This is a genomic window from Frondihabitans sp. PhB188, from assembly GCF_003752365.1.
GTDB lineage: Bacteria > Actinomycetota > Actinomycetes > Actinomycetales > Microbacteriaceae > Frondihabitans.
Genome location: NZ_RJUO01000005.1, coordinates 55,787 through 110,758 on the forward strand (window position 1 = coordinate 55,787; position 54,972 = coordinate 110,758).

Genomic DNA, 54,972 nt, shown 5'->3' on the forward strand with positions numbered 1-54,972 from the left:
CAGGCGCCCTGGGCATCGGCGTCGCCACCGGGCACTTCACGGCGCAGGAACTCGCAGCCGCCGGCGCGGACGCCGTTCTCGGCGACCTCACCGAGGCGTTCCCCGGCCTCTGACGCCGTCGCGACCGCGGCTTCGAGACAGCTCGGCCTCGAGACAGCGCGGCTTCGAGACAGCGCGGCTCCGAGACGGCGCGGCGTCCAGACTGCGCGGCGTACTGTCGCGCGGGTGACGATCAACTGTCACCACGGACCTGGCGAAGCAGCGGCTTTCCCCCGGATCCGAAGCCCCAAGGCCGACCCGTATCGACAAGGACTCACGACATGAGCGACTCAGCAGCAACCGATTCCGACCTCCCGACCGACGCGACCGATCCGAAGCCAGGAATCGAGACCGCGCCCGATCGCCGCGACAGCGACGACCCCACCGTCGACAGCCCGCGGTCCGAGGCGGTCACGCGCGACCTGCAGGACAGCGACGTCGAGGAGTCCGCAGCCGTCGACGACGACATCGACACGGACGACATCGTAGCTCTGCCTGGAACCGGCGGACCAGACGACGGCGGCGACATCGAGGTCGACGAATCGGAGCTGAACCTCTCGGGCGACTCGATCCCCGGCCACCCCAAGCCGTCGGCCGGCCGCTGACGACGACTCCCTGTACCCCGACTGATCGACGCCGGAGACCGATCGGGGTACGAGGGAGGTATGAAGGCACTCACCTACCAGTCGATCACGAACGTCAGCGTCGAAGACGTCCCCAACCCCGAGATCCGCGAGCCCGGTGATGCGATCATCAAGGTCACCTCAGCGGCGATCTGCGGCAGCGACCTCCACCTCTACGACGTCTTCGACCCTTACCTCGACAAGGGCGACGTGCTCGGTCACGAGACCATGGGCGTCGTCACCGAGGTCGGACCCGGCGTCGAGCGCATCAAGGTCGGCGACCGCGTCGTCGTGCCGTTCGTCATCGCGTGCGGAGACTGCTTCATGTGCGACCGCGGCCTGTTCTCGCAGTGCGAGACCACGCAGGTCACCGAGTACGACTCCGGTGCGACGCTCTACGGCTACACGAAGCTCTACGGCCAGGTGCCCGGCGGCCAGGCCGAGTACCTGGGCATCAAGCGCGCCGACGCGAACCTGATCGTCGTCGGCGACGAGCTTCCCGACGAGCGCTACCTCTTCCTCAGCGACATCCTGCCTACCGCGTGGCAGGGCGTCGAGTACGCGAACGTGCCCGATGGCGGCACCCTCGTCGTGCTCGGCCTCGGCCCGGTCGGCCAGTTCGCCTCGCGCATCGGCGTGCACAAGGGCTTCCGCGTCATCGCGGTCGACCCGGTGCCCGAGCGACGCGACATGGCGAAGCGGCACGGGGTCGAGACCCTCGACCTCACGAAGGGCGTCGCCGACGAGATCAAGCGGATGACGGACGGCCGTGGGCCGGACTCCGTCGTGGACGCCGTCGGCATGGAGGCGCACGACCACGGCGGAGTCAGCCTCGTTCAGAAGTTCGCAGCCGCCCTGCCGGACGCCATCTCTCAGCCGCTCATCCAGAAGGCCGGCATCGACTCGCTGTCGGCGATGCACCTGGCCTTCGAGATCGTGCGCCGCGGCGGCACGGTGTCTCTGAGCGGCGTCTACGGGGGCACCGCCGACCCCACGCCGTTCCTGTCGCTCTTCGACAAGCAGATCGCGATCCGCATGGGCCAGTGCAACGTCCACCACTGGATCGACACGCTGATGCCTCTCGTCGAAGACGCATCCGACCCGCTCGGCACCGAGGACCTCGTGACCCACCCGGTGCCGCTCGACCGCGCCGCCGAGATGTACGAGGTGTTCAAGAAGAAGGAGGACGGCTGCATCAAGGTCGTCCTCAAGCCCTAGGGCGCAGCGCCTCAGCGCACAGCGCACGCCGAAAGCCCCCGGTCGTCTGACCGGGGGCCTTCGCACAAGGGTCGCAGGAACTACGGAGTCACCATCCCGCCGTTCACGTTCAGGGTCTCTCCCGCGACGAAGCTCGACTCGCCCGAAGTCAGGAAGACGTACGCGGGTGCGATCTCGGCGGGCTGTCCGGCCCGCCCCATCGGCGACTCGCTCGAGCCGAACTCGGGCAGCGTCTCGGGGTCGACTCCCCCGGTCACCTGCAGCACGCTCCAGGTCGGGCCGGGGGCCACGACGTTGACGCGGATGCCGCGCTTCACGAGCTGCTGCGCCAGCCCCTTCGAGAAGTTGTTGATCGCCCCCTTGGTGGTGGCGTAGTCGAGGCGGTCGGGCGCGGGCACGTAGGCCTCGAGCGAAGCCGTGTTCACGATCGTCGACCCGGGCTGGAGGTGCGGGAGCGCCGCCTTGACGATGCGGAACGGCGCGTACACGTTCGTCTTGAACGTCGTGTCGAACTGCTCGTCGGAGATCTCCTCGATCGTCTCCTTCCACACCTGCTTGCCCGCCACGTTCACGACGGCGTCGAGGCCGCCGAGGCCGTCGACCGCGCGCTGCACGAGCTCGCTGCAGAACGCGGCGTCGGTGATATCGCCCGGAATCGGCACGGCCACGCGGCCTGCCGCCTCGATCAGGTCGATGACGTGCTGGGCGTCCTCCTGCTCCTCCGGCAGGTACGAGAGGGCGACGTCGGCGCCTTCGCGCGCGAACGCGATGGCGACCGCGGCGCCGATGCCGGAGTCGGCTCCGGTGATGAGCGCGCGGCGTCCCGTCAGTCGGCCAGTGCCGCGATAGGACTCCTCGCCGAGGTCGGGAACGGGCGTCATCTGCGACTGGAGGCCCGGCTCCGGCTGCTGCTGCACCTCGGGCGAGATGTTCGGGTAGCGGGTGCGGGGGTCTTCGAAGCTGTACTGGTCGTTGCTCATCGCAGGTGTCTCCTCTGCTCGGGTCACGGCGCCCGGGCTCAGAGGACGCCTCGGTCGCGACGGTATGCGCCGGGGCCTGCGTGGCCGCAGAGGTTGCACGGCACGGGGTACAGGGCGGGCGCCGCTGCACCCGCCCACCCGCCCGCTACTTGTTGCGCACCAGCGGCTTGATGTAGATCGCGCCGGTGGAGACGTCCTCTTCGAGCTTCTCGAGGGTGCGGCCGCGCGTCTCGGGGACGGCCCGCCACACGAAGAGCAGCGCGAGGGCGTTGACCACCGCGAACCCGAAGAACGTGCCGGTGATGCCGAACGCCGCGATGATCGTCGGGAAGTACAGGCCCAGGAACGCGTTGGCGATCCAGAGGCAGAACACCGAGACGCCGATTCCGAAGCCGCGCATCTTGAGCGGGAAGATCTCGGACAGGGTGACCCAGACGGCGACGTTCAGGAAGGTCTGCATCGATCCGACGAACAGGATGATCAGCACGAGCAGCACCCACGGGCGAGCAGCGTTGCCGACGGGCAGGGCGACCGAGCCGATGCCGATGAGCAGGTGGCAGATCGTGGTCAGGGTGAAGCCGATGATGAACGTGAGGCGACGCGGGAAGTGGTCCATCATGCGCAGGGCGATGACGGCGCCGATGACCGCGACGATGCCGGGGCCGATGTTCACGATCAGCGCCGTCTGAGCGCCGAAGCCGGCCTCGCGGAGCACGCTCTGGCCGTAGTACATGACCGCGTTGATGCCGGTGAGCTGCTGGGCGACACCCAGGCCGATGCCGACCAGGATGATGCGGACGAACCACTTGTTGCGCAGGATCTCGCCGATCGACAGGGTCTGGCGCTTCGACTCCTCGGAGGTGACCTCGTCGATCTCCTTCAGCTCGGCGACGGCGCGCTCCTTGGTGCGAAGCGTCGACAGGACCGTGAGAGCCTCTTCGTCGCGGCCCTTGCTGACGAGCCAGCGCGGCGACTCGGGCATGCGCAGCATTCCGATGAACAGCGCGATGGCGGGCAGCGCCTCGATCGACAGCATGATGCGCCAGACGCCGTTGCCCTCGCCCCAGATGTTGCCGATGATCGCGTTGATGATGAAGGCGGCGAGCTGGCCCGAGACGATCATGAGCTCGTTGCGGCCGGCGAGCGAGCCGCGGATCTCGAACGGCGCGAGCTCGGCGAGGAAGACGGGGACGACCGTCGAGGCCGCACCGACGGCGAGGCCGAGGATCACACGGCCGACGAGCATCACTCCGAACGTCGGTGCGACCACGCAGACCATGGCGCCGATGAAGAACAGCACGCTCATGAGGATGATCGACTTGCGACGGCCCCAGGCGTCCGAGAGACGGCCACCCGTGATGGCGCCGATCGCGGCGCCGAAGAGGAGGCCCGACGTCACAGCGCCCTCGGTGAGGTTGGTGAGGCCGAGCTCCTTGACCATCGGGCTGAGTGCGCCGTTGATGACCGAGGTGTCGTAACCGAAGAGGAGGCCGCCGAAGGTGGCAATCAGGGCGACCTGGCCGAGGCGCCTCGAGTGCGGTCCGGTCGTGAGCGGGGGCAGAGCCGAGGCGGCGCTGCCCGTCGCTGAGTCGGTGGGGCGGGTGGTCGAGGTCATGGGAACTCCTTTGTTCTGGTGAAAGGCGGTTCTGTGAAGGGCGGTTCTGTGAAGGTCGGTTCTGTGAGCGGAGACGGAGCAGAGGGTCAGTACGAGACGGTCTCGGTCCTTCCACTCATGAGGGCCGCCGTCGCGGCCTCGGCGATCGCCTGGGCCTTGAGCCCGTCGCGGAGCGGTGCCGGAGCCGGCAGCCCTGCTTCTAGGGCGCCGACGAATGCGCCGAGCGCGGCTGAATAGGTCGGCTCGACTCGCGCGAACCAACCGTCGTGGAGTGCGTCGAGCACGATACCCGAGCCACCGTAGACCGCGACATTGCCGCTCGACTGGCGCCTCGACTCGACGAGCCCCGTCGAGCCCATCACCTCGATGCGCTCGTCGTAGCCGTAGCCGGTGCGCCGGACGCTGTCGATCTGCACGAGTGCGCCCGACGGGAGTGTCAGGGTCGCGACTGAGGTGTCGACGTCGCCGAACTCGGCTATCGCCGGATCGACGAGCGCAGATCCGGCCACGGAGACCGAGACGGGGTCTTCTCCGGTAATCCATCGGCAGAGGTCGAAGAAGTGCACGGTCTGGTCGCGCATCTGCCCTCCCGAGCTACGCAGGTACTCGATCGGCGGCAGTGAGGGTCCGCGGGAGCTCATCTGGACGAGTTCGACCGAGCCGACGCCGCCCTCGTCGACCACGCGCCTCAGAGCCGCGTGGTCACGGTCGTATCGGCGGTTGAAATCGACCATCGCAGGAACTCCGGATGCCTCCACGTGCTCCACCACCGCGACCGCCTCGGCCAGGGTCGACCCGACCGGCTTCTCGCACATCACGGCGAGTCCGGCGTCGGCCGCACTCCGCAGGTGCTGCGCGTGGGTGTCGGTCGATGAGGCGATGAACACGGCGTCGACGAGGGACGGGTCGAAGACCTCGGCGAGGTCGTCGGTGGCGCGGGCGCCGTGCTTGCCGGCGAGGGCCGCCGAGCGCTCGCCGTCGATGTCGTACACGAGCACGAAGTCGACGTCGGGATTTGCCGTGAGGCTGCGAGCGTGGACCGCGCCGATGAAGCCTGCCCCGACCAGGGCGAAGCGTTGCATCAGCCGACCATCGTCGCGATGAGGGTGCGCATCGCCGATGCGATGGCCTGGGGATCCTGCTCGTCGGCGCGCGTCGAGAACATCTCCGACACCCACCAGCCGTCGTAGCCGGTCGACTTGACCGCATCGACCCACTGCTGCAGCGGGATCGCGCCGCCGCCGATGACGACGTCGCGGTGGTGGCTCTGGTCGGGGACGTCGTTCTCGCGATCGAGGTCGAGGCCGTCTGACAGGTGGACCGCCTTGATGAGCTCTTTCGGCAGCGCGCGCACCTCGTCGAGGGTGTCGCCGGTGGTCCAGAAGTGCCAGGTGTCCAGGGCGATGCCGACGTTGTCGCGGCCGGCCTCGTCGATGAGCTGCAGAGCGTGTCGGCACCGGTTGAGGTGCGCCCAGGCGAGCGGCTCGAGGTAGAGCTCGAGGCCGAGGCCCGCGGCGATATCGGCGGCGTCACGGACGTTGGAGCCCGCCAGGCGGATGGCGTCGACCTCGCCGAGACCGAGAGTGGCCCGGTAGCGGCCGTCTTCGGCAGCGAGATGCCCCGCCCGGAAGTCCTTCACGACGTTCCAGTCGACGGGCCCCGTGCACAGCTGGACGATGGGGGCACCCACGACGACGGCGATCTCGCACATGCGACGGACCTCGGCGAGGTACTCGTCGCGGGCGGAGCCCTGGCGCTCGATGTCGAGCACAGCGCCGAGGCCGGTCACCTCGATGCCCTCCAGCATCTCCGGCAGGGTCTCGACCGCGTAGCCGGCATCGAGATACCGGTAGAGCTTCGGACTCTGCAGCTCGATCCCCGCGTACCCGGCGGCCTTCGCGTGCTGGATGTCGGTCGCGACGTTTCCGTGGAAGGTCGTCGTCACGTTCATCGAGATCTTGGGGGGCATGCTGTCCACTTCGTCGTGAGGCTCAGTCCGATTATGCCAGGCTGTTGTCATTTTGTCCTGACATGTCTGGACCGGTCCAGAATACAGCCCGGTCGACAGATCGCAACCCCTACGCTGGACGAATGACCGTCGACAGATCCTCACCGGGGTCTCGGCGAGCGCCGACGATCCGCGATGTGGCCCAGCGGGCGGGCGTCTCGAAGTCGCTCGTCTCGATGGTCCTCCGTTCCGAACCGGGTGTCAGCCCCGAGCGCAGGACGGCTGTCCTGCAGGCCGTTTCACAGCTCGGCTACGAGCCGAACCGCCTCGCTCGCGCGCTGGCAGGAAACGGCACAGGGGCGGTCGGGATCCTGATCAACGACCTGCGCAACCCCTGGTACGTCGAGCTCCTCGACGGAATCAGCACAGCCTTCGAGCCTGCCGGTGTCGCACCCCTCATCGTCGACTCGGCGACCAACCAGCGGGTCGGTCGCTCGTCGATCCAGATTCTCATGCGACAGCGCGTCGACGCGATCATCGCCCTCGGTACCTCGGGCGAGGAGGCCGGCCTGACGACGCTCTCTGCGCGCACTCCGGTCGTCCTCGCGGGCACGTACGACCCTGCGAGCATCGACGCGGATGTCGTCGTGGGCGACGATGTCGCAGGGGCCCGGCTCGCGACGGAGCATCTGATCGCTCTCGGCCACCGCCGCATCGCCTACCTGCGCGGCCCGGAGCTGGTCGGCGAACTGCGCGAGCAGGGGTACCGCGAGGCGATCACGGACGCCGGTCTCGTCGACATGATCGTCGCCGACGAGGCAGGCGCGATGGAGGAGTCCGGCTATGCGAGCGCCAGACGAGTGCTCGAGGCCATCGTCCGGCCGACCGGTATCGTCGCGTACAACGACCTCACGGCGATCGGCGCTCTCTCGGCCGCGCAGGACCTCGGACTCTCATGCCCGGATGACGTGTCGGTGGTGGGCTATGACGACACGTACATCGCCGGCATCGGGCGGCTGTCTCTGTCGTCGGTCCGGAACGGCACATTCGACATCGGCGCCATGGCGGCGACATTCGCTCTGGAGCGGATCGGCGGGTTCGACGGAACAGGGCGGCTGCACCGGGTCCCGTCGTCAGTGGTTGCGAGGCGGACGAGCGGCCCAGCTCCTCTCTAGCCGCGGGGCGTCAGCTGGCGCGCGCAGCGGCCTCCTCGCGGGCCTTCGCCTCCGAGTCGTAGCGCTCCCAGGCCTCGACGGCGAAGGGGTCGGGACGCATCCCCGCGTGGACCGCCCGGGCGATCTCGTTCGCGTAGGAATCCCTCATGGCCTCGGCTGCTTTCAACGGCACGACTACCCCCGGTGTTCGGTGTTCTCGACTCGGAGCCGGTCCCGCACGGCCCGCAACGTGTCTCTCAGGATCGTCCTCCACCACGCCTGGCCGCGACCCCCAAGCCGGGTCGCACCCGCGGGTGAGCGCGCCCCCACCCGTCGTACCCGCGAGGGGTGGGTGTCGAACCCGCCGGATCGGCGCCAACGCGCCGCACCTTCGGAGGGGCTGAGCCGATCCGGCGGGGGCCCAGACCACAACGGAGGGGCTGAACCGATCCGGCGGGGGCCCTCAGCACGAGACCCCCGACGGAGGCGGATCCCCCGCCCGGGCGACTCCAGCCCCGACCCGGCCCGGCAGGCTGGAGGCATGACGTCGCGCCGCCGCTCCCGCCCCCTGCTCGTCGCTGCCGGCGTGGGGGTCGTCGCGCTGGGCGTCGCCGCCAAGCTGGCGGTGCCGGGCCTCGCCGGCGACCTGCTGGGGTCGGCCTGCTACACGGGCCTGCTCGTCGTCGTGCTCGCCGTCGCCCGGCCGAGGTGGCCCGGGCCCGCGCTCGCCGCGGCGGCGCTCGGGGTGTCGGCGGGAGTCGAGTTCCTGCAGCTCACCGGGGTTCCCGACGCCGTCGCGAACGCGGTGCCGCTGTCGCGGTGGGTGCTCGGGAGCACGTTCGAGCCGTCGGACTTTGCGGGGTACGCCGCCGGAGCAGCCCTCGCCTTAGTGCTCGATGCCGTGGTTCACGCGGCCAGCCGCAACCGCACCAGCCGGTCGTCGTCGTCTCGCGGCGAGCCCCGGCCGTCGGTGTTGTTCGTCAGCACCCAGAGGTCGCCGTCGGGCGACTCCAGCACCGTGCGCAGCCGGCCGAGCTCCCCCGACAGGTAGTCGTGCGAGGTCGCCGGGTCGGAGACCGGGATGCCCCGCAGCACCTCGCCGCGCAGGTTGGCGACGAAGACGGTCTCGCCGACGACCGCCAGGCCGCTCGGGCTCGCGTCGTCGGTCGCCCACTGCTGCACGGGGTCGACGAAGCCCTGCGCCTCGCCGCCGGCGCCCTCCACCTCGGGCCAGCCGTAGTTCGATCCCGCTTCGATGACGTTCAGCTCGTCCCAGGTGTCCTCGCCGAACTCCGCCGCGAACATCGTGCCGTCGGCCGCCCAGCCGAGGCCCTGCACGTTGCGGTGTCCGAGGCTGTACACGAGCGACCCCGCGAACGGGTTGTCGCCCGGAACCTCGCCCTCGCCGGTCATGCGCAGGATCTTGCCGGCGAGCTTCGACCTGTCCTGCGCATCGGCGCTGGCGCCCGCGTCTCCGACACTCGCGTAGAGCATCCCGTCGGGCCCGAACGCGATGCGGCCGCCGTCGTGGAACGAGTTCGACGGCAGCCCGTCGAGGATCGTGGTCGCGGAGCCCAGCGCGTAGCTGCCGGCCGACCCGCTCACGGCGAAGCGCTGGATCCGGTTGCCGTCGTCGGCGGTCGAGTAGACGTACAGGCGCTCGCCGTCGTCGACGGCCAGGCCCAGCAGGCCGGCCTCGCCGCCCGAGGCCACGCCCGGCACGGTGCCGATCGAGCGGGTGGTCCCGTCGTCGGCGAGCTCGAGGATCCGCCCGGAGTCGCGCTCGCTGATGAGCGGCGTGTCGCCGAGCAGGACGACCGACCACGGCGCGTCGAGGCCGGTCGCGACATCGGCGGGCGCGCCGACCGGGGCGACCTCGCCCGTGGCCAGGTCGGTCGGGGCGGTGGACGCCGTGCGCTCGGACGTCGTGTCGTCGGACGTCGTGTCGTCAGCCGCGCAGCCGGCGACGGCGACGACTCCTGCGACGAGGGCGGCGGACAGAGCGGCTCGGGCTCGGGTTCTCATGCGGCCATTCCACCGTGCCGGGCCGAGTGCAGGCCGAGAGCCGGGTGCTGGACGTTCGGCACGGTCTTGTGGCTCACGGGGCGGGCATAGGATCGTTGCATGACGCGCACCCTTTTCTCGATGACCCCGACTCGAGCAGGGTCGGAGTCGATGGGCGCCACGTCGACCAGCAGCGCGCCCACCACGAGGGCCGCCGCGATGCGCAGCGCCTGCCCCCTCGCGTCGAGCTGCTCGTGCGTGTTCACCAAGGTCCAGGGCCAGACGGTGATGCTCAGCCCGTCGACCAGCAGCTCGCTCCACGCCGAGGTCACCCATTGGACCGACCTCGGGTACGCGGTCGTCCGCTCCGATGCCGGCGAGGTCGTGCTCGAGCGCCGCCGTCTGCTGGGATTCTGCGTCAACGCCGCCCTCACGGCCGTGACCGGGCTGCTCTGGCTCGCCTACTGGATCCCCCGCACCCGCCACCCGCGCGTCGACGTCGTGACCCTGACGGTCACGCCCGGCGGCGACGTCGCCACCTCCGCGGTCCTCGACCGGCGCTGAGCGTCCCCGCGGCGCCGACTCCGGCGCCGCACGGCGCCCGGCCCGCTCCGGTGCATCCGGCGGGAGCCCCTGGCCACCCGCGACGGCAGTGGCTGCCCTAAGTGCTTTAGGTTCGAACCTAACGGTGTTAGGGTGACGGCATGCCCCGCACCCCGCTCACCCCGCAGACGATCGTCGCCGCGGCCGCCGACCTGGCCGACCGCGACGGATTCGACGCCATCGTCGTCTCGGCCGTCGCCCGTCAGCTCGGCGTGCAGACGGCCAGCCTCTACGGGCACGTGCGCGACCGCGAGGCGATCCTGTCGGGGGTGCAGGAACTCGCCCTCGCCGAACTGGCCGACGCCGTCGGCGCCGCGATCGCCGGCCGCAGCCGCCGTGACGCCCTCGTCGCGATGGGCGACGCGCAGCGCGACTTCGCCCGCGGCCACCCCGGCCGGTGGGAGTCGCTGCAGCGGCGCGCCGACACGGGGGTCGTGCGATCCGAGGCCGCAGCCCGCGTGTCAGGGCAGACCGTCGCCGTGCTGCGCGGCTACCGCCTCGCCGACGACGACATCGTGCACGCCGCCCGCATGTCGGGCGCGACCGTCGCCGGGTTCGTCGCACTCGAGCGCACCGGCGCCTTCGATCACCGCGACCAGAGCGTCGACGAGTCGTGGCGCCGCTCCATCGACGCCCTCGACGTCGTCTTCACCAGCTGGACCCCGAGCGTCGAGGAGGGCGCCTCATGATCCCCGTCGACATCACCCCCGCTCTTCTCCGCGGCAGCGCCACCCTCGAGCCGAGCGACCGCGGGTTCCGCCTGCACCGCCTGCCCGAATGGGTGCGCACCCGCCACGCCGACGGCCAGCTCACCATGGTCGAGTCGCAGCCGTCGGGCGTCCGCGTGGCCTTCCGGACCACCGCCACCGCCGTGGAGCTCACCCTCCACCCGACCCGCGTCGCCTACCGGGGCGCCAACCGCCCGCGCGGGGTCGTCGACCTCCTCGTCGACGGCGCGCTCGTCGCTCGCGACACGATCGCCGGCGGAGACGCCGTCGAGGTCGATCTGACGACCAGCCAGAGCGGGTTCCGCCAAGGCGAGCCGCACGTCGCGCGCTTCGAAGGACTGCCCGCCGACGACAAGCTCGTCGAGCTCTGGCTGCCGCACAACGAGACCGTCGAGCTCGTGACCGTGGCCGCCGATGCGCCCGTGCGGCCCGACGAGACGCGCTCGCCCGTCTGGCTCCACCACGGCAGCTCGATCAGCCACGGCTCGAACGCCGCCTTCCCCAGCGAGATCTGGCCCGCGATCGCCGCCCGGCGCGCCGGCGTCGATCTGCAGAGCCTCGGCTTCGGCGGCAGCGCCCTCGTCGACCCGTTCATGGCCCGGGTCATGCGCGACACCCCGGCCGACGTGATCAGCGTGAAGCTCGGCATCAACGTCGTGAACGCCGATGCGATGCGCCTGCGGGCGTTCACCCCGGCGGTGCACGGGTCCCTGGACACGATCCGCGACGGCCACCCCGACACGCCCCTGCTGCTCGTGTCGCCCCTCTTCTGCGGCATCCACGAGTCGACGCCCGGGCCCGGAGCCTTCGACCCGGCATCGATCGGAACAGACCAGATCCGCTTCATCGCCACCGGCGACCCGGCCGAGGCCGCCGCCGGGCGCCTGACGCTCGAGGTGATCCGGCGCGAGCTCGAGGCCGTCGCCGCGAGTCGCTCCGACGACCCGGACCTCCACTTCCTCGACGGGCTCGACCTGTTCGCAGCCGCCGACGCAGCAGAGCTCCCTCTGCCCGACGGCCTCCACCCCGGCCCCGAGGCCCACCGCCGCATCGGCGAGCGGTTCGCCGACCGGGCATTCGGCACCGAAGGCCCCTTCGAGAGAGTGGCACGTGCACTCTCCGCGAAATAGTGCAATCATTCATCGGTGACCTCCGACCCCGACGCGCGCCAGCTCCGCGTCCGCTCCGCTCTGGTCTCGCAGGCGCGCCGCCGCACCGCCGAGTCGGGCCTGAGCGGCTTCACCGTCCAGGAGCTCTGCGACGGCGTCGGCATCTCGCGCCGCACCTTCTTCAACTACTTCCCGACGAAGGAGTCCGCGGTGCTCGGCGTCGAGAACAGCTTCGACGACGACCTGCTCGGCGCCTTCCTCGAGGCCCGCGACCGTGATGCGAGCTCACGGCGACCGCTAGTCGACGACCTGACCGACCTGGCCGTCGAGCACTTCGCCGCGATGGGTCCGACGGCGTCCGACCTCGACGACCTCGTCGGCGCCCTGCAGCGCGAGCCGAAGCTGATCACGGCGATGATCCAGTCGGGTCGAGCCGAGCAGGAACTGCTGATCGACCGCATCACCGCCCGCCGGGGCCACCCCGACCGCGTCGAGGTCGAGGTCGCGCTGGTCGCCTTCCAGGCTCTCGTGCGCCTCGCCTTCGAGGCCGTCCTCCGAGGGGACGACGATGTCGCCTTCGCCGACCTCCTGCACGCGCGGGTCGAGTCGGCCCGGGCCCTGTTCGCTCCCCCTCCCCCGACCTCTGCCACAGCCGCAGCGACGAGAAGCCTGGTGCACACGACATGACGACCGAGAAGACCGCCACCCCCACGACCGGCGACGGCCCGCTGCTGCTCACGCAGCGCCGCATCTGGATCATCTTCGCCGCGCTCATCGCGGGCATGCTCCTGTCGAGCCTCGACCAGACGATCGTGTCGACGGCCATGCCGACGATCGTCGGCCAGCTCGGCGGCGTCGAGAACCAGGCCTGGATCACCACGGCCTACCTGCTCGCGACGACCATCGTCATGCCGATCTACGGCAAGTTCGGCGACGTGCTCGGGCGGCGCAACCTCTTCCTGATCGCCATCGCCATCTTCACGATCGCATCGGCAGCCTGCGCCTTCTCGACCGACTTCTGGATGTTCGTCGTCTTCCGCGCCATCCAGGGCCTGGGAGGCGGCGGCCTGATGATCCTGTCGCAGGCGATCATCGCCGACATCGTGCCGGCGTCCGAGCGCGGCAAGTACCTCGGTCCGCTCGGCGGCATCTTCGGCCTCGCCGCGGTCGGCGGACCCCTGCTCGGCGGCTTCTTCGTCGACCACCTCACCTGGAACTGGGCGTTCTACATCAACATCCCCGTCGGCATCGCGGCGTTCGCGATCGCCTGGTTCACCCTGACGCTGCCGAACAAGAAGGCGACCCGCAGGATCGACGTCGGCGGGGTCGCGCTGCTCTCGATCACGACCGCCTGCCTCATCTTCTTCACCGAGTTCGGCGGCAACGCCAAGCACGGCTGGGATGCTCCCGAGACCTGGCTCTTCGGCGCGGGCCTGCTCGTCGCCGGCACCCTGTTCGTGCTCGTCGAGAACCGAGCCGACGACCCGATCATCCCGCTGTCGTTCTTCACGAACCGCGTCTTCGTCATCGCGACGGCCATCGGCTTCGTGCTCGGAATCGCCATGTTCGCAGCGCTCGCCTTCGTTCCGACCTTCCTGCAGATGGCGTCCGGCGCCTCGGCGGCGGCGTCCGGCCTCCTGCTGCTGCCCATGATGGTCGGCCTCATCGGCATGTCGATCCTGTCGGGCCAGGTCATCGCCAAGACCAACCGCTACAAGGCGTTCCCGATCATCGGCACCGTGCTCGTCGGCGTCACCATGTTCCTGATGACTACCCTGACCGCCGACACCCCGATCTGGCTGATCTGCGTGTTCCTGTTCATCTTCGGTGCCGGCCTCGGCTCGATCATGCAGGTGGTCGTGCTCGTGGTGCAGAACTCGGTCCCCGCGAAAGACGTCGGCACCGCGACCAGCACGAACAACTACTTCCGGGAGGTCGGCTCGGCCCTGGGCGTCGCCGTCTTCGGCGCGATCTTCACGAGCCGACTGACCGAGAAGCTCACCGACGTGTTCACGAGCGCCGGCGCCTCGGCGTCCGACGCGGCGTCGTCGACCTCGACGCTCGACCCCGCCGCCCTGAACAAGCTGCCGACCGCGATCCACGACCTCATCGTGGCCGCGTACGCCGACTCGCTGGCCCCGGTGTTCTGGTACCTGATCCCCCTCGTCGCTATCGCGTTCGTGCTGTCGCTGTTCCTGAAGGAGATCCCGCTGTCAGACGTCTCGGGCATGGTCGCGCGCGGGGAGGCCATCTCGGGCGAGGAGGCCGAGCGCCTCGAGGCGGAGCGCCGCGCCGGGTCGAAGTCGGCGGCGCCGGGCGCTTAGATGGTGCCCTCGGGCGTGAGCGCCTCCGTCGAGCACGACCTCGTCGGCCAGGTGCTCGACGAGCATCGCGCCCGCCGCCTGTAGCCTGCGTCCATGAAGCTCGCGATCCTCGGCGGCGGCGGGTTCCGCGTGCCGCTCGTCTTCTCGGCCCTCGTCGGCGACGACGCGACCATCGACAGCGTCTCGCTGTACGACACCTCGGCCGAGCGCCTGGCGGTCATCGTCCACGTGCTCGAGCAGATCCGCCCGTCCGGTCACCCGATCCGGATCGAGCCGACGACCGTGCTCGACGAGGCGCTCGCGGGGGCCTCCTTCGTGTTCTCGGCCGTCCGGGTCGGCGGCACGGCGGGGCGCGCGGCCGACGAGCACGCGGCACTCGACCTCGGCGTGCTCGGCCAGGAGACCACCGGCCCCGGCGGAATCGCCTACGCGCTCCGCACCATCCCCGTCGCCATGCACGTCGCCGAGCGGGTGGCGGCGGTGTGCCCGACGGCGTACGTCATCAACTTCACGAACCCGGCGGGCATGATCACCGAGGCGATGCAGACCGTTCTCGGCGACCGCGTCATCGGCATCTGCGACACCCCGAGCGGCCTGGGCCGTCGCCTCGCGGAGCTCCACGGCGTCGAGCCCGCCCGCGTCCACCTCGACTACGTGGGCCTCAACCACCTGGGCTGGCTGCGCCACGCGACGGTCGACGGCCGCGACCTCGTCGCCGAGACCCTCGCCGACGAGGCGCTCCTGGGCGGCCTCGAGGAGGCAGGCGTCTTCGGCGTCGACTGGCTGCGCACCCTCGGCTCGCTGCCGAACGAGTACCTGCACTACTACTACGACGATCGCGACGCTGTGGCGGCGATCACCGCGCAGCCCGCCACCCGCGGCGACTACCTGCACGAGCAGCAGCACCGGTTCTACGAGACCGTCGCCGCCGACCCCCTCGTCGCGTTGGACGCCTGGCACCGCACCCGGCTCGACCGCGAGGCGACCTACATGCAGGAGGCGCGCGCCGACGACGAGCAGCGCCCGAGCCTCGACGGAGGCGGCTACGAGCGGGTCGCGCTCGACGTCATGCGGGCCATCGCCTTCGACGAGCGGGCGACGATGATCGTGAACGTGCGCAACGACACCGTCCTGCCGACCCTGCCACCCGACGCGGTGATCGAGGTGCCGTGCCTGGTCGACGCGGCCGGAGCGCACCCGCTCGCCACGACGGCGCCCGGCCCCACCGAGGCCGGCCTGATGCTCCAGATGAAGGGCGTCGAGCAGCTGACGATCCGCGCCGCCCTGGAGCGCGACCGCCGCCTGGCCTTCACGGCGCTGGCGCTGCACCCGCTCGTCCCGTCGACCCGCCTCGCCGGCTCGCTCCTCGAGGCGTACGAGCGCAACACCCCCGGCCTGTTCAGCTAGCCGGCGGCGGGCGGCCAGTTCCTGCGCCCCAGCACGGATGTTTCGCGCAGGTTACGCCCGGTTGCAGCCCGATTGGCCAGGCCGTGTCGAACCCGGGCACCCTGAGACGTCGCCGAGTCACCACGAGACGCTCGGCGAATTCTCACCGCACCGGAAAGAGGCCCGCCATGTCCGTCCCCACCACCCCGAACGGCTCGCCCCCGCAGCTCCCGGCCCGCGAGCGCAACCGCCGCCCGCTGATCATCGGCATCATCGCCGCGATCGTCGTCATCGCGATCGTCGTCGTCATCATCGTCGTCAACCGCCCGTCGTCGTCGACGGCCGGCGAGGCGAAGACCGTGTCGATCGGCGTCGCCGACGGGTCCGAGCCGTACTGGAAGACCTACTCGAAGCTCGCGAAAGAGAAGTACAACGTCACGATCAAGCTCGTGAACTTCTCGAACTACACGCAGCCGAATCCCGCGCTCTCGCAGGGGCAGCTCGACCTCAACGAGTTCCAGCACATCCAGTACCTGGCCAACTACAACGTGACGACCGGCGACGACCTCCAGCCGATCGGCGCCACCGCCGTCTACCCGCTGCCGCTCTACTCGACCGAGTACACCGACGCGTCCGACCTTCCCGCCGACGCCAAGGTCGCCGTTCCGAACGACGCCGTCAACGAGGCGCGCGGCCTGCTCGTGCTCCAGGCTGCCGGCGTCCTCACCCTGAAAGACGGCGGCACCGCCTTCTCGACTGTCACCGACATCGAGACTCACAAGGTCGACGTCACCGCCCTCTCGGCCGACCAGACGGCGGGCGCCCTCAAGAGCGGCTCGGTCGCCGCGGCGATCGTCAACCAGAACTTCGCCACCCAGGCCGGCCTCACCGCGAAGCAGGCGATCTTCAAGGACGACCCCTCGTCGTCGAGTGCCGCGCCCTACGTCAACGTGTTCGTCGCCGCCAAGAAGGATTCCGACAACGAGCTCTACCTGAACCTGGCGAAGCTCTACCACACGGCCAGCGTCGAGAAGGGCGTGCAGGAAGCCAACAACGACACGGCCGTGTTCCGCCAGACGAGCGCCGCCGACCTGCAGAAGGAGCTCGCCACCGTCGAGTCCGACGCCAAGGCTGCGTCGAAGTAGTGACTGGCGAAGCGCTCGTCCGGCTCGAGGGCGTCAGCAAGGTCTACGACACCCCCGCCGGGCGGCGCACCGCGGTCGACGACGTCTCGCTCGAAGTCCAAGCCGGCGAGATCCTCGGCGTCATCGGCTACTCCGGAGCCGGCAAGTCGACGCTGGTCCGCCTCGTGAACGCGCTCGAGCTCCCGACCTCCGGCCGGGTGTTCATCGGGGCGCAGGAACTCACCGCCCTCTCCGAGCGCGACCGCCGCGGGGTCCGCCAGGGCATCGGCATGATCTTCCAGCAGTTCAACCTGTTCCGCTCGCGCACCGTCGCCGGAAACGTCGCCTACCCGCTGCGCGTCGCCGGCCTCGGCAAGGCGGAGCGCGACGCCCGCACCGCCGAGCTTCTCGACTTCGTCGGGCTGCTCGACCGCGCGCACAGCTACCCGGAGCAGCTCTCGGGCGGCCAGAAGCAGCGTGTCGGCATCGCCCGGGCGCTCGCGACGAACCCGCGGCTGCTCCTGGCCGACGAGGCGACGAGCGCGCTCGACCCCGAGACCACCGCCGACGTCCTGGCGCTCCTCAAGCGGGTCAACCGCGACCTCGGCGTCACGATCATCGTCATCACGCACGAGATGGACGCCATCCGCGCCATCGCCGACCGCGTGGCGGTCATGGACGGCGGCCGCATCGTCGAGAGCGGCCCGGTCTACGACGTCTTCGCGAAGCCGACCACGCCGGCCGCGGCGCGCTTCGTCCGGTCGGTCCTGCAGGATCGCCCCTCTCCCGAGACGCTCGAGCGCCTGCGGCAGAGCCACCCCGGGCGGATCGCCACCGTGCAGGTCGCCGAGATCCCCGGCTTCATCGGGGTGGTGACCTCCGCGTTCGCGGAGCACGGCGTTACGGCCGACCTCATCTTCGGCGGCATCAGCGAGCTGCAGCAGCGGCCCGTCGGCGCCCTGACGTACGAGCTTGCCGGCGACGACGCGGCGATCGACGCCGCCCTCGACGGGCTTTCCGCCCGCGGTATCGACTGGAACGAGGAGCGCTGATGGACTTCTTCCTCAGCAACATCGACGTGTTCGTGACGGCCATCGGGCAGACGCTCTACATGGTGGTCATCTCGATCCTGATCGCCGGGATCCTGGGCCTTGCGCTCGGGATCGGCCTCTACGTGACGCGGCCGGGCAACCTGCTCGGCAACCGGGTCACCTTCACGGTGCTCAACGTCGTCGTCAACATCGTGCGCCCGATCCCGTTCGTCATCTTCATCGCCGCCGTATCGCCCCTCACGTCGGCGGTCGTCGGCACGACGATCGGCCCGAACGCGGCCACCTTCGCGCTGTCGCTCGCGGCCGCCTTCGCGGTGTCGCGCATCGTCGAGCAGAGCCTCGTCGGCATCGAGCCCGGCGTGATCGAGGCGGCCCGGGCCGTGGGCGCCGGCCCGATCCGCATCATCTTCACCGTGCTGATCCCCGAGGGGCTCGGCCCGCTCATCCTCGGCTACACCTTCATCTTCGTCGGCATCGTCGACATGTCGGCCCAGGCCGGACTGATCGGCGGCGGCGGCCTCGGCGACTTCGCGGTCACCTACGGCAGTCAGCGCTACAACTGGCCGGTCGTCTACATCACCGTCGCGACGATCATCGTGCTGGTGCAGCTCGGCCAGTTCGGGGGCAACGCGTTGGCGCGTCGGGCGCTGAGGCGTTAGAAGCGGCCGCAGGCGCCAGTCGTTAGAACCGGCCGCAGGCGCCAGACGTGAGAAGCGGCCGCAGGCGTGGGTCAAGGCGGCGGTGTGGGCGGGTCCGGGTCGGATCGGGCGGGTCTCCGGAGACACGCCGAATCCGACCAGCCCCCGCCGAAGCAGCGCGTGCCGACAGCGGGGCAGGCGGCAGCAACCGCCCGATCAGGCGACGTGCCAGACCGGCTCCGACTGCGTGCTCGACGGGTAGGCCGACGCGATGCGCGCCACGGCCTCGCGCAGGGTGTCGGGCGAGCAGGCCAGGTTGAGGCGGGCGAAGCCCCGGCCCTCGGCGCCGAATCCGAGGCCGGAGTTGAGCGCGACGTAGGCGTTCTCGCGGAGGGGCACGGCCGGGTCGTCGCCCAGGCCGAGGCCGCGGAAGTCGAGCCACGCCAGGTACCCGGCCCGCGGGCGGTGGTAGACGACGCCCGGCAGCTGCTCGGCGAGCAGGGCGTTCAGGAGCCGGTCGTTGGCCACGACGCGGGCGATCGCCTCGTCGAGCCAGTCGACCGCCGTCGAGAAGGCGGCGATGTTGGCGTGCAGCCCGAGGATGCTCGTGCGGCAGGCCACCTCGTCGTTGAACGTGTCGAGCAGGGCGGCCGAGCGGCCGTCACCGGCGACGACGACGGAGCACTTCACGCCGGCGAGGTTCCAGCCCTTGCTGGCCGACGTCACGACGACCGAGCGGGCGCCGGCCGAGGCCGCGATCGGCGCGAACGGCGAGAAGACGACGCCGGGGTGGGTCAGGGGGCCGTGGATCTCGTCGCTGATCACGAGCACGTCGTACTTCGCAGCGAGGCCGGCGAGCGCCCTCAGGGTCGCGGGCTCGTGCACGAGGCCGACCGGGTTGTGCGGGTTGCAGAGCAGGAAGACGCGCACTCCCTGCGCGAAAGCCTGCTCGAGCCCGGCGAGGTCGAGGCTCCACACGCCCCACTTCTCGAGCAGCGGGATGGTCTCGACCTGACATCGGGCCTCCTCGACGAGCTCGAAGAAGGGCGGGTAGACGGGAGGCGCGATCGCGACGCGGCCGCCGTCCGGGAGCGCGACACGGAGGGTCTCGACGATGCCGACGCTGACGTCGGTGGCGATGTGGACGCGCTCGGGGGCGACGTCCCAGCCCCAGCGGTCGACGGCGAAGCGGGCGAAGGCGGGCGCGAGCGGGCCGGGGCCGTCGAGGTAGCCGAGGTCGGACGACCGGACGCGCGCGATCAGCGCCTCCTCGATGGCGGGGGCGATCCCGTAGTCCATCTCGGCGACGAACAGCGGGAGCACGTCGGGGGCGAAGCGCGTCCACTTGATGCTGGTGCGGGCGGCACGGATGTCCTGCGTCGGGTCCAGCTCGTCGATGCGGTCGGCCATGAAACAATCGTCCTCCCTCACCGCCGCAATAGCGACCCGCGCGTCACGCGGCGTCGCACGCGCGCGCCCCCTCCCTCCCCCGCCCCTCCTCCCTCGCCCCTCCTCCCCCCCCCTTCCCGGCCGGTGAGGGGTCGCTGGTTGCTGGCGGCGAGGCTCGCGCCGAGCAACCAGCGACTCCTCACCGGCCGGGGGGGTGCGCAGGCGCAGGCGCGCAGGCGCGCAGGCGCGCGCCTGCGCGCAGGTAGGCTCGGCGGATGGTCACCGTCGTGCTCCCCTGGCGCCCTCAGCCCTCCCGTCTCCCCGCGTTCGACGATGTCCGCGCCTGGTACGCGGCGAACCTGCCCGACGCCGAGGTCGTCACGGTCGACAGCGACGACGACGTCTTCGTGCTCGCCCGCTGCCGCAACCTGGGCGTCGCGGGCGTTGCAGACGGCGACGTGGTCGTGATCGGCGACGCCGACACGATCCCGGAGCTCGCACCTCTGCACGAGGCGATCGCGGCCGCCCCGACCTCGGGTGTGGTCCACCTCCCCTACGACGAGTACCGCTGGCTGGGGCGCGAGGGCACCGCCGCGTTCCGAGATGGCACGCCTCTCGCCGACTGCGACTTCGAGCTCGTCCGCGGGGCCTGCTCGGGCGTCTACGTGACGACCCCGGAGACGTGGCGGAGCCACGGCGGCCAGGACGAGCGATTCCGCGGCTGGGGCTTCGAGGACGCCGCCTGGTACATCGCGCACGAGACGCTCCTCGGCGAGCCCCCGCGGCGCCATGTCGGCCGCGTCTTCGCCCTGCACCACACCGCCGAGGTCCGCGAGGGTCCCGACTACGACGCGAACGCGGCCCGCATGCAGCGCTACCGCGACGTGTCGGGCGACCCCGAGGCCATGGCCCGCTTCATGTTCGACGTGACCGCGTCGAACGCGCGGGTCCGCCCCGGGCTCTGACGCAGATCCTGCGCCAGCCGCACCAGCCCGTCCGCGGGCAGTGCGAGCACTGTGCGCAGCGCGTCTTCCAGCTCGCCCGCCGTCGCCGTGTTGGGAGCGAGCGCGACCCCGAACCCAGCCCGCTCGATGGCCTCTGCACCGGCGAACTGGTCGGTCGAGAACGGCAGCACGAGCAGCGGCACGCCCGCCGTCATCGCTTCGGTCACGCTGTTGTTGCCGCCGTGGGTAACGGCCGCGGCCGCCTTTCCGAGCAGGGTCACCTGAGGTAAGAACTCCCTCACGAGCCAGGTCGCAGGAACTGCCCCGAGCTCGCCCCGGTCAGCCGATCCGAGCGCCACGGCCGCCCGCAGCCCCAGCGAGTTCAACGCCGTGACGACGCGCGCGACCACGTCGGCCCGCACCGACAGGAACGATCCGAAGCTCACGTAGACGAACGGCTCGTCTGACAACGCCAGCCACTCCTCGACCTCGGCGTCGGGCGGCTCGACGCGCACGGACGACCCGAGGAACGCGTGGGGCGGAAGCGGGCGCGCCGGGTCGTGCAGCTCAGCGGGGTAGTTGAGCAGGAGCAGCTCCCCGTGCTCGGAGAACGCCGACTCGCTGGGCGGGGCCTGCGGGTCGAGCTCGGCGAGCGCCGTGTTCCACTCGGCCGTGAACGACTCGCTGACCCGCTCGCACAGGTCGCGCAGGTCGCGGAGGGCGTCGGCGTCCGGGCTGAAAGCCCGCGGCCACGACGGCGGGTAGCCGTAGACCTCGCCGGCGACGGGCAGCGCGCTCGGATGGCCGAGAACGACGTCGGCGTACGGGATCCTGCCCGCGGTCAGTGCCAGTCGGGCGCTGTAGGCGAGGTGATCGACGACGATGTGGTCGGGCTGCACCTCGTCGACGACGCGCAGCACCGCGCGCGCGGTCGCGACGGGCTGCCACATGAGGTCGGTCAGCCGCTCCGCCGCCTGGTAGGCGAGCGTCTCGACCATCCCCTCGCGGGTGGCGTCGAAGAAGCCGCGGAGCGAGTCGTCCTCGCCCTCGGGCTGGTCCTCGGCGCGGATGATCCCGGGGTTCGACCCGCGCGCCAGGGCGAGGTCGACCCGCTCGAACCCGAACGACTCGACGATCGACGCGGTGGCGCTGCCGGTGGCGACGACGACGCGCTCGCCCCGCTCGAGCCAGGCCGTGCCGAGGGTGGCCAGCGGGAGCAGGTGCGACGCGTAGTCGGGACTGATGATCAGCAGTGTCATCGTGCCGCGAAGCTCCAGTCGCGCAGGGCGGCCTCGTCGTCGTGGACGCCCCCGTAGACCGAGCCGAGTGCCGCCGCCATCGCCTGGATGGTGAAGTCCTTCTCGACGGTGCGGCGCGACCGGGCGGCACGATCCTCCGAGGGCTCGGAGCCGCTGGCGCGCAGTGCGCCGTCGACGGCCGCGCCGAGCTGCGCCCCGTCCCACGTCTGGGTGAGGAAGCCGGTGACGCCGCGCTCGACGTAGGTCGCCGGGCCGCCGCCGTCGGGAGCCACGACGAGCAGGCCCGACCCCATCGCCTCGAGCAGCGCGATGCCGAACTCCTCCTTCAGGCTTCCGCACACGTAGACGCCGCGGCCGGAGCTGAGACCGGGCAGGCCGAAGCGCGCGGCGGCCACCCAGCGGGCGACGGTGTCGTTGGGGCGGTGCCCGGGCAGGATCAGGCCGGCGTCACGGCGTCGGTCGGCGGGCACGACGGCGTCCATCAGGGCGAGCTGCTCGCGCTCGTCGCCGCTCGGCGCCTCGAGGTTGCCGCCGATCACGAGGAGGTTGGCGCGGTCACGCAAGTCGCTCTCGGCCCAGGCCGACACGATGGTGGCCATCCCCTTGACCCGGTGCAGACGTCCGACGCTCACGATCAGCGGCAGCGAGCGGCGCGCCTCGGGGAGCTCCCCGACGAGCTCGCGGAGCTCGGCCAGGGGCATGCTGGCCTCGGCGCCGTCGGCGTGAGCCCGGGCCTCGGCCACGGCCCGGTCGACGACGACGAGGTCGATGCCCTCGGGCACGACGGTGTGGCGCTCGGGGTGCGCCGTGATGTCGATGCCGACGAGCTCCCGCATGTCGCGCTCGAGCGAGGGGCGGGGAAAGAGCACGGTGTGGGCGGCGTCAGCCGCGAGTTCCTGCACCAGCCGGCTTCGGAACCAGTAGTGCTCGCGCTCGTCGACCTCGCCGAAGTTCTCTCTCGTCACCGAGCCCGACAGGTCGAGCGACTGGATGACCGCGTGCGGATCGGGCGCGACCGTGAAGACGACGGGCACGTCGAGCTCGCGGGCCACGTCGGCCGCCGCCAGGCTGCCCACGTCGGCCATCCGAAGGTGCAGCACGTCGACCCCGCCGCTGGCGCGCAGGATCCGGCGGATCCCCCGTCGAGCCGCGACGCGCAGGGGCCACGCGTCGGCCGACGCCACGGGCTCGCTGAGGAGCGGGATCCGGCCGTAGTGGTGGCCCGACTCGGAGGCCGCGATCTCGGAGACGCTCTCGATCGCTCCCGCCACCGATCCGCGGGAGAGGGTGAGCACGCGGTCGACCGACTCGGTCCGCGCCAGCTCGTCGCCCAGGCGGACGAGCAGGGTCGCGATGCCGCCGTTGTCGCCGCTGCCCGCCTGGGTGAGGTCGGCGTCGATGTCGGCGTGCAGGAAGAGCTGGGCCACGGTGAGGCCCGATGCCGGAGAACCCGTGCCGTCGGCGCTCCGCTCGGTGTCGTCTCCGCCGGCGGCGAGGTCGACCAGCGCCATGCGAGCGACCTGGGCCAGGAACCCGTCGCCGGCGCAGAGTCCCTCGACGGCCCTCGCCGCGCGACGGTCGCCGCGCCGCTGCCCGAGGGCGGCGACGGCGGCGACGCGGACCCGCTCGTCCTCGCGGGCGTCTTCGGCAAGGGAGAGGAGAGGCCGGGTGGCGACCGCCCCGCGGACGAGTCCGAGCGTCTCGACCACCCGGTAGCGGGCTGCGACGTCGCGGACGCCCAGGAGCGCCCCTTCGAGGCCGACGGCCACGAGGTCGGGCACCTGCGGCGACCACTGCTCGAGGGTGCGCTGCGCGACCATGCCGCCGAATCCGCCGCCGACCACGAGCCCGACGAGGCGCCCGATGGTGTCCGCCCGCGGGAGACGCGAGCCCAGGGCACCCGCGGCGTGCTCGCGCAGGAATCCCCGCTCGCTCGACAGGAGGGCGGACAGGAGGGCGTCGGCCTGCTCGTCGACGACCTCGGCCAGAGCATGGGTCGCGGCGATCGCGGTGAGCTGGTCGTCGCTCCCGATCGCGTCGGCCAGGAGGCGGATCGTGCGGACGCCGCCGGTGCGTCCGGCCTCGAAGGCGAGGTCGTCGGCGAGCCGCATCGCATCGATCAGGCGGTCGGCTTCTCGGACGGCGTCGAGCGAGGTCTGGATTCCCATGGTGCGTCGGCTTTCGAAGGGATCGGGGTACAGGGGTACACGCCTCATGACGAAGCCTGCGACGGAACTCTAGGCCGTCGAGATGCATTCCGCCTCTCGTCGAGTCAGTAGCATCGGACGGCCCCCTTCGCTCAACCCTTCCGGAGACGCTCGTGCACATTGTCCTTCTCGGCGACGTCGGAATCCTCGACGACATGATCCACATCGGCGACGAGGCCATGTTCGAGGAGTTCGCGAGCCAGCTCCGGCGCCGCGACGCGACCGACATCCTCTCCCTCTCGTCGAACCCCGCTGAGACCGCGAGCCGCTACGGCGTCTCGGCGGTGCCGTCGATCGGCTTCCACCCGGCGTCGTTCGCGGCGAGCGGCGCGGACGTCCGCCCCCTGCAGGAGGAGCGGATGCGGCGCGTGATCGAGGCGGCCTCCGGCGACGCCGCGGCGCTCTCGGACGGCGACCCGGCGTGGGAGGTCATCGACGCCGTGCGCTCCGCCGATGCCGTCGCCGTCTCGGGTGGCGGCAACATGGCGTCGATCTGGCCGATGCACATCTTCGAGCGGGCCACGCTGGCCGCTCTGGCCCGCGTCTTCGCCAAGCCCTTCGTCGTCAGCGGGCAGACGATCGGCCCGGAGCTGGTCGGAGACGACCGGCGGCTCGTCGCCGAGCTGCTCGGCTCTGCGCGACTCGTCGGGCTGCGCGAGCGGGCCTCCCTCGCGCTCGTCCACGACCTGGGCGTGAGCGGCCCGGGCGTCGTGGCGACCATCGACGACGCCAGCTTCCTCGCCGACGGCGACGGCGACGACGGCGACGACGATGCCGTCGCGGCACCTCCGTACTGCTCGGTCACCCTCGCAGCGCACGTCGGCGACTCCGACCGGGACGCCTTCGCCGCCGGGATGGCCCGCCTGCTCGACCGCATCGCCGACGAGACCGGGCTCGAGATCGTGTTCTTCGCGCACTTCAGCGCCCTCGGCGGCGGCGACGAGCGGGGAGACTCGCTCGCGCACCGGCGGGTCATCGACCGGATGACCCGCCCCAGCAGGATCGAGCGGACCACCGACAGCGCAGCCGCCGCCCGCTTCGCCCGCGGAGCCTCCCTCAGCGTCTCCAGCCGGTACCACCCGGCCGTCTTCGCGGTCGCCGCCGGCGTCCCCACGATCGGCATCGCCGTCGACGACTACACGACCGTCAAGCTCACCGGGGCCCTCGGCAACTTCGGCCAGACCGGCGTCGTCCGGGCGTCCGATGTCATCGACGGCAGCGCCGCCGATCGGGCCGTCGAGGTCTGGCAGACCCGCGACTCCATCCGCGCCGCCTGGGCCGCGCGGATCGAGTCCGTCCGCGCCGCCTCCGTCGCGTGGTGGGACTCGGTGGCACGCGCCCTCGCCGGCCGCTGACTCTTACGCCGCAATCAGCCGCTGAGGGGTCGCTCGTTGCTGGCGCTGACGCCCGTGCCGAGCAACCAGCGACTCCTCACCGGCCTGAAGGGGGGCGGGGGGCGGGGGCGGGACGCGGGGAGGGGGGCGGGGGCAGGGGCGGGAGGAGGGGGACGCGCGTCAGGTGGGGAGGACGGGGCGCTGGCGCTGACGCGCCGCATAGACGGCGGCCACGACGGCGCCGACGACGAGGATGCCGGCGAGGATCCCGATCGCGGGCACGACCCCGACGGTGGCTCCGGCCACGCCGAGTGTGACCCCGCCGCCGGTGCGGAGGCCCGACGCGAACATCCCGTAAACGCCGAGGGTGCGCCCGCGCTCGGCGGACGGGGCCTCCAGCTGCACGACGCTCTGCGCCGTCGACATCGACGCGATCTCGCCGACGCCGGCCACGACGAGGGCGATCAGAGCCAGCACGAAGCTGCCGGTGAGCGCGAACGCCGCGATGGCCCCGCCGAAGACGATCGTCGCCACGACGGCGGTGCGGAGGTTCGGCTTGGCGACGCCGGTGGCCTCGAGCAGGAACCCGCCCACCACGCCGCCGATGCCCATCGCGAACAGCAGCGAGCCGTAGGTGAGGTCGCCCGACGATCCGGCGCCGAGCCGCTCGGCGAAGACCGGCATCGACGAGGGCAGCGCGTTGCCGATGGTGATGGCCATCAGCCCGGAGATGACGATCATCGCGATGATCAGGTGGTTCGAGCGGATCCGCCCCAGCACGAGCAGGGTGTCGCGCAGCGTGACCCGCGGGGCCTTCTCGAGGTCGGCCGCGTCGCGGATATGCCCGGTGAACTTCGTCCGGATCATCAGGATCGTCATCGGCAGGTAGATCAGGACGTTGGCGTAGATGCCGCCGATCGGCCCCAGCCAGAGCAGGAGCGCCGAGCCGACCACCGGGCCGAGCAGGAGCCCGACGCTCTGGAAGGTCGCGTTCATGCGGACGGCGCTCGGGAGGTCACGCCGCTCGACGAAGTCGTGCAGCAGGAGCTGCTCGGCGGGGGCCCAGAGGGTTCCGGCGACGCCGTGCAGCACGAGCAGGATGCAGGCGGCCCACACCGTCAGGCTGTGCGTCACGAAGAGCGTGCCCCAGCCGATCGACACCAGCATGAACAGCACCTGCCCGGCCTGGATGATCTTGCGGCAGTCGTACTTCTCGGCGAGCGAGCCCGACCACACCGACAGCAGCAGGAACGGCAGCCAGTGGCTGATGATCTGGAACCCCACCAGCGCCGGCGAGTGGAACGTCTGCCACAGCACCCAGTACGTGATGACGTGCTCGGTGTTGTCGGCCATCATCGACAGGCCCGACGTGAAGAGGTACGGGCGCGAGTCGCGGTTGCGGAGCGCGGCGAAGCGACGCGGGCCGCCTTCGCGGAGGTCGGGGAGCGTGGGCTCGAGTTCGTGCATGGGGTCCTGCGTCAGTCGGCATCGGTCGGCGGGGTATGTTGCCGTCGCCAACATACTGCCCCGGCGAGGCGCTGTCGACGGGGGTGGGGCAGTTCCTGCGCCCGGTTTGCCCTAGGCCGTGGCGGTCGCCGCCGAGGCGCGCCTGTGGAGGGCATTGCCGATCGCCCGCACCACGAGGGCGAGCGCGACGAACGCGATCAGCAGCACGACGCAGTAGAGGGCGACGCCGCCGTAGCCGCCGACCGCGCCCGGGTTGAAGAACGGGTAGCAGTAGAAGCCGACGATGGCGCCGCGCACGACCGAATAGGCCGTGTAGACGACCGGCACGGCGACCCACGACAGGGCCGTGCGGAGCGCGACGCGGTGCCGCGGCGGCAGCAGCAGCCAGTCGAGCACGACGACCAGCGGCATGAGCATGTGGTGCACCACGTTGACCCACGGCGTCAGGTCGCCGAGGTCGGCGTCGCGGAGCAGCGTGTTGAAGACGATTCCGACGAAGGCCATGTAGACGACCGAGGCTCCGCGCACGGTCTCCCACGTCGGGGTGCTCGGAATCCCGCGCAGGATCCGCACGGCCCCGACGACGAAGACGACGCTCGCGAAGATATTGCCGAGCGTGGTGAAGTAGCTGAAGAAGTTGACGAGGCCAAAGTCGCTCCTCACCGCGATCACCAGCTGCGTGATGACGCCGGCGACCGACGCGGCCGCGAGAAGAAGGCGGACCGCGACGGCGGCGGTGTTCACGGGGCTGGGCGCGCCGGAGTTCGTCATGCGCCCACAGTAGCCGCGCCTCGCCAGGGGATGGCCGCGCTCTTCGGGCCGAGGAAGCGGAGCCCGGGCATGCCCGACGCCGGCGACGAGCGGAGCTCGTGGCACCGTGGTTCGGCGCCCTGGTCCGGGGGCGCGGCCTACGGCTGGAGCGACCGCGCCAGGAGCTCGACGCGCTCCGCCTCGCGCCCGGCGCGGAGGCGTCCGGCCCGGCTCAGAGCGACGAGGCCGTGCAGCGCCGACCAGAGCACCTCGGTGAGCGTCTCGGGGTCGCGCGGGTCGGAGACCGAGTCGATGGCAGCCCGCAGCTGCGCATAGGCCGCCGCGAGCGGCGGGGGCGTCTCGTCGGTGCCGAACCGCAGACTCGTCGACCGCGTGAACATGGCGTCGTAGAGGGCTGGATGCTCCGCCGCGTAGTCGAGGTAGGCGAGGGCTACGGCGGCGAGCTGGACGTCGGCCGCAGAGTCGCTGCGCGCTGACTCGAGGGCGGCCGCGAGCTCGTCGAACCCGTCGAGGGCCACGGCCTCGACCAGGTCGTCGAGCGAGGAGAAGTGCTTGTAGATGACCGGCTGGCTGTATTCGATCTCGGTCGACAGGCGACGCGTGGTGACAGCCGCCCAGCCTTCGCGCTCGGCGATGGTGCGAGCTGTCAAGGTGATCAGGAGGCGCTGTGCGGTGCGGTCCCGCTGGCGGCGGTCGTCGATGGTCACACCCGACATTAGCACCGCTAGATATTCGAGCGCCGAGTTGTGGCTGCGGCTGCTCGGGGTTAGCATTGCTACGGTTAGCGTCGCTAATCCCAAACCTCTTACCTCTGGAGACCCCCCAATGCTCACCACCGTCGCCTTCGGCATCGCCATCGTCATCAGCCTTGCGATCGGCGCCATCGGCGTCCGTTTCCTCGTGGCTCCACGCGTCGCCGCCGCGGGCTACGGCGTGGCCGCGCGCCAGGCGGGCGATCCCGCGTACTTCAGCGTCAAGGGCGTTCGCGACACGTGCATCGGGATCCTCGGCCTCGTGCTCGTGCTCACCGGCCAGACGCACGCTCTCGGCCTCTTCATGCTCGTCTTCACGCTGATCCCCGTCGCCGACGCCGTGATCGTCCTGCGGAACGGCGGCACGCGAGCCACCGCCTTCGGCATCCACGTGTCGACGGCCGTTCTCGTTCTCGCCGACGCCGTGCTGCTGCTGATCGCCGCATGACCGATCCTGCTGAGCCCGTCACCCGGCTCGGCGTCCGAGCCGGCCAGCTCGGGCACTGAGGGTACTTCTGCCCTACTTTGATCCCTCCCCAGGAAGGCGGCGTATCCTCCAGGTATTCGGCCCTGACCTTGCCGAGTCAGCCTCGTTCTCTGACGAACGATCGCCCCGACTGCACCGTTGCAGGCGGCCCGGCAGCCTCGCAAGCGTCCTGACGTTCAAGGAGGCTACCCCGTGCAGACCACGCTCAAGGCGGATGTCATCTCGGCGCGACTCGACATCCTCGCGAAGCTCGACTCCTCCCCCGAGGTCTCGTTCATGGAGCGCGCGCGGTTCCGACTCCGCGTCTTCGGGATCGTCGAGGCTCTCGACCGAGGCGACATCACGTCGTCGACGGCGGCCGACCGCCTGACGGAGCTGCGCCGGGAGATCGGCTCGTAGCACGCCCGCCGGACGCCAGCGTCGCTCCCGACTCGTCTTCGAGGAGTCGGGCGGCGGCCAGCTCGCCGAACCCCGCGCCGAGCCGCCGGCGTGCCTCTTGGTGGATCGCGAGCACGAGCGCGGACAACTCGAACGGCGTGGCGGCCGCCGACGCACTGTCGCGGAGGATCTCGAGCTCCTCGACGACCCGGTCGACACGGAACGAGTCGAGGTAGTCGCCTTCGAGGAGCGCGTCGACGTGCTCCGCCAGATACGCACTCGCCCCGGGCCGTCGCGGAGGATAGGGACGAGACGCTGCGGCTCCAGCCCGAGCGACCTGCCCAGCAGCAGCACTTCGGTGGTGGCCACGACCTGCCCGAACCACAGCAGGTTGCCGAGCAGCTTCACGACGAGCGCATGCGCGGGGTCGTGACCCACGACGGTCACGGCGCAGGATCCGCCGAGCGCCGTGAGAACCGGCGTGGCGAGGGCCATGGCGGTTGCGGATCCTGCCGCCCAGAAAGCGATACGACCCGAGCGCGCGTCGGCGGGCGATCCGCGCAGGGCTGCCGCCGCGAACTCCACGCCCCGCCTGCGGGATGTCTCGGCCTCGCGGCTCACGACATCCGGCGCAGCCGTCGTGAGCTCGATCCAGAGCATGCCGGGACGGAGGAGCGCTGCGAACGCGCCCTCGTCGATCAGAGAGGCTGCCTCCGCTGATCCGGGCAGGACGGTCAGGAGCGTGTCGCTGTGATGGACGAGGTCCTCGAGCGAGATCGCGACTGCCAGTCCCTGCTCCCTGGCCGCGTGGCGTCGAGCTACGTCGATGTCGAGCACACGCACGTCGGCACCGCCGGCCGCCAGGGATCGGGCGAGGGGAAGCCCCATCGCTCCGACCCCGAGCACGCCGATCCTCCCGAGAGGACGCGCGATTACTTCACCGGACCGTAGAACGCCTCGACCTCGGCGAGCTCGCGCTCGGCGGTCTCCTGAATGAGCGCGAGGAGGTCCTTGTCGAGGCCCGGCGAGAACTCCTCGAGGCGCTCCGGCGAGATGACGGACGGCACGCCGGTCGGGGCCTGCTCCGTGGCCGTCAGGTCCGTGCCGTCCTTCGACGGCGAGGTGCCCTGGAAGATGCGTCCGGCCTCCGACTTCCCATCGAGATCGAAGCTGTACTGCTTGCTCTGAAGACCTAGATCGACGAGCTTCTTGACCTCCGGGAACCGCTCCGCGTTCGTCTTCGGAATCGGCAGCAGGGTCTTCCAGTCGACCCCGAGAGTCTCGAGGGCCTTGGCGTAGGCGTTCTCGTGCGCCTGGTCGCGGACGATCAGGTAGGCGAGCGTCCCTCTGGCCGTCGGGTTGTCGGTCATCTCGTAGATGCGGCACTTCTGCAGACGGCCGGTCGACTCGAGCATCACGTTGTAGAGGAGGTCGAGGGGGAGGTTGCCGGAGTTGTAGACGTAGCTGCCCGACCAGGGGTTGCCCGCCGAGTCCACCGGCAGGGCGCCCTGCGCGCCGACGAGGTAGTGGTGGATGTTGCCGGTGTCGAGAGCCATGCTCAGCGGCGTCGCGCCGCCGGCACCCGGCTTGTCGAGCGGGTCGGTGATCTTGCCCGTGTACTCGGGCGATCCGTCGAGCAGGTGAGAGATCGTGGTGCCGATCAGCTCGACGTGGCTGATCTCCTCCGTGCCGACACCCTGGATCAGGTCGCGATACGGCTTGGCCGCCGCGCCCCGGAAGTTCATGGCCTGGAAGAGGTACTGCATCATCGTGCGCATCTCGCCGAACTGACCGCCGAGCCCCTCTTGAAGTGCATTGGCGGCGGCAGGATCCGGCTCGCCGTCGGCGATCTCGTTGATCCAGGTCTGGGCGTGGAAGTACATGGTCGACCCCTTCTCGACCGGAGGCGAGGTGCCGCCGCTCTCTGCCCTGCCTACACGGCCGGGGCGACTGAGGGCGGGGGCTTGCCACGGGTGCCTGCCCTGCGTAGAACCTCCGCGGCGGGAGCCGATCGACGGGCCGAAGTCACCGGGCCGGCGAGAGGGACCGCAGGTGGTCGATGGCAGCATCCAGAGCCGCCTCGAGGGCTATGGTGTCGCGGCGCGTCTGACTCAGGAGGAGTCCGCCCTGGACCGCGGCCAGCAGAGCGAGCGCTGCTCGGTCGAGATCGAGGTCGGCCGGGAGGAGGCCCCGGACGCGCATGGTCGCCAGCCCCGAGTGGAGCAGCTCCTCCCAGGCGGCGAACGACGCCTGGAGGGCGGTCCGCGCGTCGAGGTTCGTCTCGACGAGGTCGCTTGCCAGGCTGCCGATGGGGCAGCCGCCGACGCACTGCTGCGCCTGGAGCACGTCGATGATCATGTCGCGCCAGGCGACGAGACCGTCGAAGCTCTCGACCCGGGTCAAGCGAGAGCGGTGGATGTCGAGCACCGTCTCGGTCTGGTGATCGATGACCGCCAGGATCAGCGCGTTCTTGTCGACGAAGTAGTGGTAGAGCTGGGACGCGTTGACGCCCGCCACCCGCTGGATGTCGTCGATCGTCGCGCGCTCGACGCCGACCTCGAGCATCAGCCGCGACGCGGTCTCGACGATGCGCTGCCGAGTGGCTCGCCCTTTCGCCGTGAGTGGGCGGCCGCCGACGGAGGCGAGCGGAGCATCGGTAGTGAGGGACATGGTCGGAGACTACCGCTTTTAGAGTTGACATTCCATTTTTTGGCGCCAATTTTTGGAGCAATCACTCCAATCGAAAGGCTCCTCATGACGAACATCGACTTCTCCGGGCTCACTGCCCTCGTGACCGGCGGCACCAGCGGGATCGGCCGCGAGGTCGCGCTCCAGCTCGGCGCAGGCGGGGCCCACGTCGTCGTGACCGGCCGCAGCGCCGAGCGAGGCGCCGCGACCGTCGATGCGATCGTCGCAGCCGGTGGCGCTGCCGACTTCGTGGCGGTCGATCTCGCCGACGCCGCCGCGGTGACGCACCTCGCCGCGGAGGCGCTCCGCATCGGGGGCGGACGCGTCGACGTCCTCGTCAACAACGCCGGCCTCTTTCCCTTCGGCGCCACGGCCGACGCCGACACCGAGATGTTCGACTCCGTCATGGCGGTCAACGTCCGAGCGCCCTTCACGCTGGTCGGGGCGCTCGCCCCCGGGATGGCCGAGCGAGGTCACGGCGCGATCGTCAACGTGACGACGATGGTGGCCGCGTTCGGCATGAGCGGCATGTCTCTCTACGGCTCGTCGAAGGCGGCGCTCCAGCTGCTGACGAAGGCGTGGGCGGCCGAGTTCGGGGCCTCGGGCGTCCGCGTCAACGCCGTCAGCCCCGGCCCGACGCGCACCGAGGGGACCGAGGTCATGGGTGAGAGCCTCGACGCGCTCGCCGCGACCACGCCCGCCGGCCGGCCGAGCACGCCCGCCGAGGTGGCCGCGGGCATCGTCTTCCTCGCCTCGGCGGCGGCATCGAACATCCACGGCGTGATCCTGCCCGTCGACGGCGGGCGTCTCGCCGTCTGAGACTCGGGGCGCCGGAGCTCGCGGCCGAGCGGCTGGGAGTTCCGGCGCGACGGCCGGGCGGCGCGTAGCGTCCCGTCTATGAGCACCGACGACCAGACCACGCCCCTCATGGACGGCAGCGACGACGCGACGAACGACGAGAAGCTCGCCGGGCTGATCGAGCAGGTCGACAACGACCACGGCGACGAGGGCGCCGGGGCGATGGCCGACCACCTGCGCGACCGGATGGAAGAGACGAAGGTCGACCCGGAGAGCACCGACGATCCGGCGCTCGGGGCGGAGTAGGCGATGGCCGACCTGGACTCGGTCCGCTGGAACGACGAAGCTCGCGGCAAGATCCTCTCGGATGCCGATGGCGTTCTTCGCGATGCCGTAGCCGACGTCGCGCGCGACTATGCCGGAGACGGCTGGGAGGCCGCATTCCAGTCGCTCAACGAGCGTCTCAAGACACGCTTCATCGACTACGAGCCGGGCCCCGACGTGCGCAAGTTCGCCGAGATGATCGCGGCGGGCGACTTCGCCTGAGCTGCCAGCCGGCCAGGCGAGCGTCGATGGCGGCCCACCACTTGTGAGCCCCCATCGACGTCCACGCTCAGACGAGCGGGCCGTCGTCTTCCGTGCTGCGCCGCGTGACCCGCTCGCCCGAGACGGAGTCGACGCCCGTTCGCGAGGTCGACACGACGCGACGGCGGCGGGTCGCCAACACGATGCCGAGGATCACGCCGAACGCACCGGCGGCCATGAGGATGTAGCCGATCAGGTGAATGTCGACGCCCGCGACCTGGAAGTTGAGGGCAAACGCCAGGATGGCGCCGATGACGAGCAGGAAGATGCCTCCGCCGATACTCATGGTCAGTCCTTTCGTCGTCCGTGTGTGTGGCTTGTGAAGCGTAGCGGCAGAGCACCGCGGGCGCCGGGTGCGAGGCCGCTTTCAGTCGCGCGGCACGCGCACCGTCAGGCCGCCCGGCTTGACCGTCGTCCGGAAGCCGACCGCCTTGCCGAACTCGTCGCCGTCGATCTCGATGTCTTCGGGCCCGCGGAGCTTCACCGTGACCGACTTGGCCTTGACGTAGCGGAGCGCCTCGTCTTCCCGGCCCTTGAGCTTGTCGGCGAACGGCAGTCGCCGGACCACGCCGTTCTCCCAGAACACCTTGTACAGGATCTGCAGCCACCCGAGGAAGCTCTCCGGTCGCAGGAGCAGGATGTCGAACACCCCGTCGTCGATGGCGGCGTCCGGCAGCAGGAGGATGTTCGCGGGGAGGGCTCCGCAGTTGCCGATGATGATCGTGTTCGCGCGCATGGTGCGGGCGGGCTTGCCGTCGAAGCTGTAGCGGAACTCGAGGTGGTTCTTCTCCCGCAGAGTGGTGACGAGGGCTTTGGCGTACGCGAGCCACCCCACCCTCTTCTTGAGGTCGGCGTCGGTGTTGGCGAGCATCCGCGCGTCGACGCCGAGACCTGCCATCACCACGTAGACGTGCTTGGTGACGCTGTCGTCGTCGCGCCGGATGTCGATCAGGCCCAGGTCGATGGCGCGGTCGTCGCCGGCGAATGCAGTGTGGAGAGCGTTGTCGAGATCTTCGAGGGTCAGCTTGAGGTTGCGGGCCAGGAGGTTGCCGGTGCCGGACGGCAGAAGCGCCAGCGAGGCCGACGAGTCGTGCATGCCCTCGGCCACGGCGCGCACCGTCCCGTCTCCCCCGGCCGCGATGATCATCGTGGCTCCTGCGGCGAGCGCCTCGGCTGCAGGGCCCTGGCCGGCGTCCTCCTCGGAGGTCTCGAACCAGAGCGTGCTCGGCCAGCCGGCTTCCTTCTCGGCGACGGCGACGGCCTGCCGAACGGCCTCGACGTCGATCTTGATCGGGTTGTACACGACCGCGGCCTGACGGGCAGGGGCGGAGGGAGGGGTCGTCATGCGCTCACCGTACCGGGTGGCTCCTCAGTGCTGTGCCCCACCGTCACCCGCAGTACTCGGACGGCGGGATGCCGCTGTCGGCGAGGATGATCCCGACCACCTCGTCGTGCTCGCCGACGCTGAAGTCGATCCAGCGGCCGTTCTCTCCGCTGAGCCCGTAGTACGTGGTGATGTCGCCGTAGGCGCCCGTCTTCGGGATGCCCGGATAGGCGGACTTCAGTGCCGCGGCGGTCGACCCGATGCCGATGCCGGCCTCCGTCTTCGGCGATGCGGCGATGACCGTCGAGCTGACCGGCTGCGAGTTGTCGCCCGAGACCGCCACCAGGGTCGTGACGTCGGGATTCGCCCGCAGGAACGTGGTGGCGAACTGGGGGGTGCCCTTGCCGTAGAAGAAGTCGGCGGGACACGTGCCGCCCTGCCCGAGCTCCTGATTCTCCGACCCGGTGTACCCGAGGCCCGTCATGACCTTCGCCTCGGCCTTCTGGTCGCCGCCGATCGTGAGTGGTCCGACGCGGGTGAACGTGATGGGCCACGTCGACGTGTCGTCGGCGGTGAACGAGCCCGTCGGCGTCGGGGTGCTCGCCTCGGTCGGGGCGGCTGTCGGGGCCGGAGCCTCGGTGGCGGTGGCGCTCGGCGACTCGATGGTCGGCGCCTCGGTGCTCGGCCCGGCGGCGGTGGGGCCGGTGGAGCAGGCGGTGAGGAGCGCGGCCGCGACGGCTGCCGCGACCATGGCGGCCGCGATCCTGCGCCCGCTGTGATGAGTGGTGTCGTTCACGGAATCTCCCTGCGTCGAGTGTGGTCCTAGTCAGTGATGTCCGCAGCGGGCAAAAGGTTTCACCCGGTTCAGCGTCGACTGCGGAGCGATCCCGCGGCGGCGAAGGCCACAGCCAGCAGCACGGCGACGAGCCAGAACGAGTCGAGCAGGCCGATGGCCTCGGACAGCCCGCCGATGACGGGCGGCCCCGCGAGGTTGGCGAGGTAGCCGACCGAGGCGACGGCGCTGACCCGCGCGGCGGCGTTGGGCCCGCTCTCGGCCGCGGCCGACATGCCGAGCGGGAAGCCCATCGACACGCCGAATCCCCAGAGCACGACCCCGACGAGCACGACCCAGACCGGCCCGCCGAGGATGAACACCGCCAGCCCGACGACGCCGATCGCCGTCGTCAGGCGGATCGTGCGGACGCGGCCGATCCGATCCACGACGGGCCCTCCCGCCACGCGCGCCGCCGTCTCGGAGATCGCGAACACGGTGAAGAACAGTGCGGCGACGGTCTCGGTCTGCCCGTGTCCGTCGCGGGCGGAGAGCGACAGCCAGCTGTTCGCCGTGCCCTCTCCGAGCTCCGCACCGAGCATGACGACACCGATCAGCAGGAGTCGCGGGTCGAGCAGCCGACGGGCGGACTGCCCCAGACGCACCCGCCACGGCACGCCGTCCGCTCCCCCGACCTCGGCTGCCTCGCCCTCCTCGGCGGGCGGCAGCCGCAGGTACGCCGTCGCCCCGAGGCCGACGACGGCGATCAGGGCGGCTTCGGCCAGGAACTGCCACGCGAACCCGACGCCGAGCGCGGCTGCCCCGGCGCCGATCCCGGACCCGATCACGGCCCCCGCCGACCAGGCGGCGTGGAGCAGGGGCATCAGCGTCCGGCCGGCGGCCGTCTCGACGGCGGCACCCTGAACGTTGATCAGCACGTCGAAGGAGCCGACCGCCAGCCCGACGACCACGAAGCCGACCACCGTGGCCGGCACGGACGCGGCGACCCCTGCGCCCAGCCCCACGAGGGCGATGCCGACGCCGATGAGCACCGCGGCCCCGCCGATGGCGCGGCGCGGACCGAAGCGGGCGAGTGCGTGCGCCGCGAGCGACAGCCCCGTGACGGAGCCGACGGTGACGCCGGCCAGGGCGATCCCGATGAGGCCGTCGCCGATGCCGAGGGAGTCGCGGATGCTCGGCAGCCGGGGGCCCCAGGTCGACAGCGCGATCCCGCCCAGCGCGAAGAGCACCATGACGGCGTTGCGCCACGACGTCGTGGTCGACGCCGGGGCGAGACGGGCTGAGCGGTTCGTCATGCGGACTCCCGGAGCGTGAGCGTCAGCGGCACGCTGATGTCGTGCGACGGGTCGTCGCGATGGGTGTGGTCGCCGAGCGCGTCGTGCAGGAGGCCCAGAGCCTCGCGCGCCAGGCGGGTCGTGTCGATCGCCAGCGTCGTGAGCTCGGGCGTGACCGCTCGGCCCACGGCGAGGCCGTCGATGCCGATGACGGCGACGTCGCCGGGAACGGCACACCCGGCTTCGGCGAGCGCCTTCAACGCGCCGATCGCCATGATGTCGTTGTACGCCACTAGCGCGTCGACGTCGGGCCAGGCGGCCAGGATCTCGCGCGCCGCCCGCAGCCCGCCGTCCATCGACTCGTCGCCGGCGTAGGAGGGCCGGCTCTCCCCCTCGAGTCCCCTCGACGCGACGTGCCGACGGTACAGCTCGAGTCGGTCGCCGGAGCCCTCGGTCGAATCGACGAACGCGATGCGCGTGCGCCCCGACACCGCCAGGTGGTCGATACCCTGGCCGATGGCCGTCGCGAGGTCGAGCACGACCCGCGCGTCCAGGCGCGGGTGCGCCGGCCCGTCGAGCATGACCAGCGGCATCCGGAGCCCGGTGCCGCTGAGGACGTCGTCGGGCAGCAGCGACATCGTGTCGTTCCGGCATCCGGTCAGGACGACCGCGTCGACGCCCTGGGTCATCGACGCCAGCTGCGCGCGTCCCTTGACCGGGTCGCTCCCCACGTCGCACAGGAGCAGGCTCCAGTCGCGCTCGGCAGCCTGCCTCGACAGGGCCGAGGCCAGCTCGGCGAAGTACGGGTTGCTGAGGTCGTCGACCACGAAGCCGACCGTCGTCAGGCGCCCCTGGACCAGCCCCTGGGCCGCCCGATTGGGACGGTAGTTGAGGCTGCGCGCCGCCGCGACGACGCGCTCGCGGGTCGCCGGCGAGATGTCGGCGAGACCGTTCAGGGCGCGGGTGACCGTCTGCCGGGACACCCCGGCGAGCTCGGCCACGTCGATGATCGTGGCGCGTGGGGGCACGGAGCTCATACGCGGGCCGCTACTTTTCCGTCACCGGAGGTCCAGCCAGGCGACCTGCTCCGGGGTCAGCTCGACGCCGAGACCGCGCATCGACGAGCGCGCTTCGGCGATGGTGCGCGGCCCGAAGAGCGGGAACGTCGGGAACGGCTGGTGCAGCACGAAGGCGAGGGCGATCGCGGTCGCCGCCACGCCGTGCTCGGCGCCGAGCTGCTCGGCCCGGCGCAGGCGCTCGAAGTTGTCGTCGCTGTAGTAGCAGCGGACGAGCTCGGCGTCGGTGAGGTCGTCGGGGCGCGCGCGGCCGGTGAAGAAGCCGCGGGCCTGCGACGACCAGGGCAGCAGCGGGATCTGGCGCTCTTCGAGCCACCGCTTCGACTCCGGATCGGTGACGTGCTTGCACCCGGCCCACGGGACGTCGTATGCCTCGGCGAGTCCGAAGTGGTTCGAGAGCACCGAGAACTCGGCGCGGCCGTTGGCCCGGGCGTAGGCGTTGGCCTCGTCCACGCGAGCCGGCGTCCAGTTCGAGCCGCCGTACACGTGGATCCGCCCGGCCGCGCGGTGCTCGTCGAGCACGTCGACGAACTCACCCACGGGCACCTCGGTGTTGTCCCTGTGCATCATGTAGATGTCGGCGTACCCGGTGCCCTGACGCTCGAGGCTCTCGAGCAGCTGCCGGCTCAGCGACTCCGGATCGCAGTAGGGCGTGTGGGCGCCCTTGGTGATGACCACGAGGTCCTCGCGGATACCGCGGTTCGCGATCCACCGCCCGAGCCGCTCCTCCATCTCGCCGTGGCCGTAGAGCCAGCCGGTGTCGAAGGTGTTGCCGCCCTGGCTGACGAAGTGGTCGAAGATCGCCGACGCGTGCGCCAGGTTCTCCTGGTTGTCGACGCCCATGATCAGCCGCGACACCCTCTTGCCGACGCCGTCGATCTCGCCGTAGACCATCGGCGCGTCGGGCGACACCGCGAGCGGCGCCCCGGTGACGGGAGGGATGGACACGTCTTCCCGTTCGAACGGGTAGCGGAGCGAGATCGCCTCCCGCCACTGGTCGAGGACGCGGGCCGTGCCGACGCTGTCGTCGAGGCCGCTCTCGAGGGTCTCGCCGCTGCCGTCCCGCAGCGCGGCGATGGTGGCGGCGGCCTCCAGCCCGTACGGCTGCGCGCCGGAGAACGAGAGCGAGCGGGTCTCGCCGTCGACCGTGCGCACGGTCATCTCGGGCTGCTCGCCGAGCGTCCACGGGTCGGTGAGCACGATGCTTCCGAGCGACCCGGTGATCGTGACCGCGTTGGCGTCGTCGACGCGGACGCCGCAGCGCACCGTCGCCGTGACGCCGTCGCCGAACTCGAGCTGAGCGACCGTCCACTCGTCGACGCCGGTCGGCCCGAGCGCGCCCTTGGCTGTGACGGCGAGCGGCTCGGCGAACGCACGGCCCCGCGCGGCGCCCACGACCGCGCGGGCCATGGAGACGGGATAGCCGCCCACGTCGAGGATCCCGCCGCCGGCGGTCTCGACGTCGAACAGGCGGCCCTCGCGCACGGCCACCGCGAACGAGAACGCGGCGTCGATGTGCACGAGCTCGCCGATCGCCCCCTCGCGCACGAGGTCGAGGAGGGCGCGGGTCTGCGGGTGGAAGCGGTACATGTACGCCTCGACGAGGGTCGCCCCCGCCTGCCTGGCCTCGTCGGCGACGACCATCGTCGTTCCCGCGTTGGGCGTGAGGGGCTTCTCGCAGAGCACCGCCTTGCCGGCCGCGATCGCGTCGAGCACCAGGCGCGCGTGACCGGTGTGGACCGTGGCCACGTAGACGGCGTCGATGCTCGGGTCGGCGAGGATCTCGGCGTAGGTCCCTGTCCGCACGGCGTCGCCGCCGGAGCCGTCAGGGCCATCGGAGCCGCCGGGCCCGGCTCCGTGCTCGACGGCGAACGCCGCGAGGCCGGCCGCGCGCCCCTCGTCCGTGCTGCCGACCGCCGCGAGCACACCGCCCGACGAGGGAAGCTGCGAGACGAAGCGGCGCGCGATCGATCCGGCGCCGAGCACTGCCCAGCGGGCCGTCGTAGGAGAGGTCATCGGTCTTCTTCCTCGGTGAAGTGAGCGACCGTGAACGTTCACGGCCACGCACACGCTATCAAGATCCGGTGCGTCACGCACCTGCTCGAGAGAGCGTCAGAGTAGCCCGAGCTCCATCGCCAGCGTCACAGCACGGGTCCGGTCGCTCACCCCGAGCTTCTCGAAGACGTGGATCAGGTGCGTCTTCACGGTGGCCTCGCTGACGAACAGCTCGCCGGCGACGGACCGGTTGCTGTGGCCCGAGGCGACCAGCGCGAGCACCTGCCGCTCGCGCGCGGTGAGCGCCGGCGTCGCGGCCTGCGCTCCGGCCGGCGCGGCGACGCGACGCACGAGCATGGCAGCGATCGAGGGCGCCAGCGCGACCTCTCCCCGCGCGGCCGAGCGGACGCCGGCCAGCAGCTCGTCTTCCGGAGACGCCTTGAGCAGGTAGCCGACGGCGCCTGCCTCGATAGCGGTCAGGATCTGCTCGTCGGTCTCGTAGGTCGTGAGCACGACGACGCGCACGGCGGGGTCGCGGGCGATGATCTCCGCCGTCGCCCGGTCGCCCGAGAGCACCGGCATGCGGAGGTCCATCAGCACCAGGTCCGGCTGGAGCGCGGCTGCGAGGTCCACCGCCTCCCGCCCGTCGCCCGCCACTCCGACGACATCCACGTCGTCGGTCGCGGCGAGCAGCGCGACGATGCCGCTTCGCACGATCGGATGGTCGTCCGCGACGATGACACGGATCACGAGGCGCTCCCGAGCGGCAGCGAGGCCACGAGAGTCGATCCGCTCCCCGGCGCGCTCCGTACCTCGAGCCGGCCGTCGGCGAGGCCGAGGCGCGCGCGCATCCCGGCCAGGCCGTAGCCGTCGGAGGAGCGCGCAGGATCGAACCCCGCCCCGTCGTCCCCGACCGTCAGGCGCACTTCGGCGCCCGCCCGGATCAGCCCGAGACGGGCCGACGCCGCCCCCGAGTGCTTCCTGACGTTGGCGAGCCCCTCCTGAGCACAGCGGAGTAGCACCACCTCGACGTCGCGGTCAAGACCCTCGACCCGATCGACGTCGAGGTCGACGTGGATCCCGGTCTCCCGCTCGAAGCGGCCGGCCAGACGCCGCAGCGCCGGCTCGACGCCTCCCCCGAGGTCGACCGCCGAGGTCGAGGCGACGAGCGACCGGGCCTCCGTGAGGGCCTCCCGCGCGCTCTCCTCGAGGAGGGCCGCGGTGTCGCCGGCCACGTCGAGCGTGTCGGCGGCCAGCTCCCGCTTGAGCCGCTGCGTCAGGAGCACGACGCCCGTCAGGCTCTGCGCGATCGTGTCGTGGATCTCCCGGGCGAGGCGCTCCCGCTCGCCGGAGGCACCCGACTCGCGGCTGAGCGTGGCCAGCCGCACCTGCGCGAGCGTCAGCTCGTCGAGCAGCTTCTGGCGCTCCTCGCTGAGCTCGGCGAGCCGGGTGATCCAGACCCCGAGCGCGATGCTGCCGACGAGGCTGATGCCCTCGATGAGCACGGCCTGGGTCCAGTCGTCGGGCGCGGACCCGAGGCCCGTCGCCATGGCCACCGCGATGACGACGGTCAGCAGCGCGTTCACCGCGACAGCGACGCGGACCCGATCGACCATCACCCAGATCAGAGGGCAGGCGATGGCCTGGACGAAGGCCGTGCTCGGGTCGACGAACACCATGACGCCGGATGCCACGACGAGGATCGCCAGGAAGGCCGCCGCCGCTGTCGGCCGGGTGAAGCCGCGGCGTCCGAACGTGCACCAGGCGAGCGACAGCAGCGCGATGACGATCACGGCGACGATCCGGTCGGCGTCCCCCGCGACGAGGTTGATGACGCAGATGGAGGCGATCAGGGCCATCGTCGCCCCGAAGAAGAGGTCCCACCACCGTGCTCAGCCTCTCACGCGACGCGGTCACGAGTCCTTGCGGATCCACCGGAACGTGAGGCGGGCGGCCACGACGCCGACCACGAGCCAGACGCCGAGCACGGCGGCAGTTCCTGCGGCATCCCAGGATCCCCCGGGCTCGAGCGTCTCGAACGTGGAGGGGAGGAACACGCTGCGCATCCCCTGCGCCAGCCACTTGAGCGGGAACACCGATGCGAAGCTCTGGAGCCACGAGGGCAGCTGGCTGAACGAGAGGTAGACGCCGCTGATGAACTGCAGCACGAGCACCATGGGCACGATCACCGCGGTGGCGCTCTTGCCGGTCCGCGGCACCCGCGAGAGCGCGATGCCGAGAACCGCCGACGTGGTGATGCCGAGCAGGTAGACCCAGACGAACGTGAGCCACTTCGAGGCGTCCGCAGGCAGAGCCACCTGGAAGGCGATCCGCGCGACCAGGAGCAGCAGCACGATCTGCAGGGCCGAGGTCGCAAGCACCTGCAGGAACTTCCCCACGAAGTACGACAGCACCGGGAGCGGGGTCCCGGCCAGGCGCTTGAGCGTCCCGTCGCCGCGCTCGACCGCGATGTCGACTGCGAGGTTCTGAACCCCCGACAGCAGGATCCCCGCGGCGATCATCCCCGGCAGGTAGAACGCCGCCGCGGTGATCCCGCCGGAGCCGTCCGGCTTCGTGCCGAAGTTGCCGGCCGAGCTGAACGCGACCGAGAAGATCGTGAGCATGACGACCGGGAAGAGGAAGGTGAAGAAGACGGTGTCGCCCTGTCGGAAGTAGACGGCCGTCTCGAAGCGGGCGCGGCGGAGGCCGAGAGCGAGGGCGTTCACGCGAGCACTCCCGTCGGCGTCGCGGTGCTGTCGTGCTTCGCGACGAGGTCGAGGTAGACGTCTTCGAGGCTCGGGCGGATGACCTCGAGCGACCGGACCTCGCCGCCCGTCGACCGGTGCAGCTCGGCGACCAGGGCCGTCGGCTCGGTCGTGCGCTGCTCACGCTGGCCCGCGGCGTCGACCCATCGGACGACGGGGATCCGCGAATCCTGCCCCCCGATCTCGTCGACGGGCCCGAGGGCCACCAGCCTGCCGCCGACGACCACCCCGGCCCGGTCGCCGAGCTGCGCCGCCTCGTCGAGGTAGTGCGTCGTGAGCAGGATGGTCGTGCCCTCGCGCTTGAGGAGGCGGATGAGGCTCCAGAACTCGTGCCGCGCCTCGGGGTCGAACCCCGTCGTCGGCTCGTCGAGGAAGAGCAGCTCGGGCCGGCCGATCACGCCGAGGGCCACGTCGACCCGGCGGCGCTGGCCGCCCGAGAGGGCCCTGATCCGCGTCCCCGCCTTCTCGGTGAGGCCGACCGCGGCGATCGTCTCGTCGACGTCGCGCGGGTTCGGGTAGAAGGTGGCGAAGTGCGCGATCAGCTCGCGCACGCCGACGTTGCCGCTCTCGCCGCTCGACTGCAGCACCATGCCGATGCGCCCCCGCCAGTCGCGGCCCGCCCGGCCCGGGTCCTGTCCGAGCACGGTCACGTCGCCGGAGGTGCGGTCGCGATACCCCTCGAGGATCTCGATGGTGGTGCTCTTGCCGGCGCCGTTGGGTCCGAGTAGGGCGAACGTCTCGCCCCGTCCGATGTCGAAGGAGATGCCGTCGACGGCGTCGAAGGCGCCGTAGGTCTTGCGCAGGTCTCGCACGCTGACGTGCTCGGTTTCGCTCATGAGACCACACTGGCCGACCCCGTCGCCTGCCGGACCAGCCGATCGGCCAGACCCGGCGTCAACCGATCGGTGGATGCGGGTCAGGGTCGTGCGGCCCGCCCTCAGCGGGCGATCTTGCCGGTCTGCTCTCGGATGAGGTCGCGCATCCGAGCCGGCTGATCGTCGGGCAGGTCTGCCCACGCGGTGTCGGCCCGGTCGGCGACCGCCTGGTAGATGACCCGTACCTCTTCGACGACGCGATCCTGATCGAGGCCGCTCGTGCGGGCGAGTTTCGCCCAGTGGTCGATGCTGACCTCCTGCGAGAAGTCGGCGCCGCTGACCCTCATGGCGAGGGTCTGGTCGTAGGAGGGCCACAACCGTGTCGGCAGGGAGTCGTAGATCGGGGCGAGGCTGATGCTCCCGGGGCGCAGCAGCACCGAGTAGTTCTTGGCGTGCGCGTCGGCATTGCCGATGGCGGAGTTGAACGCCATCTGGCGGACGAAGTCGTACCCGGAGCGCAGGTCGGCGTCATGGGCGGCGAGCAGTTCGATGACCTGTCTCGCCGTCACGTCGTACTTTTCGGAGGTGTCCTTGCCGAGGGCCTGTGCCATGTCTTCGACGTGGACGCGACGCGCGATGGAGTCAGCGCCGGTCACCCGATCGAAGCGCTCGACGATGTACGCCTGCTCCCCCGCGATGGTGAGGATGGACGCCCTCGGGGCGGCGATGCCGACAAGGCCTGCGAGAGCGATCGCTGCGACTTCGGCCTCTTCCGCACCGACGTTGACGTTCGCAGCGGGCTTGACGATGTGCGTTGACGGGATCGCGGCGTTCGACCAATACCAGTCGCCGTCGATGTCGGCGAGGGCGAACTTCGGCTGCGAGCCGGCGAGGGAGAACCGGGCCGGCTCTGCGCTGTCGTACCAGCGGTCGGTATCGAGGTGGAGGGTACGGATGCGGAAGGCGATCGCATCGTCTTCGGCCGGGTCGAGGTCGCCGATCGCGGCCTCCGGCGTCTCGTCGCCCGGCGGAAGCACGAGGCCGCCGGCGAGGTCGCCTCCGACTGCGGCGAGCAGATCGAACGTGCCGGTGGACGCGGCGTGGGTGACGCTCTTCATCCATTCGCGGGCGGCTTGGCGGTCCGGGAGAAGGTTGCCGAGGAACCTTCCTGCCGCCTTCCTGGTCGCGGCCCCGTCACGAGGCAGCGACAGCGATATGGGAGTCTGCGGTGCATTGTCGTCGTAGAGGAACGTGATGCTCCCGGCCCGCTCGTCCTCGATGAACTCTCCGGCGTAGACGCCCTCCAGCCACGCAGACAGGCGGCGGGTCACGGTGTCGGCCGAACGGTCACCGGCGGCAGCGCGAGCGGCTGCACGCCGAGGGCGCGGAGGGCGGCACGGGTCGAGCCGATGCGGACGCCGGGCTTTCCCTTCTCCAAATCGATGATGTCGCGGGCTTCCACATCGGCGAGCGCGGCGAGGTCTCCGACGGTCCACTGGTGGATCGCTCGTTCGTCAGCGATAACGCGCGCGAGCCGGTCGCCGGTGTTGGCGAACTTCCGGCGGGGTTTGCGGACGAGGGCGACCACCCGGTCATCTCGCCGTTCGTGAGCCTGGCGGACGATGACTTCTCCGGGGGTGAACCCGGCGGGCACCTGGTCGCGAAACCAGGAGCGGAGCAGATCGGCGGGGTTGTCCGCCCGGCGCAGCTGGCCGAGGTGCTTCGCCACGCGAACGCGATCGGGTCCGGTGAGTCCGTCGAGGCTCTGCGCTCTGAGCGCGCGGATCATATGAGCACGCATCGCCGTTCCCATCGACCGCGGGGCGGCTGGGCGGGCGGGCCGGTCTTCTGAGTCGATGACCCAGGTCTTGCCGCGCCGGTGGGCTGGGATCACACCCTGGCTGGCGAGCGTTCGCACGCGTCGGGCACTGATGCCATGCGCAGCAGCGTACTGCTCCGTCGTCGTCATGCCCCGACTCTACGCCTGCGGAACAAGAAGTGCACTCACGTATCAGGGGGTCAGACCCGCCCCGCAGCGGTAGAGGGCGGTCGCGAGGCCGTCGACGGCCTGGCGCGCGGTCGCGGGGTCGGTTCCCGCGGGCACGCGTTCGGCCCAGATGGTGAAGGCGACGCGGTGGCCGGCGCGGGGGTCGGCGATCGCGGTCAGGCCGTACATGTCATCGAGCGTGCCGGTCTTGCCTCGGATCCTGCCCGCCGCTTCCCGGTTCGACGTCTGGAAGCGGCCGTTCTCGGCGAGGGTTCCCGTTCGACCGGCGACCGACAGCCCGTCGTCAACGGGTCCGAGCCCGTGGTCGCGCCGGGCGACCTGCACCATCAGGCGCGTCATGGCCGTCGCGGTCACGGCGTCGTCCGAGCTCAGCCCGGACGCGTCTGCCAGCCGGAGCCCGTCGGCCGAGACGCCCAGCCGGTCGAGCGAGCCTCCGGTGCCGCCCTGGATGCCGTCGAACGTCGACCCCGTCCCCGCGTTCACGGCCACAAGGCGCCCCAGAGTCTCGGCCAGAGTGTCGTCGGAGTGCGTCAGCGTGTAGCGCGCGAGCTCCGCCACCGGAGCCGACTCGACGGACGCCAGCTTCGTCGCACCGGCCGGGGCCGTGACCAGCGCAGGATCGACCCGGACGGAGCCGCCGAGCAGCGGCGCGAACGCGTCCGCCGCTCGCATCACGGCGGCGTCGCCCCGCTTCGAGTACTCGTTCGTCGGGTCGTCCCGGTCGCCGTCGACCATGAGCGCCGTGATGTTGGACACCGAGCCGGTCGTCCGCGCCGAGTCGCTCCAGGTCGGAAGCCACGCCGGCCCGCCGAACAGGCTCGAGTCCACTTCGAGCGTCGTGATCGGCACGTCGGCGAGCCGCGGATCGGCCTGGCGAGCCGCGAGGGTCTCCGCCGCGAGCGCGTCGAGGTGCGGCGCCTGCGGGTAGACCGACGACTGCCCGCTGGGCAGGCGCGAGAGGGTCGGGTCGCCGCCCCCGACGAGGATGACCGCGCCGGGGTCGGCGCCCTGCAGCACCCGGGTGGTCAGGCGCGTGTCGGCTCCGAGCGTCGTGACGGCGGCGGCCATCGTGAGCACCTTCATCGTGCTGCCCGTGGCGGCCGGCTCGTCGGCGCGGATTCCCGCCAGCGACCGGTCGGTGTCGACGTCTCGGACGGCCAGGTGGAGTGTTCCGGCGCTCCAGCCGCGCGTGAGCTGGGCGACGCTGCATCCGGGCCTGACCGAGGGGATCGCCGAGGCGTCGGCAGGGTCGAAGGGGTTCTTGAGGAGTCCGCTCGCGAGTCCGGCCGCGACGACTGCAGTCGCCGTGACGGCGGCGGCGGCGACACGGCGGCGCGATCTCTTCGTCTTCATACCTCGACGCTACGAAGCCGCCACGCGCCGCACCTCCCCCGCGCGACCGGTACGACCGGGCCTCGAGGCGGAGATCCGCGCGGCGACGAGCTCGTCGCGCACCGGCCTCACGACCGCGAACAGCCCTCGGACGTGGACCGGCGGCATCAGGAGGCGACCGGCTCGGCCGCGGCTGGGGACGCCGTGGCCTCATCTGCCGAGGCCGGTGAGTCCGGCTTCCCCGGCAGGATCACGGCGACGATCATGCCGAGCGCCGTGAACCCGATCGCCCACCAGAACGCGTGCTGGAAGGCGGCCGCCGGGCTCGCGCTGCTGGACGCCTCTGCCAGGACGACAGCGAGCACGGCCGTTCCGAAGGCGCCGCCGAGCTGCTGCGCGAGACGGGTGATGGTGCTGCCGTGCGGGATCTCCGCTCGGTCGAGCCCGGTGAATCCGACGGACATGATCGGGATCATCACGGCACCGAGACCGACCCCGCGGACGACGAGGACGATCAGGATCCCCACGGTGCTGGTCGACGCGTCGGCGAAGGCGAACGGGATGGTCGCGAGCAGCACGATCCCGAAGCCCAGGAGGGCGACGATCCTGGCTCCGATCCGGTCGGTCAGGCGACCGGCGAGCGTGCGACTGAGGAGGGAACCGACCCCCTGCGGGATCAACAGGAGTCCGGCGCCAAGGGCGTCGGTGCCGCGAAGATCTTGAAAAGACAGGGGCAGCAGGAGCATGCCGCCGTAGAGAGCTGCGCCCATCAGGAACATCAGCCCGGAGGCGGCGGCCAGTGGCCGGTGACGGAAGAGCGCGACATCCACGAGCGCGGCGCGACCGCGCCGGGACGCCCAGAGCGCGAAGGCGACGAGCAGCAGGATGCCGGCGGCCAGGGGAGCCCACACGTCGAATCGCGCGAAGCCGTCCGCCCGGCTCGCGTCGCTCAGCCCGAACAGCACGCCCACGACGGCCGGCGACAGCAGCACCAGGCCGACGACGTCGAGGCGGGCGTCGCGCGGCGGAATCTCGGCGGGGATGAACTTCCACGCCAGGACCAGCCCGGCCGCAGCGAAGGGCACGTTGACCCAGAACAGCCAGGGCCAGCTGCCGGCGCCGAGGATGAGACCGCCGATGACCGGGCCGAGAATCGGGCCGAGCGCTGTCGGGAGCGAGGCGATCGACATCAGCGAGCCCAGCGAACGCCCACCGGCGGCCTGCATGAGGAGCGTCGTCAACAGGGGCATCATGGCTCCGGCGCCGACGCCCTGTACCGCGCGGAACGCGATCAGGCTGTCGACGTTCCAGGCCAGCGAGCAGAGGATGCTGCCGACGAGGAACACCACCAGTGCCGACATCCAGAGGCGCTTGCCGCCCAGGCGGTTCTGCAGCCAGCCGACGATCGGCACCGTGACGCCCATGGCCAGCAGGTAGGCGGTGCTGACCCACTGGATGGTGTCGACGCTGGCGTGCAGGTCGCCAGCGAGAGTGTGCAGGGCGACGCTGACGATCGTCGAGTCGAAGAGCGGTGCCATGACGCCGACGATCAGCGCTGTGGCGAGGCGGGTGAGGTTCTTGTCCATGATGACCTTAGATACGGTGAAGTTTCTTAATGCCCTCACGGTACGACGGCGCGATAAGATACGCAAGTGGATCTTGCCAAGACGCGCCGACGGGGCGCCGAACTCGAAGAGGCCCTGCTCGATTCCGCCTGGACGGAGCTCGAGCAGGTCGGCTTCAGCGCCTTCACCTACGACGGGGTCGCTTCGAGAGCAGGAACGTCGAAACCCGTCCTCTACCGGAGGTGGCCGGCGAAGGTCGACCTCGTCCTGGCCGCCCTCACGCACGGCGGGCTCTTCGCCCGCCGCGACCTGCCCGACACGGGGAGCCTGCGCGGCGACATCCTCGACGTCCTGCGCCGGTTCAACGCTGCGCGATCGGGCTTCATCGCAGCCATCACCGTCTACATGGCCGACATCAACGCCGAGACCGGGCTGTCACCGGCGCAGCTGCGCGACCGCCTCCTCGACGGGAGGATCGACACCGGACGCCAGCTCCTCGAGCGCGCCGCCGCACGCGGCGAGATCCCGACCCGCGACTGGTCGACGAGCGTCGCGTCGCTGCCGGCCGACCTGGTCCGACACGACCTCGTGATGACCCTGGCACCGATCCCCGACGCCCGCATCGTCGAGATCGTCGACGAGCTCTGGCTGCCTCTCGTCATGGAAGGGCGTTGAAGCGCCCCTCCCGAGAAGAGACCGCACTCCTCATCGAGGCCTGCGAGACGACGACGCCCCCTGCCAGTGGCAGGGGGCGTCGCGATCGCGGCGAGGCGTCCGATCAGGCCGTCGCGAGCGAGGCCGTGAGTGCTTCGTCGGCCTCGGTCAGGACCGCCGCTGCGACCTGAATGCCCTCGATCCGCCCAAGCGAGACATCCTCGTGCTCGATGTTCACCGCCATGTCGGGGTCGACCTCGTGGAGCGCGCGCAGGAACTCGGTCCAGTACGCCGTGTCATGCCCCTTGCCGAGAGCGACGAAGTCCCACGCGGACTCCTTCGGCCACTCGTTCGCCCACTCGTCGCCGCCGAGGTTGGTGCGCGGCTCGTCCTCCGGCAGTTTCCGGAACGAGTTGTCGAGCACGCCGTTGATGGCGGCCGCCGGGTTCACACGGACATCCTTGGCGGCGGCGTGGAAGACGAGCGGGCCGAGGTGGCGGACGACGGCGACCGGGTCCATCTGCTGCCAGAAGAGGTGGCTGGCGTCGAGCTCGACGCCGATGTTCGTCAGGCCGCCCTGCTCGACGAGGCGGGTGATGGTGGCGGGGTTGAAGACGAGGTTCTGCGGGTGCAGCTCGAGGGCGACCTTGACGCCGTTGTCTCGAGCGAGCTGGTCGATGCCCTTCCAGAAGTCGACGGCGATCTCGAACTGGCGGTCGATCATGTCGAGCGACGCGGAGTTCCAGGCGTTGACCTGCCAGTTGGGCAGGAGGTCGCCGTCTTCGCCGCCGGGCAGCCCCGACATGGTGACGACGCGGGTCTGGCCGAGGTTCGCAGCGGCGAGGATCGACGTGCGGATGTCGGCGGCGTGCACGTCGCCGATGACGGGATTCGGGTGCAGCGGGTTGCCGTTGCAGTTCAGGCCGGCGATCTCGACGCCGGTGCCCTCGAACACCGTGAGGTAGTCGTCGGCTGCGGCCTTCGACTTCGCGATCTCGGTGATGTTCGGGATGTGCACCGGGGGCAGGAAGCCGCCGGAGTTGATCTCGATCCCCGTCAGGCCGAGACCGGCGATGACCTCGAGGGCCTCCGACAGCGGGCGATCGTGCAGGATCGCGTTGTACAGGCCGAGCCTCATGCGGACACCTTCTCGTCGTCGGCGACGGCCACGGAGGCGCCGGACACCAGAGCGGAGTCGGCGACGGCCTGCAGGAGGTCCATGTTGTGCACGCCCTCGTCGAACGAGGCGCAACGCGGAAGCGAGTCCGCCTCGGGGATGCCGGCGACCTCCTCCAGGAACGCACGTGCCTGGAACACGAAGCCGTCGTTCTGACCGTGCCCGACGCCCTGGGCGTCCATCGCCTGACCGCCGGCGAGATAGGGGTGGTCGGGGCCGAGGATGATCTGACGGAAGCCGCGCTGCGCGGTCGGCCCGTCGGTGAGGAAGAGGGTGATCTCGGAGGGCCGACGGAAGTCGAACCGCGCCGAGCCCTTGTCGCCGAAGATCTCGAACTCGAGCGTGTTGGCGTTGCCGGTGGCGACGCGCGACACCTCGAACGAGCCGACGCCCTCGTCGAACGCGGCGGAGAACGTGGCATAGTCGTCGTTCTCGACGGCGCCGAGCGTGTCGGAGACCGCGGCGGCACCGCGACCGGAGATCTGGCCGAGAGGCTCGGGACGCTCCTTGATCACCGTCGCGAACCGGCCGCCATTGACGGACCGGATCGGCCCGGCCAGGAACTCGGCGATGTACGACAGGTGGCTGCCGACGTCGGCCAGCGCGCCCGACCCCTGGGGGCCTTTGAATCGCCAGCTCAGCGGAACCCGCGGATCCGCCGCGTAGTCGGTCCAGTATCGACCGGAGAAGTGCAGGATCGTGCCCAGAGTGCCGTTCTGCACGAGGTCGCGAATGTAGGCGATCGCGGGTGAGCGACGGTAGGTGAAGCCGATGCGGGCCACGGTGGAGGCGGCGCGAGCAGCATCGGCCATCGCCCGAGCGTCGCCGAGGGTGTCGCTGAGCGGCTTCTCGCAGAGCACGTGCTTGCCGGCGGCGAGCAGGCCCTCGACGACCTCACGGTGCAGCGAGTTGGCGATGACGACGCTGACGACGTCGATGGACGGGTCCGCGGCGATGGCCTGCCACGAGGTGTCGTTGCGCTCGAACCCGAATCGCTCCGCGGCCAGAGAGCCGAACTTCTCGCTCACGTCGCCGATGGAGACGAGGCGAATCGGCGGGAGCGTGGACTCGTAGAGGGTCGAGGCGGAGCGGTAGGCGGCGGCGTGCGCCTTACCTGCCATACCGGCCCCGATCACGGCGACGCCAAGACTGTCGGCCATGGGTTTCTCCTTCGAAACAGGCTTCGTGTGAAGCAAAAAATGGAGCGCTACAATCGCGATTGCTATGACAGTACATACTGACAGCGCGCACCGTCAAGCAGGGGATTCCCGTAAGGGTCGGCACTATCGTTGTGCCATGACTGAGCCCGTCGCCACGCCACCTCAGTCCCGAGGAGGTCGCCAGCGGGCGACGATCTATGACGTCGCCGAAGCAGCCGGCGTCTCCAAATCGCTGGTATCGCTGGTCCTCCAGGGATCCCCGAAGGTGTCGACGTCGCGGCGGACCTCGGTCGAGCGCGCCATCGCAGAACTGAACTACCGCCCGAGCCGCGCCGCGGCAGCTCTCGCAGGGCACCGATCGCGCACGATCGGCGTCGTCGTCGATGACTTCCGCAACCTCTGGTTCGTCGACCTGCTGGATGGCATGCGAGAGATCTTCGAGCCCCTCGGCCTCAGCGCCATCGTCGCCGACAGCGCGCACGACGCCGGCGGCGGGCTCACCGTCATCGACAACTTCGTGGCGTCCAAGGCCGACGCCCTCGTCATCGCCTGCGAACCCACTCCCGAGATGATGGTCGCCCAGGACATCCCCGTCGTCGTCGCCGGCAACAGGGCCCGGGCGATCCCGGGGGCGACCGTCATCTCCAGCGACGACGCCCGCGGTGCACGGATAGCGACACAGCACTTGATCGACCTCGGACACATCCACATCGGCCATCTCACCGGCGAGGGCGGCTCCGCCGCTCTCCGCGGAGAGTCCTACCGGCAGACGATGATCGACGCCGGCCTGGAGCCGATCACGAGAAGCGGAAGCGGCCGGACCAATGAGCCCGACGGGTTCGCGGCCGCGCAGCGGCTTCTCGCCGACGAGCCGGCCACCACGGCCGTCTTCGCCGCGAACGACACGATGGCCCTCGGGGCTCTCGCCGCGGTGCACGACATCGGGCGTCGCGTGCCCGAGGACGTCTCGTTGATCGGCTACGACAACTCGCCCCTCGCCAGCTCGCAGATCCTCCGATTGACGACGATCGAAGACGACAGCCGCGACGTCGGTCGACTCGTTGCACGCGCGGTGGTCGCAGTGCTGGACGACGAACGGACCGACGCCGCCGGCCTCGTCGAACCCTCACTCGTCATCCGCGCATCCACGGGGGCGCCCTCATCGCGATGACAGACGCGGCACGCCGATGCGAGAAGGCTCCGAAAGGTGGAGTCGATTAGCCGAGCGCTTTGCTTTCCTGGGCGTGGACACGGTCGCACGCGCCTACCGTGAGGCTCATCGCGAGGAATTCCCCGCACAGCACTCATGGATGGAAGGAGCGACCATGTCGCTAGGAGACAAGGCCAAAGACGTCACCCAGAAGGTCGCCGGAAAGGCCGAGGAGTTCGTCGGCAAGAAGACGGACGACCAGGAGCTTACCGAGCAGGGTCAGTTCGACCAGGCCAAGAGCGAAGACCGTCTGGCCACCGAGCACGCCAAGGACGGCGACGACAAGTAAACGGCGCTCACGCGAGAAGACCCCCGCCACCCTCTCGGGTGGCGGGGGTCCTCTCTGCAACGCCCGTTCCGCGGCGCGTCGTCGGAGGGGGCGCAACCGGCACAGACGAACAATCCCCGGGAAGCGACACTGTCGCGAACACCGGGGATCAGATTGCTCGTGCACCCCCTCGGACTTGAACCGAGAACCCACTGATTAAGAGTCAGTTGCTCTGCCGATTGAGCTAGAGGTGCGTTGCCCGGCTTGCGCTGGGCACTGCCCGGCTTGCGCTGGGCACTGCCCGGCTTGCGCTGGGCGTTGGCTGAGGAAGACTGGCTTCCGGCGCCGAGGAACAACATTAGCATGAGATCTGACGTCGTTCGAACACGTCCGAGAACCCAAGGAGCCCCATGTCGGATCGCCTCGAGAAGGGCGCGGAAGCGCCCTCGTTCACCCTTCCCGACGAGACGGGCAAGCCCGTCTCGCTGGCCGATTTCCGTGGCGAGAAAGTGATCGTGTACTTCTACCCCGCCGCGTCGACGCCGGGGTGCACCACCGAGGCGTGCGACTTCCGCGACAACATCAACTCGCTCAAGTCGGCCGGCTACCAGGTGCTCGGCGTGTCGAAAGACGAGGCGCCGGCGCTCCAGAAGTTCAAGAGCGAGCAGGGCCTCAACTTCCCGCTCCTCAGCGACCCCGAGCTCACCGTTCACCAGGAGTACGCCGCCTACGGCGAGAAGTCGCTCTACGGCAAGACGGTCACCGGCGTGATCCGCTCGACGATCGTCGTCAGCGAAGACGGCTCGGTCGAGCTCCCGCTCTACAACGTGAAGGCGACGGGTCACGTGAAGTCGCTGCGGAAGAAGCTCGGGCTCGACGCCTAGCGCGTCGACGTCACCTTCACGACGGGTGGCGACACCAGCAGCGCCACGATGACGACGGCGGGCACGACCAGCGCGAGCCCGATCGCGGGCACCGCCGTGAGCCCGCGGAAGCAGCCGACGCCGACAGCGAAGACGAGCACCTGGAACACGATCGCGGCGCCCCGCATCCACGCGTGGCCGCGGTATGCGGCCGTCACGATGAAGGCCAGCCAGATGGTCGCGACGAGGGCCAGCACGAGGAAGGCGATGCCTCCCGCGAGGGTGTCGGCCTGCCCGGTCGCGCTGGCGATGGCGATGACGATCGTCACGATCAGCATCGCGACGAACTCGGCCGTCAGGAGCACAATCAGCGCCCACAGAAGAGGTGGTCTGTGCCGTAGAACGAGGCGTCCACGAGCGTCGGTCTGCTGAGTTTCGACTGGTTCCGTCACGCTGAGAGCCTCCGCTTAACCCCTTGATTTGGTCACACCAGTATGGGAGCATATTCGAGGTTGATGTGACGCGTACATTGCTGTGCGCGCCTCCCAGAATCTTTTTTCTTCTCACCCTCGGAATCCCGGCTTTATCGTCGTGCCCTCGGCATGCCGTGATTTCTGAACCACAAAAGGAGTACCCATAGATGGATTGGCGTGACAAGGCCGCCTGCCTGACCGCGGACCCAGAGCTCTTCTTCCCCGTCGGGAACACCGGGCCCGCCGTCGACCAGATCGACAAGGCGAAGGCGGTGTGCGGTCGCTGCTCCGTCACCGAGACCTGCCTCCAGTACGCGCTCGAGACGTCGCAAGACTCCGGCGTCTGGGGCGGGCTCAGCGAAGACGAGCGCCGCGCTCTCAAGCGCCGTGCTGCTCGCGCTCGTCGGGCTTCCTGACCACAGATACTCGCGCGGGGGCGCGTTCCTGACTTCGGTCGGGGGCGCGCCCTTCGTCGTTGCACCCGGCGTTCTGCTCCGGGCGCAGGAACTCGCCGCCCGTCGCCGGCCTACGCCGGCTGCTCGACCCAGCGCAGCGGCACGTCGATCGTCACCTCGGTGCCCGACCCGACGAGCGTGTGCCAGTCGATGGTGCCGCT

The 54,972-nt window shown here is 70.6% G+C and carries 57 protein-coding genes, 1 tRNA gene and 2 pseudogenes (2 of these 60 only partly in view); 26 read left to right on the forward strand and 34 right to left on the reverse strand.

Annotated features, from left to right (window positions below; genetic code table 11):
* The 3 genes from EDF46_RS15255 to EDF46_RS15265 all read left to right on the forward strand — a co-directional run.
* A protein-coding gene (locus EDF46_RS15255; protein WP_123507179.1) for an HAD family hydrolase crosses the window boundary here: on the forward strand, positions 1–113 show its 3' portion. The gene continues 562 nt to the left of window position 1, outside the view; the window shows 113 of its 675 coding nt (coding positions 563–675); its start codon lies off the left edge, out of view; its stop codon occupies positions 111–113.
* A 207-nt stretch (positions 114–320) separates the two neighbouring features.
* On the forward strand, positions 321–644 hold the full coding sequence (locus EDF46_RS15260; protein ID WP_123507180.1) for a hypothetical protein: 324 nt from the start codon (positions 321–323) through the stop codon (positions 642–644).
* 60 nt (positions 645–704) lie between these two features.
* Positions 705–1,880, forward strand: a complete 1,176-nt coding sequence (locus tag EDF46_RS15265; RefSeq protein ID WP_123507181.1) for an alcohol dehydrogenase catalytic domain-containing protein — start codon at positions 705–707, stop codon at positions 1,878–1,880.
* A gap of 80 nt (positions 1,881–1,960) precedes the next feature.
* Here EDF46_RS15265 and EDF46_RS15270 read toward each other — a convergent pair whose 3' ends face one another.
* The 4 genes from EDF46_RS15270 to EDF46_RS15285 all read right to left on the reverse strand — a co-directional run bounded on the left by EDF46_RS15270 (position 1,961) and on the right by EDF46_RS15285 (position 6,444).
* A complete protein-coding gene (locus tag EDF46_RS15270) occupies positions 1,961–2,860 on the reverse strand; it encodes an SDR family oxidoreductase (protein ID WP_123507182.1) in 900 nt (299 codons plus the stop codon).
* 145 nt (positions 2,861–3,005) lie between these two features.
* Positions 3,006–4,475, reverse strand: a complete 1,470-nt coding sequence (locus tag EDF46_RS15275; protein ID WP_123507183.1) for a sugar porter family MFS transporter — start codon at positions 4,473–4,475, stop codon at positions 3,006–3,008.
* 86 nt (positions 4,476–4,561) lie between these two features.
* Entirely contained in the window at positions 4,562–5,557 is a 996-nt protein-coding gene (locus EDF46_RS15280) for a Gfo/Idh/MocA family oxidoreductase (protein WP_123507184.1), read from the reverse strand.
* Positions 5,557–6,444: a sugar phosphate isomerase/epimerase gene (locus EDF46_RS15285; RefSeq protein WP_123507185.1), complete on the reverse strand. Its 888-nt coding sequence runs from the start codon at positions 6,442–6,444 to the stop codon at positions 5,557–5,559. Before EDF46_RS15285 ends, EDF46_RS15280 begins: the two co-directional genes overlap by 1 nt.
* Positions 6,445–6,566: 122 nt before the next feature.
* Between EDF46_RS15285 and EDF46_RS15290 the strand changes: the two genes are divergently transcribed.
* Positions 6,567–7,598, forward strand: coding sequence for a LacI family DNA-binding transcriptional regulator (locus EDF46_RS15290; protein WP_123507186.1), 1,032 nt, complete (start codon positions 6,567–6,569; stop codon positions 7,596–7,598).
* A 10-nt stretch (positions 7,599–7,608) separates the two neighbouring features.
* On the opposite strand, the gene EDF46_RS18400 is transcribed toward EDF46_RS15290, so the two are convergent.
* A complete protein-coding gene (locus tag EDF46_RS18400) occupies positions 7,609–7,746 on the reverse strand; it encodes a hypothetical protein (RefSeq protein WP_158614273.1) in 138 nt (45 codons plus the stop codon).
* 372 nt (positions 7,747–8,118) lie between these two features.
* Here EDF46_RS18400 and EDF46_RS18770 point away from each other — a divergent pair.
* Positions 8,119–8,442 (forward strand): annotated as a pseudogene (locus tag EDF46_RS18770) (DUF2809 domain-containing protein); the annotation flags it as partial.
* 41 nt (positions 8,443–8,483) lie between these two features.
* On the opposite strand, the gene EDF46_RS15300 reads toward EDF46_RS18770, so the two are convergent.
* Positions 8,484–9,602, reverse strand: coding sequence for a sorbosone dehydrogenase family protein (locus tag EDF46_RS15300; RefSeq protein ID WP_123507188.1), 1,119 nt, complete (start codon positions 9,600–9,602; stop codon positions 8,484–8,486).
* A gap of 99 nt (positions 9,603–9,701) precedes the next feature.
* On the opposite strand from EDF46_RS15300, the gene EDF46_RS15310 reads away from it, so the two are divergent.
* The 9 genes from EDF46_RS15310 to EDF46_RS15350 all read left to right on the forward strand — a co-directional run bounded on the left by EDF46_RS15310 (position 9,702) and on the right by EDF46_RS15350 (position 18,566).
* The gene (locus EDF46_RS15310) at positions 9,702–10,145 is read left to right on the forward strand and encodes a hypothetical protein (RefSeq protein ID WP_148061232.1); all 444 of its coding nucleotides are present in this window, start codon (positions 9,702–9,704) and stop codon (positions 10,143–10,145) included.
* A 140-nt stretch (positions 10,146–10,285) separates the two neighbouring features.
* The gene (locus tag EDF46_RS15315) at positions 10,286–10,873 is read left to right on the forward strand and encodes a TetR/AcrR family transcriptional regulator (protein ID WP_123507191.1); all 588 of its coding nucleotides are present in this window, start codon (positions 10,286–10,288) and stop codon (positions 10,871–10,873) included.
* Positions 10,870–12,042 (forward strand): GDSL-type esterase/lipase family protein, encoded by a 1,173-nt coding sequence (locus tag EDF46_RS15320; RefSeq protein WP_123507192.1) that lies wholly within the window; start codon positions 10,870–10,872, stop codon positions 12,040–12,042. Before EDF46_RS15315 ends, EDF46_RS15320 begins: the two co-directional genes overlap by 4 nt.
* A gap of 15 nt (positions 12,043–12,057) precedes the next feature.
* Positions 12,058–12,708: a TetR/AcrR family transcriptional regulator gene (locus EDF46_RS15325; protein ID WP_123507193.1), complete on the forward strand. Its 651-nt coding sequence runs from the start codon at positions 12,058–12,060 to the stop codon at positions 12,706–12,708.
* Entirely contained in the window at positions 12,705–14,345 is a 1,641-nt protein-coding gene (locus EDF46_RS15330; protein WP_123507194.1) for an MDR family MFS transporter, read from the forward strand. The genes EDF46_RS15325 and EDF46_RS15330 overlap by 4 nt, the downstream gene beginning before the upstream one ends.
* A gap of 93 nt (positions 14,346–14,438) precedes the next feature.
* The gene (locus EDF46_RS15335; protein ID WP_123507195.1) at positions 14,439–15,752 is read left to right on the forward strand and encodes a 6-phospho-beta-glucosidase; all 1,314 of its coding nucleotides are present in this window, start codon (positions 14,439–14,441) and stop codon (positions 15,750–15,752) included.
* A 167-nt stretch (positions 15,753–15,919) separates the two neighbouring features.
* Positions 15,920–16,876, forward strand: coding sequence for a MetQ/NlpA family ABC transporter substrate-binding protein (locus EDF46_RS15340; RefSeq protein ID WP_123507196.1), 957 nt, complete (start codon positions 15,920–15,922; stop codon positions 16,874–16,876).
* Positions 16,876–17,907, forward strand: coding sequence for a methionine ABC transporter ATP-binding protein (locus tag EDF46_RS15345; protein ID WP_123507197.1), 1,032 nt, complete (start codon positions 16,876–16,878; stop codon positions 17,905–17,907). The genes EDF46_RS15340 and EDF46_RS15345 overlap by 1 nt, the downstream gene beginning before the upstream one ends.
* Positions 17,907–18,566 (forward strand): methionine ABC transporter permease, encoded by a 660-nt coding sequence (locus EDF46_RS15350; RefSeq protein WP_123507198.1) that lies wholly within the window; start codon positions 17,907–17,909, stop codon positions 18,564–18,566. The genes EDF46_RS15345 and EDF46_RS15350 overlap by 1 nt, the downstream gene beginning before the upstream one ends.
* A 195-nt stretch (positions 18,567–18,761) precedes the next feature.
* Here the strand turns inward: EDF46_RS15350 and EDF46_RS15355 are convergent, their stop codons facing one another.
* Positions 18,762–19,955 (reverse strand): MalY/PatB family protein, encoded by a 1,194-nt coding sequence (locus tag EDF46_RS15355; protein WP_123507199.1) that lies wholly within the window; start codon positions 19,953–19,955, stop codon positions 18,762–18,764.
* A gap of 254 nt (positions 19,956–20,209) precedes the next feature.
* Between EDF46_RS15355 and EDF46_RS15360 the strand changes: the two genes are divergently transcribed.
* Positions 20,210–20,899 (forward strand): galactosyltransferase-related protein, encoded by a 690-nt coding sequence (locus EDF46_RS15360; protein WP_123507200.1) that lies wholly within the window; start codon positions 20,210–20,212, stop codon positions 20,897–20,899.
* On the opposite strand, the gene EDF46_RS15365 is transcribed toward EDF46_RS15360, so the two are convergent.
* Together EDF46_RS15365 and EDF46_RS15370 are read right to left on the reverse strand one after the other, a co-directional pair.
* On the reverse strand, positions 20,809–22,137 hold the full coding sequence (locus tag EDF46_RS15365) for a glycosyltransferase (RefSeq protein WP_123507201.1): 1,329 nt from the start codon (positions 22,135–22,137) through the stop codon (positions 20,809–20,811). The two genes, EDF46_RS15360 and EDF46_RS15365, sit on opposite strands and share 91 nt — an antisense overlap.
* Positions 22,134–24,305 carry a glycosyltransferase gene (locus EDF46_RS15370; RefSeq protein ID WP_199738298.1) on the reverse strand — a complete coding sequence of 724 codons (2,172 nt, stop codon included), beginning with the start codon at positions 24,303–24,305 and terminating at the stop codon, positions 22,134–22,136. Before EDF46_RS15370 ends, EDF46_RS15365 begins: the two co-directional genes overlap by 4 nt.
* Positions 24,306–24,457: 152 nt before the next feature.
* On the opposite strand from EDF46_RS15370, the gene EDF46_RS15375 reads away from it, so the two are divergent.
* A complete protein-coding gene (locus EDF46_RS15375; RefSeq protein ID WP_123507203.1) occupies positions 24,458–25,699 on the forward strand; it encodes a polysaccharide pyruvyl transferase family protein in 1,242 nt (413 codons plus the stop codon).
* 159 nt (positions 25,700–25,858) lie between these two features.
* Here EDF46_RS15375 and EDF46_RS15380 read toward each other — a convergent pair whose 3' ends face one another.
* The 3 genes from EDF46_RS15380 to EDF46_RS15390 all read right to left on the reverse strand — a co-directional run bounded on the left by EDF46_RS15380 (position 25,859) and on the right by EDF46_RS15390 (position 28,623).
* The gene (locus tag EDF46_RS15380; protein WP_123507204.1) at positions 25,859–27,145 is read right to left on the reverse strand and encodes an MFS transporter; all 1,287 of its coding nucleotides are present in this window, start codon (positions 27,143–27,145) and stop codon (positions 25,859–25,861) included.
* A 111-nt stretch (positions 27,146–27,256) separates the two neighbouring features.
* Positions 27,257–27,916 (reverse strand): Pr6Pr family membrane protein, encoded by a 660-nt coding sequence (locus tag EDF46_RS15385; RefSeq protein ID WP_123507205.1) that lies wholly within the window; start codon positions 27,914–27,916, stop codon positions 27,257–27,259.
* Between the two features lie 137 nt (positions 27,917–28,053).
* A complete protein-coding gene (locus EDF46_RS15390) occupies positions 28,054–28,623 on the reverse strand; it encodes a TetR/AcrR family transcriptional regulator (RefSeq protein ID WP_123507534.1) in 570 nt (189 codons plus the stop codon).
* Positions 28,624–28,741: 118 nt separating this feature from the next.
* Between EDF46_RS15390 and EDF46_RS15395 the strand changes: the two genes are divergently transcribed.
* Positions 28,742–29,116 carry a DUF4267 domain-containing protein gene (locus EDF46_RS15395; protein ID WP_123507206.1) on the forward strand — a complete coding sequence of 125 codons (375 nt, stop codon included), beginning with the start codon at positions 28,742–28,744 and terminating at the stop codon, positions 29,114–29,116.
* A 231-nt stretch (positions 29,117–29,347) separates the two neighbouring features.
* The gene (locus EDF46_RS18775; RefSeq protein WP_233580068.1) at positions 29,348–29,554 is read left to right on the forward strand and encodes a hypothetical protein; all 207 of its coding nucleotides are present in this window, start codon (positions 29,348–29,350) and stop codon (positions 29,552–29,554) included.
* Between the two features lie 486 nt (positions 29,555–30,040).
* On the opposite strand, the pseudogene EDF46_RS18960 reads toward EDF46_RS18775, so the two are convergent.
* The 3 genes and pseudogenes from EDF46_RS18960 to EDF46_RS15410 all read right to left on the reverse strand — a co-directional run.
* Positions 30,041–30,421 (reverse strand): annotated as a pseudogene (locus tag EDF46_RS18960) (NAD(P)-binding domain-containing protein); the annotation flags it as partial.
* 44 nt (positions 30,422–30,465) lie between these two features.
* Positions 30,466–31,416: a manganese catalase family protein gene (locus tag EDF46_RS15405; RefSeq protein WP_123507208.1), complete on the reverse strand. Its 951-nt coding sequence runs from the start codon at positions 31,414–31,416 to the stop codon at positions 30,466–30,468.
* Between the two features lie 142 nt (positions 31,417–31,558).
* Positions 31,559–32,203, reverse strand: coding sequence for a TetR/AcrR family transcriptional regulator (locus tag EDF46_RS15410; protein ID WP_123507209.1), 645 nt, complete (start codon positions 32,201–32,203; stop codon positions 31,559–31,561).
* An 84-nt stretch (positions 32,204–32,287) separates the two neighbouring features.
* Between EDF46_RS15410 and EDF46_RS15415 the strand changes: the two genes are divergently transcribed.
* From EDF46_RS15415 to EDF46_RS15425, 3 genes are all read left to right on the forward strand, one after another.
* Entirely contained in the window at positions 32,288–33,040 is a 753-nt protein-coding gene (locus EDF46_RS15415) for an SDR family NAD(P)-dependent oxidoreductase (protein ID WP_123507210.1), read from the forward strand.
* A gap of 78 nt (positions 33,041–33,118) precedes the next feature.
* The gene (locus EDF46_RS15420; protein ID WP_123507211.1) at positions 33,119–33,325 is read left to right on the forward strand and encodes a hypothetical protein; all 207 of its coding nucleotides are present in this window, start codon (positions 33,119–33,121) and stop codon (positions 33,323–33,325) included.
* A gap of 3 nt (positions 33,326–33,328) precedes the next feature.
* Complete coding sequence (locus EDF46_RS15425; protein WP_123507212.1) at positions 33,329–33,565, forward strand: hypothetical protein; 237 nt, start codon at positions 33,329–33,331, stop codon at positions 33,563–33,565.
* Positions 33,566–33,632: 67 nt separating this feature from the next.
* Here EDF46_RS15425 and EDF46_RS15430 read toward each other — a convergent pair whose 3' ends face one another.
* From EDF46_RS15430 to EDF46_RS15490, 14 genes are all read right to left on the reverse strand, one after another.
* A complete protein-coding gene (locus tag EDF46_RS15430; RefSeq protein WP_123507213.1) occupies positions 33,633–33,890 on the reverse strand; it encodes a DUF6458 family protein in 258 nt (85 codons plus the stop codon).
* Positions 33,891–33,971: 81 nt separating this feature from the next.
* Positions 33,972–34,949, reverse strand: a complete 978-nt coding sequence (locus tag EDF46_RS15435) for a diacylglycerol kinase family protein (RefSeq protein WP_123507214.1) — start codon at positions 34,947–34,949, stop codon at positions 33,972–33,974.
* 43 nt (positions 34,950–34,992) lie between these two features.
* Complete coding sequence (locus EDF46_RS15440; protein ID WP_148061234.1) at positions 34,993–35,724, reverse strand: hypothetical protein; 732 nt, start codon at positions 35,722–35,724, stop codon at positions 34,993–34,995.
* A 68-nt stretch (positions 35,725–35,792) separates the two neighbouring features.
* The gene (locus EDF46_RS15445; RefSeq protein WP_123507216.1) at positions 35,793–37,016 is read right to left on the reverse strand and encodes an MFS transporter; all 1,224 of its coding nucleotides are present in this window, start codon (positions 37,014–37,016) and stop codon (positions 35,793–35,795) included.
* Positions 37,013–38,032, reverse strand: a complete 1,020-nt coding sequence (locus tag EDF46_RS15450) for a LacI family DNA-binding transcriptional regulator (RefSeq protein ID WP_123507217.1) — start codon at positions 38,030–38,032, stop codon at positions 37,013–37,015. Before EDF46_RS15450 ends, EDF46_RS15445 begins: the two co-directional genes overlap by 4 nt.
* 21 nt (positions 38,033–38,053) lie before the next feature.
* Positions 38,054–40,087, reverse strand: a complete 2,034-nt coding sequence (locus tag EDF46_RS15455; RefSeq protein ID WP_123507218.1) for an aldo/keto reductase — start codon at positions 40,085–40,087, stop codon at positions 38,054–38,056.
* 96 nt (positions 40,088–40,183) lie between these two features.
* Entirely contained in the window at positions 40,184–40,816 is a 633-nt protein-coding gene (locus EDF46_RS15460; protein WP_123507219.1) for a response regulator transcription factor, read from the reverse strand.
* The gene (locus tag EDF46_RS15465) at positions 40,813–41,925 is read right to left on the reverse strand and encodes a sensor histidine kinase (RefSeq protein WP_123507220.1); all 1,113 of its coding nucleotides are present in this window, start codon (positions 41,923–41,925) and stop codon (positions 40,813–40,815) included. The genes EDF46_RS15460 and EDF46_RS15465 overlap by 4 nt, the downstream gene beginning before the upstream one ends.
* Positions 41,926–41,979: 54 nt before the next feature.
* A complete protein-coding gene (locus EDF46_RS15470) occupies positions 41,980–42,792 on the reverse strand; it encodes an ABC transporter permease (RefSeq protein WP_123507221.1) in 813 nt (270 codons plus the stop codon).
* Entirely contained in the window at positions 42,789–43,667 is an 879-nt protein-coding gene (locus EDF46_RS15475) for an ABC transporter ATP-binding protein (protein WP_123507222.1), read from the reverse strand. The genes EDF46_RS15470 and EDF46_RS15475 overlap by 4 nt, the downstream gene beginning before the upstream one ends.
* A 101-nt stretch (positions 43,668–43,768) precedes the next feature.
* Entirely contained in the window at positions 43,769–44,977 is a 1,209-nt protein-coding gene (locus EDF46_RS15480) for a HipA domain-containing protein (protein WP_158614274.1), read from the reverse strand.
* The gene (locus tag EDF46_RS18405; protein ID WP_158614275.1) at positions 44,974–45,615 is read right to left on the reverse strand and encodes a hypothetical protein; all 642 of its coding nucleotides are present in this window, start codon (positions 45,613–45,615) and stop codon (positions 44,974–44,976) included. Before EDF46_RS18405 ends, EDF46_RS15480 begins: the two co-directional genes overlap by 4 nt.
* Before the next feature lie 42 nt (positions 45,616–45,657).
* The gene (locus tag EDF46_RS15485; protein ID WP_123507224.1) at positions 45,658–47,007 is read right to left on the reverse strand and encodes a D-alanyl-D-alanine carboxypeptidase/D-alanyl-D-alanine-endopeptidase; all 1,350 of its coding nucleotides are present in this window, start codon (positions 47,005–47,007) and stop codon (positions 45,658–45,660) included.
* A gap of 146 nt (positions 47,008–47,153) precedes the next feature.
* Positions 47,154–48,572: an MDR family MFS transporter gene (locus EDF46_RS15490; RefSeq protein WP_123507225.1), complete on the reverse strand. Its 1,419-nt coding sequence runs from the start codon at positions 48,570–48,572 to the stop codon at positions 47,154–47,156.
* Positions 48,573–48,638: 66 nt separating this feature from the next.
* On the opposite strand from EDF46_RS15490, the gene EDF46_RS15495 reads away from it, so the two are divergent.
* Positions 48,639–49,226, forward strand: a complete 588-nt coding sequence (locus tag EDF46_RS15495) for a TetR/AcrR family transcriptional regulator (RefSeq protein ID WP_123507226.1) — start codon at positions 48,639–48,641, stop codon at positions 49,224–49,226.
* Between the two features lie 103 nt (positions 49,227–49,329).
* On the opposite strand, the gene EDF46_RS15500 is transcribed toward EDF46_RS15495, so the two are convergent.
* Both EDF46_RS15500 and EDF46_RS15505 read right to left on the reverse strand, forming a co-directional pair.
* The gene (locus tag EDF46_RS15500; RefSeq protein ID WP_123507227.1) at positions 49,330–50,343 is read right to left on the reverse strand and encodes a sugar phosphate isomerase/epimerase; all 1,014 of its coding nucleotides are present in this window, start codon (positions 50,341–50,343) and stop codon (positions 49,330–49,332) included.
* Complete coding sequence (locus tag EDF46_RS15505) at positions 50,340–51,542, reverse strand: Gfo/Idh/MocA family protein (RefSeq protein WP_123507228.1); 1,203 nt, start codon at positions 51,540–51,542, stop codon at positions 50,340–50,342. Before EDF46_RS15505 ends, EDF46_RS15500 begins: the two co-directional genes overlap by 4 nt.
* A 136-nt stretch (positions 51,543–51,678) precedes the next feature.
* Between EDF46_RS15505 and EDF46_RS15510 the strand changes: the two genes are divergently transcribed.
* The gene (locus EDF46_RS15510) at positions 51,679–52,713 is read left to right on the forward strand and encodes a LacI family DNA-binding transcriptional regulator (protein WP_123507229.1); all 1,035 of its coding nucleotides are present in this window, start codon (positions 51,679–51,681) and stop codon (positions 52,711–52,713) included.
* 154 nt (positions 52,714–52,867) lie between these two features.
* Positions 52,868–53,041, forward strand: coding sequence for a CsbD family protein (locus EDF46_RS15515; protein ID WP_123507230.1), 174 nt, complete (start codon positions 52,868–52,870; stop codon positions 53,039–53,041).
* Positions 53,042–53,201: 160 nt separating this feature from the next.
* On the opposite strand, the gene EDF46_RS15520 is transcribed toward EDF46_RS15515, so the two are convergent.
* Positions 53,202–53,274: transfer RNA gene (locus tag EDF46_RS15520), tRNA-Lys, on the reverse strand.
* Positions 53,275–53,430: 156 nt separating this feature from the next.
* On the opposite strand from EDF46_RS15520, the gene bcp reads away from it, so the two are divergent.
* A complete protein-coding gene (gene bcp, locus EDF46_RS15525) occupies positions 53,431–53,904 on the forward strand; it encodes a thioredoxin-dependent thiol peroxidase (protein ID WP_123507231.1) in 474 nt (157 codons plus the stop codon).
* Here bcp and EDF46_RS15530 read toward each other — a convergent pair.
* Positions 53,901–54,248, reverse strand: a complete 348-nt coding sequence (locus EDF46_RS15530; RefSeq protein WP_123507232.1) for a hypothetical protein — start codon at positions 54,246–54,248, stop codon at positions 53,901–53,903. The two genes, bcp and EDF46_RS15530, sit on opposite strands and share 4 nt — an antisense overlap.
* A gap of 275 nt (positions 54,249–54,523) precedes the next feature.
* Between EDF46_RS15530 and EDF46_RS15535 the strand changes: the two genes are divergently transcribed.
* Positions 54,524–54,772: a WhiB family transcriptional regulator gene (locus EDF46_RS15535; protein ID WP_055959328.1), complete on the forward strand. Its 249-nt coding sequence runs from the start codon at positions 54,524–54,526 to the stop codon at positions 54,770–54,772.
* Between the two features lie 110 nt (positions 54,773–54,882).
* On the opposite strand, the gene EDF46_RS15540 is transcribed toward EDF46_RS15535, so the two are convergent.
* On the reverse strand, positions 54,883–54,972 hold the end of the coding sequence (locus EDF46_RS15540; RefSeq protein ID WP_123507233.1) for a sensor histidine kinase. It continues 1,407 nt past the right edge of the window; 90 of the gene's 1,497 nt are visible here — the last part of the coding sequence; its start codon lies beyond the right edge, outside the window — the gene reads right to left on this strand; the stop codon is at positions 54,883–54,885.

Bases quoted from the DNA above. Each gene is read 5' to 3' on its own strand.
- EDF46_RS15260 (WP_123507180.1), top strand. From the start codon at position 321: ATGAGCGACTCAGCAGCAACCGATTCCGACCTCCCGACCGACGCGACC.
- EDF46_RS15265 (WP_123507181.1), top strand. From the start codon at position 705: ATGAAGGCACTCACCTACCAGTCGATCACGAACGTCAGCGTCGAAGAC.
- EDF46_RS15270 (WP_123507182.1), bottom strand. From the start codon at position 2,860: ATGAGCAACGACCAGTACAGCTTCGAAGACCCCCGCACCCGCTACCCG.
- EDF46_RS15275 (WP_123507183.1), bottom strand. From the start codon at position 4,475: ATGACCTCGACCACCCGCCCCACCGACTCAGCGACGGGCAGCGCCGCC.
- EDF46_RS15280 (WP_123507184.1), bottom strand. From the start codon at position 5,557: ATGCAACGCTTCGCCCTGGTCGGGGCAGGCTTCATCGGCGCGGTCCAC.
- EDF46_RS15285 (WP_123507185.1), bottom strand. From the start codon at position 6,444: ATGCCCCCCAAGATCTCGATGAACGTGACGACGACCTTCCACGGAAAC.
- EDF46_RS15290 (WP_123507186.1), top strand. From the start codon at position 6,567: ATGACCGTCGACAGATCCTCACCGGGGTCTCGGCGAGCGCCGACGATC.
- EDF46_RS18400 (WP_158614273.1), bottom strand. From the start codon at position 7,746: ATGAGGGATTCCTACGCGAACGAGATCGCCCGGGCGGTCCACGCGGGG.
- EDF46_RS15300 (WP_123507188.1), bottom strand. From the start codon at position 9,602: ATGAGAACCCGAGCCCGAGCCGCTCTGTCCGCCGCCCTCGTCGCAGGA.
- EDF46_RS15310 (WP_148061232.1), top strand. From the start codon at position 9,702: ATGACGCGCACCCTTTTCTCGATGACCCCGACTCGAGCAGGGTCGGAG.
- EDF46_RS15315 (WP_123507191.1), top strand. From the start codon at position 10,286: ATGCCCCGCACCCCGCTCACCCCGCAGACGATCGTCGCCGCGGCCGCC.
- EDF46_RS15320 (WP_123507192.1), top strand. From the start codon at position 10,870: ATGATCCCCGTCGACATCACCCCCGCTCTTCTCCGCGGCAGCGCCACC.
- EDF46_RS15330 (WP_123507194.1), top strand. From the start codon at position 12,705: ATGACGACCGAGAAGACCGCCACCCCCACGACCGGCGACGGCCCGCTG.
- EDF46_RS15335 (WP_123507195.1), top strand. From the start codon at position 14,439: ATGAAGCTCGCGATCCTCGGCGGCGGCGGGTTCCGCGTGCCGCTCGTC.
- EDF46_RS15340 (WP_123507196.1), top strand. From the start codon at position 15,920: ATGTCCGTCCCCACCACCCCGAACGGCTCGCCCCCGCAGCTCCCGGCC.
- EDF46_RS15350 (WP_123507198.1), top strand. From the start codon at position 17,907: ATGGACTTCTTCCTCAGCAACATCGACGTGTTCGTGACGGCCATCGGG.
- EDF46_RS15355 (WP_123507199.1), bottom strand. From the start codon at position 19,955: ATGGCCGACCGCATCGACGAGCTGGACCCGACGCAGGACATCCGTGCC.
- EDF46_RS15360 (WP_123507200.1), top strand. From the start codon at position 20,210: ATGGTCACCGTCGTGCTCCCCTGGCGCCCTCAGCCCTCCCGTCTCCCC.
- EDF46_RS15365 (WP_123507201.1), bottom strand. From the start codon at position 22,137: ATGACACTGCTGATCATCAGTCCCGACTACGCGTCGCACCTGCTCCCG.
- EDF46_RS15370 (WP_199738298.1), bottom strand. From the start codon at position 24,305: ATGGGAATCCAGACCTCGCTCGACGCCGTCCGAGAAGCCGACCGCCTG.
- EDF46_RS15380 (WP_123507204.1), bottom strand. From the start codon at position 27,145: ATGCACGAACTCGAGCCCACGCTCCCCGACCTCCGCGAAGGCGGCCCG.
- EDF46_RS15385 (WP_123507205.1), bottom strand. From the start codon at position 27,916: ATGACGAACTCCGGCGCGCCCAGCCCCGTGAACACCGCCGCCGTCGCG.
- EDF46_RS15395 (WP_123507206.1), top strand. From the start codon at position 28,742: ATGCTCACCACCGTCGCCTTCGGCATCGCCATCGTCATCAGCCTTGCG.
- EDF46_RS15405 (WP_123507208.1), bottom strand. From the start codon at position 31,416: ATGTACTTCCACGCCCAGACCTGGATCAACGAGATCGCCGACGGCGAG.
- EDF46_RS15410 (WP_123507209.1), bottom strand. From the start codon at position 32,203: ATGTCCCTCACTACCGATGCTCCGCTCGCCTCCGTCGGCGGCCGCCCA.
- EDF46_RS15415 (WP_123507210.1), top strand. From the start codon at position 32,288: ATGACGAACATCGACTTCTCCGGGCTCACTGCCCTCGTGACCGGCGGC.
- EDF46_RS15420 (WP_123507211.1), top strand. From the start codon at position 33,119: ATGAGCACCGACGACCAGACCACGCCCCTCATGGACGGCAGCGACGAC.
- EDF46_RS15425 (WP_123507212.1), top strand. From the start codon at position 33,329: ATGGCCGACCTGGACTCGGTCCGCTGGAACGACGAAGCTCGCGGCAAG.
- EDF46_RS15430 (WP_123507213.1), bottom strand. From the start codon at position 33,890: ATGAGTATCGGCGGAGGCATCTTCCTGCTCGTCATCGGCGCCATCCTG.
- EDF46_RS15435 (WP_123507214.1), bottom strand. From the start codon at position 34,949: ATGACGACCCCTCCCTCCGCCCCTGCCCGTCAGGCCGCGGTCGTGTAC.
- EDF46_RS15445 (WP_123507216.1), bottom strand. From the start codon at position 37,016: ATGACGAACCGCTCAGCCCGTCTCGCCCCGGCGTCGACCACGACGTCG.
- EDF46_RS15450 (WP_123507217.1), bottom strand. From the start codon at position 38,032: ATGAGCTCCGTGCCCCCACGCGCCACGATCATCGACGTGGCCGAGCTC.
- EDF46_RS15455 (WP_123507218.1), bottom strand. From the start codon at position 40,087: ATGACCTCTCCTACGACGGCCCGCTGGGCAGTGCTCGGCGCCGGATCG.
- EDF46_RS15465 (WP_123507220.1), bottom strand. From the start codon at position 41,925: ATGGCCCTGATCGCCTCCATCTGCGTCATCAACCTCGTCGCGGGGGAC.
- EDF46_RS15475 (WP_123507222.1), bottom strand. From the start codon at position 43,667: ATGAGCGAAACCGAGCACGTCAGCGTGCGAGACCTGCGCAAGACCTAC.
- EDF46_RS18405 (WP_158614275.1), bottom strand. From the start codon at position 45,615: ATGACGACGACGGAGCAGTACGCTGCTGCGCATGGCATCAGTGCCCGA.
- EDF46_RS15485 (WP_123507224.1), bottom strand. From the start codon at position 47,007: ATGAAGACGAAGAGATCGCGCCGCCGTGTCGCCGCCGCCGCCGTCACG.
- EDF46_RS15490 (WP_123507225.1), bottom strand. From the start codon at position 48,572: ATGGACAAGAACCTCACCCGCCTCGCCACAGCGCTGATCGTCGGCGTC.
- EDF46_RS15500 (WP_123507227.1), bottom strand. From the start codon at position 50,343: ATGAGGCTCGGCCTGTACAACGCGATCCTGCACGATCGCCCGCTGTCG.
- EDF46_RS15505 (WP_123507228.1), bottom strand. From the start codon at position 51,542: ATGGCCGACAGTCTTGGCGTCGCCGTGATCGGGGCCGGTATGGCAGGT.
- EDF46_RS15510 (WP_123507229.1), top strand. From the start codon at position 51,679: ATGACTGAGCCCGTCGCCACGCCACCTCAGTCCCGAGGAGGTCGCCAG.
- EDF46_RS15515 (WP_123507230.1), top strand. From the start codon at position 52,868: ATGTCGCTAGGAGACAAGGCCAAAGACGTCACCCAGAAGGTCGCCGGA.
- bcp (WP_123507231.1), top strand. From the start codon at position 53,431: ATGTCGGATCGCCTCGAGAAGGGCGCGGAAGCGCCCTCGTTCACCCTT.
- EDF46_RS15535 (WP_055959328.1), top strand. From the start codon at position 54,524: ATGGATTGGCGTGACAAGGCCGCCTGCCTGACCGCGGACCCAGAGCTC.